The sequence below is a fragment of the Actinomadura montaniterrae genome (genome assembly GCF_008923365.1).
In the GTDB taxonomy this organism is placed as follows: domain Bacteria; phylum Actinomycetota; class Actinomycetes; order Streptosporangiales; family Streptosporangiaceae; genus Spirillospora; species Spirillospora montaniterrae.
In genome coordinates this window covers 1-51,508 of sequence record NZ_WBMR01000049.1, presented here as the reverse complement: position 1 = coordinate 51,508, position 51,508 = coordinate 1, and the positions used below count along the sequence as shown (strand labels likewise).

45 protein-coding genes, 1 other RNA gene and 2 pseudogenes are annotated in these 51,508 nt (G+C 74.8%); 29 read left to right on the top strand and 19 right to left on the bottom strand.

The features are described 5' to 3' along the window. The 8 genes and pseudogenes from F9B16_RS50945 to F9B16_RS18905 form a co-directional block, all read left to right on the top strand. Positions 1-574 (top strand): annotated as a pseudogene (locus F9B16_RS50945) (alpha/beta hydrolase); the annotation flags it as partial. A gap of 247 nt (positions 575-821) precedes the next feature. After that, a complete protein-coding gene (locus F9B16_RS18955; protein WP_225991749.1) occupies positions 822-8,447 on the top strand; it encodes a type I polyketide synthase in 7,626 nt (2,541 codons plus the stop codon). After that, positions 8,444-12,700 (top strand): beta-ketoacyl synthase N-terminal-like domain-containing protein, encoded by a 4,257-nt coding sequence (locus F9B16_RS50940; RefSeq protein ID WP_192808861.1) that lies wholly within the window; start codon positions 8,444-8,446, stop codon positions 12,698-12,700. The genes F9B16_RS18955 and F9B16_RS50940 overlap by 4 nt, the downstream gene beginning before the upstream one ends. Continuing rightward, the gene (locus tag F9B16_RS18925) at positions 12,697-12,993 is read left to right on the top strand and encodes an acyl carrier protein (RefSeq protein ID WP_151541418.1); all 297 of its coding nucleotides are present in this window, start codon (positions 12,697-12,699) and stop codon (positions 12,991-12,993) included. Before F9B16_RS50940 ends, F9B16_RS18925 begins: the two co-directional genes overlap by 4 nt. Next, positions 12,986-13,807 carry an alpha/beta fold hydrolase gene (locus tag F9B16_RS18920; protein ID WP_151541417.1) on the top strand — a complete coding sequence of 274 codons (822 nt, stop codon included), beginning with the start codon at positions 12,986-12,988 and terminating at the stop codon, positions 13,805-13,807. Before F9B16_RS18925 ends, F9B16_RS18920 begins: the two co-directional genes overlap by 8 nt. Positions 13,808-13,818: 11 nt before the next feature. Beyond that, complete coding sequence (locus F9B16_RS18915) at positions 13,819-15,027, top strand: glycosyltransferase (protein WP_151541416.1); 1,209 nt, start codon at positions 13,819-13,821, stop codon at positions 15,025-15,027. Then, positions 15,024-15,785 (top strand): hypothetical protein, encoded by a 762-nt coding sequence (locus F9B16_RS18910; RefSeq protein WP_151541415.1) that lies wholly within the window; start codon positions 15,024-15,026, stop codon positions 15,783-15,785. The genes F9B16_RS18915 and F9B16_RS18910 overlap by 4 nt, the downstream gene beginning before the upstream one ends. Further along, positions 15,782-16,666, top strand: a complete 885-nt coding sequence (locus F9B16_RS18905; protein ID WP_151541414.1) for a galactokinase — start codon at positions 15,782-15,784, stop codon at positions 16,664-16,666. The genes F9B16_RS18910 and F9B16_RS18905 overlap by 4 nt, the downstream gene beginning before the upstream one ends. Positions 16,667-16,689: 23 nt before the next feature. Here the strand turns inward: F9B16_RS18905 and F9B16_RS18900 are convergent, their stop codons facing one another. From F9B16_RS18900 to F9B16_RS18865, 8 genes are all read right to left on the bottom strand, one after another. After that, on the bottom strand, positions 16,690-17,046 hold the full coding sequence (locus F9B16_RS18900) for a hypothetical protein (RefSeq protein ID WP_151541413.1): 357 nt from the start codon (positions 17,044-17,046) through the stop codon (positions 16,690-16,692). Positions 17,047-17,061: 15 nt separating this feature from the next. Beyond that, positions 17,062-17,535 carry a hypothetical protein gene (locus F9B16_RS18895; protein ID WP_151541412.1) on the bottom strand — a complete coding sequence of 158 codons (474 nt, stop codon included), beginning with the start codon at positions 17,533-17,535 and terminating at the stop codon, positions 17,062-17,064. 187 nt (positions 17,536-17,722) lie between these two features. Beyond that, positions 17,723-18,463, bottom strand: a complete 741-nt coding sequence (locus F9B16_RS18890; protein WP_151541411.1) for a WXG100 family type VII secretion target — start codon at positions 18,461-18,463, stop codon at positions 17,723-17,725. A gap of 19 nt (positions 18,464-18,482) precedes the next feature. Beyond that, a complete protein-coding gene (locus F9B16_RS18885; protein WP_151541410.1) occupies positions 18,483-18,851 on the bottom strand; it encodes a YbaB/EbfC family nucleoid-associated protein in 369 nt (122 codons plus the stop codon). Continuing rightward, positions 18,848-19,153 (bottom strand): YbaB/EbfC family nucleoid-associated protein, encoded by a 306-nt coding sequence (locus F9B16_RS18880; RefSeq protein WP_192808860.1) that lies wholly within the window; start codon positions 19,151-19,153, stop codon positions 18,848-18,850. Before F9B16_RS18880 ends, F9B16_RS18885 begins: the two co-directional genes overlap by 4 nt. 148 nt (positions 19,154-19,301) lie before the next feature. Further along, positions 19,302-19,700, bottom strand: a complete 399-nt coding sequence (locus tag F9B16_RS18875; RefSeq protein WP_151541408.1) for a hypothetical protein — start codon at positions 19,698-19,700, stop codon at positions 19,302-19,304. A 52-nt stretch (positions 19,701-19,752) separates the two neighbouring features. Continuing rightward, positions 19,753-20,112 (bottom strand): DUF6191 domain-containing protein, encoded by a 360-nt coding sequence (locus tag F9B16_RS18870; RefSeq protein WP_151541407.1) that lies wholly within the window; start codon positions 20,110-20,112, stop codon positions 19,753-19,755. Between the two features lie 45 nt (positions 20,113-20,157). Then, positions 20,158-20,742, bottom strand: coding sequence for a pyridoxamine 5'-phosphate oxidase family protein (locus tag F9B16_RS18865; RefSeq protein WP_151541406.1), 585 nt, complete (start codon positions 20,740-20,742; stop codon positions 20,158-20,160). A gap of 110 nt (positions 20,743-20,852) precedes the next feature. Between F9B16_RS18865 and F9B16_RS18860 the strand changes: the two genes are divergently transcribed. The 4 genes from F9B16_RS18860 to rnpB all read left to right on the top strand — a co-directional run bounded on the left by F9B16_RS18860 (position 20,853) and on the right by rnpB (position 23,923). Continuing rightward, positions 20,853-21,674, top strand: coding sequence for a Nif3-like dinuclear metal center hexameric protein (locus F9B16_RS18860; protein WP_151541405.1), 822 nt, complete (start codon positions 20,853-20,855; stop codon positions 21,672-21,674). Then, positions 21,671-22,414, top strand: a complete 744-nt coding sequence (locus F9B16_RS50935; RefSeq protein ID WP_192808859.1) for a zinc ribbon domain-containing protein — start codon at positions 21,671-21,673, stop codon at positions 22,412-22,414. Before F9B16_RS18860 ends, F9B16_RS50935 begins: the two co-directional genes overlap by 4 nt. Then, a complete protein-coding gene (locus F9B16_RS18855; RefSeq protein ID WP_225991748.1) occupies positions 22,411-23,502 on the top strand; it encodes a bifunctional RNase H/acid phosphatase in 1,092 nt (363 codons plus the stop codon). The genes F9B16_RS50935 and F9B16_RS18855 overlap by 4 nt, the downstream gene beginning before the upstream one ends. A gap of 30 nt (positions 23,503-23,532) precedes the next feature. Beyond that, positions 23,533-23,923, top strand: an RNA gene (rnpB, locus tag F9B16_RS18850) — RNase P RNA component class A. A 16-nt stretch (positions 23,924-23,939) separates the two neighbouring features. On the opposite strand, the gene F9B16_RS18845 is transcribed toward rnpB, so the two are convergent. Then, the gene (locus F9B16_RS18845) at positions 23,940-24,407 is read right to left on the bottom strand and encodes a MarR family winged helix-turn-helix transcriptional regulator (RefSeq protein WP_151541403.1); all 468 of its coding nucleotides are present in this window, start codon (positions 24,405-24,407) and stop codon (positions 23,940-23,942) included. Between the two features lie 43 nt (positions 24,408-24,450). Between F9B16_RS18845 and F9B16_RS18840 the strand changes: the two genes are divergently transcribed. Further along, a complete protein-coding gene (locus F9B16_RS18840) occupies positions 24,451-25,389 on the top strand; it encodes an alpha/beta hydrolase (protein WP_151541402.1) in 939 nt (312 codons plus the stop codon). Here the strand turns inward: F9B16_RS18840 and F9B16_RS18835 are convergent. Next, a complete protein-coding gene (locus F9B16_RS18835; RefSeq protein WP_151541401.1) occupies positions 25,356-26,306 on the bottom strand; it encodes a GlxA family transcriptional regulator in 951 nt (316 codons plus the stop codon). The two genes, F9B16_RS18840 and F9B16_RS18835, sit on opposite strands and share 34 nt — an antisense overlap. A 71-nt stretch (positions 26,307-26,377) precedes the next feature. Here F9B16_RS18835 and F9B16_RS18830 point away from each other — a divergent pair, with 71 nt between their 5' ends. The 3 genes from F9B16_RS18830 to F9B16_RS18820 all read left to right on the top strand — a co-directional run bounded on the left by F9B16_RS18830 (position 26,378) and on the right by F9B16_RS18820 (position 27,898). Then, on the top strand, positions 26,378-26,701 hold the full coding sequence (locus tag F9B16_RS18830) for a cupin domain-containing protein (RefSeq protein WP_151541400.1): 324 nt from the start codon (positions 26,378-26,380) through the stop codon (positions 26,699-26,701). 31 nt (positions 26,702-26,732) lie between these two features. Further along, the gene (locus F9B16_RS18825; protein WP_151541399.1) at positions 26,733-27,236 is read left to right on the top strand and encodes a helix-hairpin-helix domain-containing protein; all 504 of its coding nucleotides are present in this window, start codon (positions 26,733-26,735) and stop codon (positions 27,234-27,236) included. A 266-nt stretch (positions 27,237-27,502) separates the two neighbouring features. Then, on the top strand, positions 27,503-27,898 hold the full coding sequence (locus tag F9B16_RS18820) for a VOC family protein (protein WP_151541398.1): 396 nt from the start codon (positions 27,503-27,505) through the stop codon (positions 27,896-27,898). On the opposite strand, the gene F9B16_RS18815 is transcribed toward F9B16_RS18820, so the two are convergent. Beyond that, on the bottom strand, positions 27,829-28,194 hold the full coding sequence (locus F9B16_RS18815) for a hypothetical protein (protein WP_151541397.1): 366 nt from the start codon (positions 28,192-28,194) through the stop codon (positions 27,829-27,831). The genes F9B16_RS18820 and F9B16_RS18815 overlap by 70 nt on opposite strands. 105 nt (positions 28,195-28,299) lie before the next feature. Between F9B16_RS18815 and F9B16_RS18810 the strand changes: the two genes are divergently transcribed. Continuing rightward, the gene (locus F9B16_RS18810; protein WP_151541396.1) at positions 28,300-28,548 is read left to right on the top strand and encodes a GntR family transcriptional regulator; all 249 of its coding nucleotides are present in this window, start codon (positions 28,300-28,302) and stop codon (positions 28,546-28,548) included. 79 nt (positions 28,549-28,627) lie between these two features. Here F9B16_RS18810 and F9B16_RS18805 read toward each other — a convergent pair whose 3' ends face one another. The 3 genes from F9B16_RS18805 to F9B16_RS18795 form a co-directional block, all read right to left on the bottom strand. Then, positions 28,628-29,482, bottom strand: coding sequence for a hypothetical protein (locus F9B16_RS18805; protein ID WP_151541395.1), 855 nt, complete (start codon positions 29,480-29,482; stop codon positions 28,628-28,630). A 96-nt stretch (positions 29,483-29,578) separates the two neighbouring features. Next, on the bottom strand, positions 29,579-31,300 hold the full coding sequence (locus F9B16_RS53630) for a sialidase family protein (protein WP_151541394.1): 1,722 nt from the start codon (positions 31,298-31,300) through the stop codon (positions 29,579-29,581). A 100-nt stretch (positions 31,301-31,400) separates the two neighbouring features. Beyond that, on the bottom strand, positions 31,401-32,138 hold the full coding sequence (locus F9B16_RS18795) for a FadR/GntR family transcriptional regulator (RefSeq protein ID WP_151541393.1): 738 nt from the start codon (positions 32,136-32,138) through the stop codon (positions 31,401-31,403). Positions 32,139-32,303: 165 nt separating this feature from the next. Here F9B16_RS18795 and F9B16_RS18790 point away from each other — a divergent pair, with 165 nt between their 5' ends. From F9B16_RS18790 to F9B16_RS18760, 7 genes are read left to right on the top strand one after another with little or no spacing between them, the layout of a single operon-like run. After that, positions 32,304-33,899 carry an ABC transporter substrate-binding protein gene (locus tag F9B16_RS18790; protein WP_151541392.1) on the top strand — a complete coding sequence of 532 codons (1,596 nt, stop codon included), beginning with the start codon at positions 32,304-32,306 and terminating at the stop codon, positions 33,897-33,899. Between the two features lie 34 nt (positions 33,900-33,933). Beyond that, entirely contained in the window at positions 33,934-34,893 is a 960-nt protein-coding gene (locus tag F9B16_RS18785) for an ABC transporter permease (RefSeq protein WP_151541391.1), read from the top strand. Next, positions 34,890-36,851: a dipeptide/oligopeptide/nickel ABC transporter permease/ATP-binding protein gene (locus F9B16_RS18780; RefSeq protein ID WP_151541390.1), complete on the top strand. Its 1,962-nt coding sequence runs from the start codon at positions 34,890-34,892 to the stop codon at positions 36,849-36,851. Before F9B16_RS18785 ends, F9B16_RS18780 begins: the two co-directional genes overlap by 4 nt. Further along, complete coding sequence (locus F9B16_RS18775; RefSeq protein WP_151541389.1) at positions 36,848-37,864, top strand: oligopeptide/dipeptide ABC transporter ATP-binding protein; 1,017 nt, start codon at positions 36,848-36,850, stop codon at positions 37,862-37,864. Before F9B16_RS18780 ends, F9B16_RS18775 begins: the two co-directional genes overlap by 4 nt. Continuing rightward, positions 37,861-38,802: a dihydrodipicolinate synthase family protein gene (locus F9B16_RS18770; protein WP_225991747.1), complete on the top strand. Its 942-nt coding sequence runs from the start codon at positions 37,861-37,863 to the stop codon at positions 38,800-38,802. Before F9B16_RS18775 ends, F9B16_RS18770 begins: the two co-directional genes overlap by 4 nt. Then, the gene (locus tag F9B16_RS18765; RefSeq protein ID WP_151541388.1) at positions 38,799-39,638 is read left to right on the top strand and encodes an ROK family protein; all 840 of its coding nucleotides are present in this window, start codon (positions 38,799-38,801) and stop codon (positions 39,636-39,638) included. The genes F9B16_RS18770 and F9B16_RS18765 overlap by 4 nt, the downstream gene beginning before the upstream one ends. Continuing rightward, the gene (locus tag F9B16_RS18760; protein WP_151541387.1) at positions 39,635-40,327 is read left to right on the top strand and encodes an N-acetylmannosamine-6-phosphate 2-epimerase; all 693 of its coding nucleotides are present in this window, start codon (positions 39,635-39,637) and stop codon (positions 40,325-40,327) included. The genes F9B16_RS18765 and F9B16_RS18760 overlap by 4 nt, the downstream gene beginning before the upstream one ends. A gap of 83 nt (positions 40,328-40,410) precedes the next feature. Here F9B16_RS18760 and F9B16_RS18755 read toward each other — a convergent pair. Further along, positions 40,411-41,070: pseudogene (locus tag F9B16_RS18755) on the bottom strand (alpha/beta hydrolase); the annotation flags it as partial. A 430-nt stretch (positions 41,071-41,500) separates the two neighbouring features. On the opposite strand from F9B16_RS18755, the gene F9B16_RS18750 reads away from it, so the two are divergent. Further along, on the top strand, positions 41,501-41,788 hold the full coding sequence (locus tag F9B16_RS18750) for a hypothetical protein (RefSeq protein WP_151541386.1): 288 nt from the start codon (positions 41,501-41,503) through the stop codon (positions 41,786-41,788). Positions 41,789-41,838: 50 nt separating this feature from the next. On the opposite strand, the gene F9B16_RS18745 is transcribed toward F9B16_RS18750, so the two are convergent. The 3 genes from F9B16_RS18745 to F9B16_RS18735 form a co-directional block, all read right to left on the bottom strand. Then, positions 41,839-44,106 (bottom strand): SulP family inorganic anion transporter, encoded by a 2,268-nt coding sequence (locus tag F9B16_RS18745; protein ID WP_151541385.1) that lies wholly within the window; start codon positions 44,104-44,106, stop codon positions 41,839-41,841. A 135-nt stretch (positions 44,107-44,241) separates the two neighbouring features. Then, positions 44,242-46,137, bottom strand: coding sequence for a chromosomal replication initiator protein DnaA (locus F9B16_RS18740; RefSeq protein WP_151541384.1), 1,896 nt, complete (start codon positions 46,135-46,137; stop codon positions 44,242-44,244). Positions 46,138-46,392: 255 nt separating this feature from the next. Continuing rightward, positions 46,393-46,977 carry a YbhB/YbcL family Raf kinase inhibitor-like protein gene (locus tag F9B16_RS18735; RefSeq protein WP_151541383.1) on the bottom strand — a complete coding sequence of 195 codons (585 nt, stop codon included), beginning with the start codon at positions 46,975-46,977 and terminating at the stop codon, positions 46,393-46,395. Positions 46,978-47,356: 379 nt separating this feature from the next. On the opposite strand from F9B16_RS18735, the gene F9B16_RS18730 reads away from it, so the two are divergent. The 4 genes from F9B16_RS18730 to F9B16_RS18715 all read left to right on the top strand — a co-directional run bounded on the left by F9B16_RS18730 (position 47,357) and on the right by F9B16_RS18715 (position 50,552). Continuing rightward, a complete protein-coding gene (locus F9B16_RS18730; RefSeq protein ID WP_151541382.1) occupies positions 47,357-48,730 on the top strand; it encodes an NAD(P)/FAD-dependent oxidoreductase in 1,374 nt (457 codons plus the stop codon). A gap of 90 nt (positions 48,731-48,820) precedes the next feature. Next, positions 48,821-49,042, top strand: a complete 222-nt coding sequence (locus F9B16_RS18725) for a hypothetical protein (protein WP_151541381.1) — start codon at positions 48,821-48,823, stop codon at positions 49,040-49,042. 11 nt (positions 49,043-49,053) lie between these two features. Then, positions 49,054-50,379: a S8 family serine peptidase gene (locus F9B16_RS18720; protein WP_225991746.1), complete on the top strand. Its 1,326-nt coding sequence runs from the start codon at positions 49,054-49,056 to the stop codon at positions 50,377-50,379. After that, complete coding sequence (locus tag F9B16_RS18715; protein WP_264159730.1) at positions 50,289-50,552, top strand: MGMT family protein; 264 nt, start codon at positions 50,289-50,291, stop codon at positions 50,550-50,552. The genes F9B16_RS18720 and F9B16_RS18715 overlap by 91 nt, the downstream gene beginning before the upstream one ends. A 30-nt stretch (positions 50,553-50,582) precedes the next feature. Here the strand turns inward: F9B16_RS18715 and F9B16_RS18710 are convergent, their stop codons facing one another. Continuing rightward, on the bottom strand, positions 50,583-51,326 hold the full coding sequence (locus F9B16_RS18710) for a YoaK family protein (protein WP_192808857.1): 744 nt from the start codon (positions 51,324-51,326) through the stop codon (positions 50,583-50,585). Positions 51,327-51,508 lie beyond the last annotated feature (182 nt).

Genomic DNA, 51,508 nt, shown 5'->3' with positions numbered 1-51,508 from the left:
CGGGCTCGCCCGCGCCGCCGCGGCGGAGGCGTTCGCCGGACCGTTCGGCGCACCGTTCGGAGGCGCGCCCGGCGCGCTGATGAAACGCGTCCGCAGGGCGACGGGAATCGACCAGGGCCTGCTCCGGCCCTACCGGACGCTGACCCACCTCGACAATGCCGATTTCCTCGCCCAGATCGAAGCCGTCGAACAATTCACCGACACCGTCACCAGATTCACCGGGCGCACCGCGCGGCGCATTCACCGCGCCCTTTTCCAGGACAACGCGCTCGCCGCGGGCGGCCTGGACATCGACGGCCGGCGGGTCGAGCTGCGCCGGATCGGCGTGCCGGTTCTGGCCATCGCCGGGCGCGGCGACGGCGTCGCGCCCGTCCGGTCCGTCCTGCCGCTGATCCGGCTGCTGCCCGGTGCGCCGAAGGTCCGGTTCGAGGTCGCCGTGGGCGGCCACCTCGACGTGCTGACCGGACGGTCCGCGCGGGCGACCACCTGGGCGCACCTGGACCGCTGGCTGGACGAGGGAACGGTCCGGCACGGGATCCGCCGGCAGCGCCGCGCGCCCGCCGTCACCGGCTAGCGCCGCACCCCACCGCCACCGTCCGGCGCGGGCCGCTGACCGCCCGGTCGCACCGGCGGCGGGTCTTCCGCAGGCCAAGGAAGCGTCCAAAGTCCTTTGCGGTGCCGCCATCAGCGCGCCGCCGGGTGTGTCGCCCCGGTGCTCGGCCGCTCACTGACCGTAGTCTTGCCGACCGTTGTTGTGAGCGAGGGTCACCAGCCGCGCGGTCGCCGGGTCGGGCCGCGCGGGACGCGTCGGGGGGCAGTGCATGGCCGCGGACAGGGGCACGGCGGCGGACCGGGACGAGACGAGGGCCGTCCAGGACGGCCCGGACCGGCGGACGCCCGGGACCGGGCCGGGGACCGAGATCGTCGGCGTCACGCCGTTCGGCCGCCCCGCGCCGCACCTCGCGGTCGCCGTCGCGCGGGCCGGCGGGCACGGCGTGCTCGACCTCGGCACCGACCGGGAGCCGGCGCTGGCCGCGCTCGCCGACGTGCGCCGCTGGTGGGCGGGCCGGTTCGGGGTGCGGGTCCCGGCGGGCTGCCGGGTCCGCCCGCAGGAGCTGCCGGACGCCGTCGGCACCGTCGTGTTCGACGCCCCGGCGCTGCTCGCCGACGACTCGCTGGACATCGCGGGGTTCGCGCGCGGCCGCCGGCTGCTCGTCGAGGTCGTCGGCGCGGACGAGGCCGCCGCCGTGCTGCCCGTCGCCGGCGGGTTCCCCGGGACGAGCGGCACCGCGCTCATCGCCCGGGGCCGCGAGGCGGGCGGCCGGGTCGGCGACCTCACCACGTTCGTGCTGCTGCAGCGGCTCCTTGCGGACGGGGCCGTCGACGTTCCGGTGCTCGCCGCCGGCGGCATCGGCCCCCGCACGGCCGCCGCGGCCGTCGCCGGGGGAGCGGCGGGCGTCGTGCTCGACGTGCAGCTCGCGCTCGTCCGGGAGATGGACCTGCCCGCCGACGTCGCCGCGGCGCTCAGCGCGATGGACGGCTCGGAGACCCGCGTCGTGCACGGCCACCGCGTCTACACGCGCCCCGACCTGCCCGACATCGCCCTCGCCGACCTCACCCCGGCGGAGGTGAACGCGCGGCTCGGCGCGACGGGGCTGCGGTCGCGGCTGCTGCCGGCCGGGCAGGACGCGCCGCTCGCCGCCGCGCTCGCCGCCCGGCACCGGACCGCCGGCGGGGTCGTCCAGGCGGTCCGCGAGGGGATCGCCGAGCACCTGCGGGCCGCCGTGCAGGCCGCGCCGCTGGCGTCCCGACAGACCCCGGACGGCCCCGAGTACCCGGCCGTCCAGGGGCCGATGACGCAGGTCAGCGACCGTTCGACGTTCGCGGCGGCCGTCGCGCAGGAGGGCGGGCTGCCGTTCCTCGCGCTCGCGCTGATGGACGGCGACCGGGTGCGGACGCTGCTGCGCGAGACCGCCGACCGGCTCGCGGGCCGGCCCTGGGGCGTCGGCGTGCTCGGGTTCGCGCCGCCGGAGGTCCGCGAGGCGCAGCTCGCCGCGGTCCGCGAGGCCGCGCCCCCGTACGCGATCGTCTCCGGCGGGCGGCCCGCGCAGGCCGCGTCGCTGGAGGACGCCGGGGTCAGCGCGTACCTGCACGTCCCGTCGCCCGACCTGCTGGAGCGGTTCCTCGCCGAGGGCGCCCGCAAGTTCGTCTTCGAGGGGCAGGAGTGCGGCGGGCACGTCGGGCCGCGCGCGAGCTTCCCGCTGTGGGAGGCGCAGGTCGAGCGGCTCATGGCGTTCGGCGGCGACCCCGCCGAGCTGTCGGTGATGTTCGCCGGCGGGATCCACGACGCGCGGTCCGCCGCGATGGTCGCCGCGCTCGCCGGCCCGCTCGCCGAGCGCGGCGCCGACGTCCGCGTCCTGATGGGCACCGCGTACCTGTTCACCGCCGAGGCCGTCGCGGCGGGCGCGATCCTGCCCGGCTTCCAGAGGGCCGCCGTCGAATGCGCGGGGACGGCGCTGCTGGAGACCTCGCCGGGCCACGCGACCCGCTGCGCCCGCACCCCCTACGTCGAGCGGTTCGCCGAGGCGCGCCGCGAGCTGGAGGCCGCCGGGACGACCCGCCAGGACATGTGGCGGCAGCTCGAACGCCTCAACCTCGGCCGGCTGCGCATCGCCAGCAAGGGCCTGCGCCGCTCCACCCCCGTCGGCCCCGACGAGCAGCGCGCCGAGGGCCTCTACATGATCGGGGACGTCGCGGCGCTGCGCACGGCCACGACCACGGTCGCCGACCTGCACGAACAGGTCACCAACGAAGCCACCGCGCTGCTCGCCGCGCGCGCCGCCGAGCTCGGCATCGCCGGGGACCGGGCCGCCGCGTCCACCGCCGCCCGGCCCGCCGACATCGCGATCGTCGGCGTCGGCTGCGTCTTCCCCGGCGCCCGCGACGCCGACGCCTACTGGGCGAACATCGTCGGCGGCGTCGACTCCGTCACCGAGGTGCCCGCCGAACGGTGGGACCCGGCCGTCCACTACGACCCGTCCGAGCCCGGCAAGACCCCGTCGAAATGGGGCGGGTTCCTGCCGGACGTCCCGTTCGACGCGCTCGCCTACGGCATCCCGCCCAACGCGCTCGGCAGCGTCGAACCCGTCCAGCTCCTCGCCCTGGAGGTCGCGGCGCGCGCGCTGAAGGACGCCGGATACGCCGACCGGCCCTTCGACCGGTCCCGCACATCGGTGTTCTTCGGCGCCGAAGGCGGCAACGAGCTCGCCACCGCCTACGGCCTGCGCGCCGCCCTGCCGTCCTACTACGGCGAGGTCCCGCCCGCCCTCGACGGCCAGCTCCCCGAACCCACCGAGGACTCCTTCCCCGGCGTCCTCACCAACGTCATCGCCGGGCGCATCGCCAACCGGCTCGACCTCGGCGGCGCCAACTACACCGTCGACGCCGCCTGCGCCGCGTCCCTCGCCGCCCTCGACGCCGCCTGCAAGGAACTCGCCTCCGGCGGCAGCGACATGGTCCTGTGCGGCGGCGCCGACGTGCACAACGGCATCCAGGACTACCTGATGTTCTCCGCCGTCCGCGCGCTGTCCCCGTCCGGCCGCTGCGCCCCGTTCGACGCCGCCGCCGACGGCATCGCGCTCGGCGAGGGCGTCGCCTGCGTCGTGCTCAAACGCCTCGCCGACGCCGAACGCGACGGCGACCGCGTCTACGCCGTCGTCAAGTCCGTCGCCGGATCCAGCGACGGCCGCTCCCTCGGCCTCACCGCGCCCCGCGCCGAGGGGCAGCGGCTCGCCCTCGACCGCGCCTACGAGCGCGCCGGCGTCCGCCCGTCCGACGTCGGGCTCGTCGAGGCGCACGGCACCGGCACCGAGGTCGGCGACCGCACCGAGCTCGCCACCCTCACCGCCGCGTTCTCCGCCGCCGCGCCCGGATCCGTCACCCTCGGCTCCGTCAAGTCGCAGATCGGGCACACCAAGTGCGCCGCCGGGCTCGCCGGGCTCATCAAGACCGCGTACGCGCTGCACACCGGCGTCCTCCCCGGCACCCTGCACCTCACCAGCCCGAACGCCGAATGGAAGGCGGACGGGCCGTTCGCGTTCGGGACGTCCGCGCGGCCCTGGGCCGCCCGCCCCGGCGACCGGTACGCCGGCGTCAGCGGCTTCGGCTTCGGCGGCGCCAACTTCCACGCCGTCCTCGCCGGCTACGACGGCGGCCCCGAACCGGTGTCCGGCCTCGCCGAATGGCCCGCCGAGCTGTTCCTCGTCCGCGGCGCCGACCGCACCGCCGCCCGCGGCGAGATCGCCCGGCTCCGGCGGCTGCTGGACGCCCCGTCCGCCCGGCTGCGCGACCTCGCCCGGACCTGCGCGTCCGCCGAAGGACGCGTCCAGGTCGCCGTCGTCGCCACCGGCCTGGACGACCTGCGCGGCAAGCTCGCCGCCGCCGCCGAGTTCCGCGCGGGACCCGGCGTCCACGTCCGCACCTCGGGCGACCCCGGGCAGGTCGCGTTCCTGTTCCCCGGCCAGGGCAGCCAGCGGCCCGGCATGCTCGCCGGCCTCTTCGTCGCCTTCCCGCGCCTGCAGCGCCTGCTCCGCCTCGCCGGCGGACGCTACGCGCCCGCCATGTTCCCGCCCGCCGCGTTCGGCCCCGGCGACGCCCGCCGGCAGCGCGAGGCGCTCACCGACACCCGCGTCGCGCAGCCCGCGCTCGGCATCGCCGGCCTCGCCGTCCACCGCCTGCTCACCGCCGTCGGCGTGCACCCCGACCTCGCCGCCGGGCACAGCTACGGCGAGCTCGTCGCGCTCTGCGCCGCCGGCGTCTTCGACGACACCGACATGATCGAGCTCAGCGCCGCCCGCGCCGAGGCCATCCTCGCCGCCGCGGGCACCGACCCCGGCGCCATGGCCGCCGTCGCCGCGCCGCTCCGGCAGGTCAGGGACGCCGTCGCCGGCGTCTCCGGGATCGTCGTCGCCAACCACAACGCGCCCGACCAGGTCGTCGTGTCCGGCACCACCGCCGGCGTCGCCCGCGCCGTCGACGTCCTCGCCGAACGCGGCCTCGCCGCCGAACGCATCCCGGTCGCCTGCGCCTTCCACAGCCCGCTCGTCGCCGCCGCGTCCGGCACCCTCCGCACCGCCCTCACCGGACGCGACCTGCGCTCGCCCGCGTTCCCCGTCTGGTCCAACACCACCGCCGCCCCCTACGACAGCGACCCCGCCGACCTCGCCGCCACCCTCGCCGGGCAGATCGCCGCGCCCGTCCGGTTCGTCGAGCAGATCGAGGCGATGTACGAGGCGGGCGCCCGCACCTTCGTCGAGGCGGGCCCCGGACGCGTCCTCACCGGGCTCACCCGCCGCATCCTCGGCGACCGCCCGCACACCGCCGTCGCCTGCGACGCCCCCGGCGGCGGCTCCGTCGAACGCCTCCTGCACGCCCTCGCCGAACTCGCCGCCGCCGGCGTCCCCGTCGACCCGCTGCCGCTGTTCGCCGGCCGCGACGCCCGCGTCCTCGACCCCGCGTCCCTGCCCGCCGCGCCCGGCTGGACCGTCAACGGCCACCTCGTCCGCACCGCCGACGGCGGCTATCCGGCGGGCGCCCTCCGCCCCGCCGAACGCGTCCCCGCCGCCGCGGCGCCGGCCCGTCCCGCCGGCTCCGACGCCGCCGTCCTGGAGTACCTGCGCGCCGGCCGCGAACTGATCGCCGCGCAGCGCGAGGTCATCCTCCGCCACCTCGGCGCCCCGCCCGCCGTCCCGTCCGCCCCGGCGCCCGTCCCCGCGCCGCGTCCCGTCCTGCCGGGCGAGACGCTGCCCGTCCTGCCCGCCGCACCCGAACCGGCCCGCGACGTCCACGCCACCGTCCTGTCGGTGATCAGCGCCCGCACCGGCTACCCCGAGTCCATGCTGGACGGCGACCTCGACCTCGAGGCCGACCTGTCCATCGACTCCATCAAGCGCACCGTCATCATCGGGGAGGTCACCGAGCGCGTCGGCCTCACCGCCCCGGACGCCGCCATCGAGCAGCTCACCCGCATCACCACGATCGGCGAGATCGTCGACTGGCTCCGCACCCGCCTGCCGTCGGCGCCGGCCCCGCACCGCCCCGCCGTCCCACCCCAGGCGACCCCGCGCCCAGCGGCCTCGCGCGAAGCCACCGGCGCCGCCGGCCTGCCGCGCCAGGCGTCCCCCGAGCGGCCTGCCGCGCCTGACCAGCCGCCGACGTCCCGCCCCGGGGAGGCGACCCCGGCCGACGAGCCGTCCCGCCCTGCGGCGCCCGACGTCCAGACAGCCGACAGCGAAGCCCCGACCACGCAGCCACCCAACACCGACCAATCGAAGGCGAACGCCCGCCCTGCGCAGACAGTGAGCGACGCCCGGGCGGCGGCTTCGGAAGAAGCTTCCCGCGCCACGGGGCCGGGTATCGGACGGCCTGACCAGCCGTCGGACGCGGCGGCCCCTGAGGCAGCGCGCTCCGCGGGCGTCGGGCGGTCTGATCGGTCGTCGGATGCGGCGGACCGTGAGGCAGCGGCGGCCCCGGTCGCGGAGGCCGCGCCCGATGCCGCCGAGCGATCGGCGGGGGTGGGCGGCCGAGCTGGGACGTCGCCCCGCATGGCGGTGCCTGCCTCGGGGGCGGGCGCTGAGCGGCGGGAAGTGCCTGAGCAATCCTCGGGTGCGGAGGCTCGGGATGCGGAGGGGACCTCGGTCGGCGAGGCCGAGCGCTCTGCGGTGGCCGATGCCTCCGAGCAGTCGGCGGACGTGGGCGGTGTTGTGGAGTCGGGTTCGGACGGGGAAGGGGCGCGTACCGCGCCGTCCGGCCCGGGGCCGGTGGCTGGGCGGCGGTCGGTGGGCGAGGCGGCCGTGGAGGTCGTGCGGCTCGGCGGCGACGGGGTCGCCGCGCTCGGCGGGGAGGACGCGCAGGCAGGGCTCTTCGCGCGCGGCGGGACGCCCGCGCGGCGGGGTCCGGCCGAGCGGGACGGCGAGACCACGACGGGGGCGCGGCGCGTGCTGGCCGGGCGGATCCGGCCGTCGGGGGAGCGGGCCCGGCGGGTCGTCCGGCAGGTGGTGAGGACGGCGGACCTGGAGGCGCTGCCGGTGCCCGCGGACACCGGCACGGCGTTCGACGGGCGGACGTTCGTGGTCGTGGACGACGGGTGCGGCGTCGCGCTGGAGCTGGCGGACCTGCTGGAGCGGCACGGGGCGCGGGTGCGCACCCCGCTGGACGTGGACGGGGAGTGCGACGGGCTGGTGCATCTGGCGGCGCTGCGGCCGGGGGCGACGGCTGTCCTGCCGGACGCGTACGCGGGGATCCGCGGCGCGCTGGCCGGCGGGTTGCGGTGGCTGGTCGTCGCGAGCGGCGCCGGGGGGACGTTCGGGCGGGCGTTCGACGGCGGCGGCATCGGGGACCCGGGGCCGGGCGCCGGGCTGCGCGGGCTGGCGAGGACGGTCGCGCAGGAGTACCCGGACACCCTGGTCAGGGCCGTGGACGTGGACACCAAGGACACGCCGCGGGCGATCGCGTTGCGGATCCTGGCCGAGCTGCTGGACGCCCGGGGCCCGGTGGTGGTCGGGCATGAGGGCGACCTGCGGCACACGACGCGGCTGGTCCCGGCGGAGCTGCGGGGCGAGGCGCGGGTGCCGCTGGAGCGGGACGGCGTCGTCCTGCTGACCGGGGGCGCGCGGGGCGTCACCGCGCGGGTGGCGCTGGAGCTGGCGCGGACGACCGGCTGCCACATCGAGGTGATGGGGCGGACGCTGGAGCCGGTGGGCCCGGCGTCGTTCCCGGACGTCCCGGACGAGGCGGGCCTGCGGCGGGCGCTGGTCGCGCAGGGCGGGCGGCGTCCGGCGGAGATCGAGGCGACGGTGCGGCGGATCCTGGCGGAGCGGGAGATCCGCGCGAACCTGGACGCGTTGAAGGAGCACGCGGCGTCGGTCCGCTACCACGCGGGCGACGTGCGGGAGCCGCGGGTGGTCCGGGACGTGGTGGACCGGGTGTATCTGCGGCACGGCCGGCTGGACGGGGTGGTCCACGGCGCGGGGATCGTGGAGGACCGGCTCGTCCGGGACAAGGAGCCGCAGTCGTTCGAGCGGGTGTACCGGACGAAGGTGGACGGCGCGTCGGCGCTGGCGGCGGCGGTGAAGCCCGACGTGGGGTTCTTCGTCGTGTTCGGCAGCGTCGCGGGCGTCCACGGGAACCGGGGGCAGGCGGACTACGCGGCGGCGAACGAGGCGTGCGACACGCTCGCGCACGTGTGGCGGACGCGGCTGCGCGGCCGGGTGCTGGTGGCGGACTGGGGTCCGTGGGCGGGCGGCGGGATGGTGTCGCCGGAGCTGGCCCGCGAGTACGCGCGGCGGGGGATCGGGCTGATCGATCCGGACGCGGGCGTGGCGGCGCTGCTGCGGGAGATCGCGCACGGGGACGAGACGCAGGTCGTGTTCACCGGGACGGTCCGGTGACGGGGGAGCCGATCGCGATCGTGGGCGCCGGGGCGGTGTTCCCCGGGGCCGGTTCGGCGGCGGAGCTGTGGCGCAACGTGCTGGCGGGCATCGACGCGATCTCGGACGTGCCGCCGGGCCGCTGGGATCCGGCGCTGTACTACGACCCGGACGCGTACGGGCGGGCGCCGGAGTGCGACCGGTTCTACTGCCGGCGCGGCGGGTTCGTGGACGAGCTGGCGACGTTCGACCCGGCCCGGTTCGGGATCATGCCGGCGTCGGTGCCGGGGATGGAGCCGGACCAGCTGATGGCGCTGCGGGCGGCGGCGGAGGCGGTCGCGGACGCGGGCGGCGACGAGCGGCTGCCGGACCGGACGCGGGTCGGGGTGGTGATCGGCCGGGGCGGCTACATCACCCCGGGCGTCGCGCGGTTCGACCAGCGGGTGCGGACGTCGCACCAGGTGGCGGGGGTGCTGGCGGAGCTGGTGCCGGAGCTCGGCGCGGACCGGCTGGAGGAGATCCGGCGGGCGTTCTGCGCGCGGGTGGGGCCGGACGGCCCGGACGCGTCGATCGGGCTGGTGCCGAGTTTCGCGGCGGCGCGGATCGCGAACCGGTTCGATCTGCGGGGTCCGGCGTACACGGTGGACGCGGCGTGCGCGTCGTCGCTGCTGGCGGTGGAGCACGCGGTGCGGGCGCTGCGGAGCGGCGAGGCGGACGCGATGCTGGCGGGGGCGGTGCACCACGCGCATCACGCGACGGTGTGGAGCGTGTTCAGCCAGCTGCGGGCGCTGAGCCCGAGCGAGACGATCCGGCCGTTCGACCGGGCGGCGGACGGGACGCTGCTGGCGGAGGGCACCGGGGTGGTGCTGCTGAAGCGGCTGCGGGACGCGGTGCGGGCGGGCGACCGGATCCACGCGGTGATCGTGGGGACGGGGTCGTCGAGCGACGGGCGCGCGGCGGGGATCATGAGCCCGCTGGTGGACGGGCAGGTCCTGGCGGTGGAGCGGGCGTGGCGGGACGCGGGCCTGGATCCGCGGGCGCCGGGGGCGCTGGGGCTGGTGGAGGCGCACGGGACGGCGACGCCGGCGGGGGACGAGGCGGAGCTGGCGACGATGCGCCGGGTGTTCGGGACGGACGGCGCGCCGGTGGGGCTCGGCACGGTGAAGTCGATGATCGGGCACGCGATGCCGGCGGCGGGGATGGCGGGGCTGATCAAGGCGGCGTGCGCGCTGCGGGACGGGGTGCTGCCGCCGACGCTGCACGTGGACGATCCGCATCCGGCGCTGGACGGGGGGCGGCTGCGGGTCGTCCGGGAGGCGGCGGAGTGGGAGCGGCCGGCGGACGGTCCGCGCCGCGCGGTGGTGAACGCGTTCGGGTTCGGTGGTGCGAACGCGCACGTGATCCTGGAGGAGCCTCCGGCTGGGCGCGCGCGCAGGCGCCGGAGGCTGGATGCGCCGTCCTCGGAGGAGGGTGTGCTGAGGCTGGCGGCCCGCACCACCGACGAGCTGGCGGCGCTGCTGGCGGTTCCCGACGAGGAGCTGCTCGCGCGCGCGGGGGAGGCCCCGCCGGACCTGCCGTGCCGCCTCGCGATCGTGGGGCCGACGTCGCGCAGGCTGGATCTGGCGCGGGCGGTCGTCCAGCGGGGGACGCCGTGGCGGGGACGCAGCGACGTGTGGTTCACGCCGCGTCCGCTGCTCGCGGAGGGCGGGCGGCTGGCGTTCCTGTTCCCGGGCTTCGAGCCGGCGTTCGAGCCGCGCGTGGACGACGTCGCGGAGCACTTCGGGATGCCGAAGCCGGAGCCGACGGGCCGCACCGACCTGCTCGGCCACGCCGCCGACGTGATCGCGGTGGGCCGGCTGCTCGCCGCCGCGCTCGCCGAGCTGGGCGTCGAGCCGGACGTCGCGGCCGGGCACAGCCTCGGCGAATGGACCGCGATGATCGTCGCGGGGATGTATGACGCGGGCGCCGTGGACGCGTTCGTGCAGGCCCTCGACCGCGAGGGGCTCGACGTCCCCGACGTGGTGTACGGGGCGCTCGGCTGCGGCGCGGACCGGGCGCAGGAGGCGATCGCCGGGCGGTCTGGCGTGTTCGTCAGCCACGACAACTGCCCGCACCAGTCGGTGATCTGCGGCCCGGCCGGCGACGTCCGGGACGTACTGGACCGGCTGGCCGCCGAGGGCGTCCTCGGCCGGGAGCTGCCGTTCCGCACCGGGTTCCACACGCCGCTGGCGGAGGCGTACGAGAAGCAGGTGCAGCTGTCGTTCGAGGCGCTGGAGATCGGCGAGCCGCGCTTCCCGCTGTGGTCGGGCACGACGGCGGCGCCGTTCCCGTCCGGCGCGGACGCGGTGCGGGAGCTGGTCGTGCGGCACCTGCTGGAGCCGGTGCGGTTCAGCGAGCTGATCGAGGAGCTGTACGGGACGGCGCACGTGCGGGCGTTCGTGCAGGTCGGGCCGGGGAGCCTGACCGGGTTCGTCGGCGACCGGCTCGGCGCCCGCGAGCATCTGGCGATGGCGGTGAACGTCCCGAAGCGGGACGGGATGGCGCAGCTGCGGCGGGTCGTCGCGGCGCTGTGGGCGGAGGGGTACGGGGCGTCCCCGGCTCCGCCGTCGTCGTCGGGGATGCGCCTCGACCTCGGCACGCCGCTGGTCAGGCTGGACGGTGCCGTGCCGCCGATCCGGACGGGCGGCGCGCCGGTGCCGTCGCTTCCGGCGGACGATCCGGTGCTCGCAGAGCTGGAGGCGCTGCTCAACGACGCGGCGACCGGCGCGCAGACCGTCCTGGAGGCGCTCGGCGGCGGCGGGGCGGCGCCCGCGTCCCCAGGCGATGCGGGCGGCCGGGCGGACGAGCTGGTGATCACCCGGGTGTTCTCGCTGGAGGCGATGCCGTACCTCGCGGACCACTGCGTGTTCCCGCAGCCCCCCGGCTGGCCCGACATGTCGGACCGGTTCCCGATCGTGCCGCTGGCCACGCTGCTGGAGGTGATGGCGGCGACCGCGCGGGAGCTGCTGCCCGACACGGTCGTCGTCGGGTTCGAGGCCGTCCGGGCCGTCCGGTGGGTCGTGGCGGCCCCGCCGACCAGCGCCGACATCCGCGCCCACCTCGTCGAGGCGGGCGACGGCCAAGGGGGTACGCGCCGCGTCAAGGTCGTCATCCCGGGCCACACCCACGGGACGGTCCTGCTCGCCGAACGCCACCTCCCCCCGCCCGCGCCGGACCGCACCCCGCTGACCGGGGAAGGCCCGCCCGTCGTCACCGCCGAACGGCTCTACGAGGAACGCTGGATGTTCCACGGCCCGCTGTTCCGCGGCGTCACCGAGGTGATCGCGCTCGCGGAGGACGGCGTGCGCGGCGTCCTGACGGCCCTGCCCACGCCCGGCGCGATCATCGACAGCGCCGGGCAGCTGTGCGGCCACTGGATCCAGGTGTACGGGGAGACGGACCAGACCGTCTTCCCCGTGGGGATCGAACGCGTCTCCCTGTACGGCCCGTCGCCGGCCGCAGGAGAACGCCTCGAAACCACCGTCTGGGCCGAGTCCCTTACGGACACCACCCTGCGCTGCTCCGTCGAGATGGTCCGCGAAGACGGAACCCTATGGGCGCGCATAGACGGCTGGACCACGCACCGCTTCTACACCGACGAAGCCCTCTGGCGGATGAAGTTCACCCCCGAAGTGTCCGGGATCGGGGAACCGCAGGACGGCGGCTGGTGCCTCGCCCGCAAGCGCTGGGACGGCACCGCCTCCCGCGACCTCGTCATGCGCCAGTACCTGTGCGCCGCCGAACGCGCCGAGTACGAGCGGCTCCCCGGCTTCGCGCAGGGCCCCTGGCTGCTCGGGCGCGTCGCCGCGAAGGACGCCGTCCGGGACTGGCTGTGGCGCAACGGCCACGGCCCCCTGTTCCCCGCCGAGCTGACCGTCCGCGACGGCACCGGGCACCACCCGGTCGTCACCGGACCCTTCGACCAGGACCTGGCCGTGTCCATCGCCTGCGACGCCGAGCTCGGCGTCGCGATGGCACGGCCCGCCGGCGAGCCCGCGGGCATCGGACTGGCCCTCGGCGGCGCGGACGCCCGCGTCCGCGCCGCCACCCAGGCCGTCCTGCAGGCCCTTCCCGCCGGACACCCCGAACCCGCCTTCACCGCCGCCGACGCCGAGCACCTGCTGGTCGCCGGCGGCGGCACGGTCACCGAGGTCGGGACGCGCGAGCTGGACGGACACGTCGTGGCCTGGACGGTCACGGCGGGCGGAACCGACATGGAGGAGAGCCGAACATGAGCGACGACGCCCTGACGCAGGTCGTCCGGATGCTGGCCGAGGTCGTGGGGGAGGACTTCCTGCTCGACGTGGAGATCGGCCGCGACACCTCGTTCAACGAGGACCTCGGGCTGGAGAGCATCGAGTTCGTCGCCCTCGCCGACAAGCTGCGCGACCACTACGGCGACGGCGTCGACCTCGCCGCGTTCATCGCCGGCATGGACATCGACGAGATCATGGACCTGACGGTCGGCGACCTGGTGGACCACATCGCCGCCACGGCGGCTCTCGACGGGCGGGCCGCCCATGCCTGACGTCACCGTCCGCGGGGTCCGCTTCCACGTCCAGACCATCGGCCCGCCCGCGCCCGGCGCGCCCGTCACCGTGTTCCTGCACGGGCTCGTCCTGGACAACCTGTCGAGCTTCTACTACACGATCGCCGGGCCCGTCGCCGAGGCCGGCGCCCACGCCGTCCTGTACGACCTGCGCGGGCACGGCCGCTCCGAACTGACCCCGGACGGCTACGGCGCGGACGACGCCGTCGCCGACCTGTTCGGGATCCTCGACGCGCTCGGGCACGACCGCGTCCACCTCGTCGCCAACAGCTTCGGCGGCGTCGTCGCGCTCAAGGCCGCGCTCGCCCGGCCCGACCGGATCGCCGGCCTCGTGCTGATCGAGGCGTACGGCCCCGCCGAGCACGACGGCTGGGCCGAGGGCCTGCTCAACACGCTCACCGCGTCCGCGCTCGGCCTGGAGTACGACCGGCTCGCCGACCAGCTCCTCGCCGCCGGATGGCGCAAGACCGGACGGCAGATCGCCGCCGCCGACGCCCTCATCAACCGGACCAGCCTGCTCGACGACCTGGCCCGCACCGAACCCGTCCGCCCCGCCGGCCTCGCCGCCGTCCGCTGCCCCGTCCTCGCCGTGTACGGGCAGCACTCCGACGTCGCCGAAGCGGGGCGGCTGCTGCTGCGCACCGTCCCCGGCTGCACCCTGCACGTCATGGCCGGCCACGCCCACACCGTGCTGCGCGAGGGGACCGCCGAACTCCTGGAGGTCATGTTGCCCTGGCTGGCGCACCACGCGGGCACCCGCGTCCCCGTCACCACCGGCGGAGGTGCCCGGTGAAGGGCCGCCGCATGCAGGTCCCGTCCCTGCTCGGCGCGCCCGGCATCCCGCGCGCCGAGACGCCGAAGCGCCGGTTCCTGTTCGCCGTCCCGCCGCTCGCCGGGCACGTCAACCCGACCGTCGCGGTCGGCGCCGAGCTCGTCCGCCGCGGCCACACCGTCGCCTGGACCGGCCACCGCGCCACCCTCGAACCGCTGCTGCGTGCCGGCGCCCGGATCTTCTCCGCCGAGGACGACGCGTTCGCCGCGCGGCTCACCGCCGCCCGCGAGGAGTGGCTGCGCCTGCGCGGTCCCGCCGCCCTGCGGTTCCTGTGGGAGGAGTTCATCGTCCCGCTCGGCCACGCGATGATGCCCGGCGTCGAGACCGCCCTCGACCGGTTCCGCCCCGACGTCGTGATCAGCGACCAGATCGTCCTCGCCGCGCCCGTCGCCGCCCGGCACCGCGCGATCCCGTGGGCCACCTCCGCGACCACCTCCGCCGAGTTCACCCGGCCGCTCGCCGGGATGCCGCTCGTCGAGGCGTGGGTCCGCGACCGGATCGGCGACTTCCAGCTCGACCACGGCATCGAGGACCTGCTCGACCTGCGGTTCTCCGACCACCTCGTGCTGATCTTCTCCACCGGCGCGCTCGTCGGCGACACCTCGTTCTTCCCGGACCACTTCGCGTTCGTCGGCCCCGCCCTCGACCGCCCGGCGGGCGCCGCGTTCCCGTGGGAATGGCTCGACGGGCGGCCCGGCGTCCTGCTGACCCTCGGCACCCTCAACGGGCCCGCCGGCGAGCGGTTCTACCGCGTCGCCGCCGACGCCGTCCGCGACCTGGACGTCCAGGCCGTCTTCGTCGCCCCGCCCGGGACCCTCGACGACCCGCCGCCGAACGTCCTCGTCCGCGAGTACGTCCCGCAGCTCCGGCTGCTGCAGCGGATGTCCGCCGTCGTCTGCCACGGCGGCCACAACACCGTCTGCGAGAGCCTCGCGCAGGGCCTGCCGCTGGTCGTCGCTCCGATCCGCGACGACCAGCCCGTCATCGCCCGGCAGGTCGAGGCCGCGGGCGCCGGCGTCCAGGTCCGGTTCGGCCGGGTCCGCGCCGCCGAGCTCCGCGACGCGCTGACCACCGTCCTCGCGAGCGACGCGCACCGCGCCGCCGCCGAGGCCGTCCGGGACTCCTTCGCCGCCGCCGGCGGCGCCGCCGAGGCCGCCGACCGCCTGGAGAAACTGGCGTGATCGCGGTACCCGCGCTGGTGGCGGCGGGCCTCATCGCGGACGCGGTGCGGCTCCGCCGCCGCCTGGCGCGGCTCCGCCGGCTCCCGCGGCCCCGCCGCGCGGTCCCGCTGAGCTGGGAGGGCCTGCGCGAACCCGGCGGATACGACGTGATCGGCGCGGACGGCGCCGTCATCTCCGCCAACGTCCGGCACGCCGCCATCGCCCACGCCCGCGACACCGGCCTGGACGTCCTCGGCCTGATCCCCGCCGACCTCCCCGTTACCCGCGCCCTCGACATGCTCCGCCACACCCGCGACGCGGGATTCGCGGCCGTCGTCCACACCGAACTCCTCGACGACGCCTACACGGGCGACTACACGAGCACCATGGCCCGCCTCCGGCGCTACGACGCCGACACCGGCCACGTCGTCGTCCCCTGTCACCTCACCCCGCGCGCCCCCGCGTGCAAAGGACGCGCGGCCTGGCTGCAGGGCCTCGGCGTCTCCCTCGCGCAGGCCGTGGTGCCCTCGATCCTCGCCATGGCGCTCGTCCTGGCCGCCCTCGCGTCCGACCCGCAATGGGGGCCCATCGCCGTCATCGCCTACTGCGCCGAGCCCTACCTCGTCTTCGCCGGCACCCCGCTGTCGCCCCGCGACCTGCACCGGACGGCGCTGCTGCGCCCCGTCCTCACCCCGTACACCTGGTGGCGGACCCTCGTCGAGGACCTCCCGCCCTGGCGCCGCCCCGCGTTACGCCACCCGCGGAAGGACGAGCCGTGATCGGCCTCGCCACGTCTCCGGAGATCCGCATGACCGCGTACGTCTTCGAACGCGTCCACGGCTCCCCGCCCGCCACCATCCACCGCGCCCTCATCGGCCTCCCGCTCCTGGACGGCCTGACCATCGCCCTCCCCTGGGGCACCATCGCCGCCGCGGGCCCGTCCGCCGGGCACTCGCTCTACTCGGTGAACCACCACACCGACGGCGTCGCGTCCCTCTCCGGACCCGTCCCGCACTGGGCCCGCGAATCCGCCGCCGTCCTCAACTCCCACGCCGACCCCGCCCCCGGCACCCACCTGGTGATCAACCGCGAGATCCCCGCCGAGACCGGCCTGCTCACCGGCGCCGAGACCGCCGCCGCCACCTTCCTCGCCCTCCGGGCCCTCCACGGCCCGCCCGCCGGACCGCACCCCCTCGCCGGCCACCCCGCCTACCGGACGGCCCTGCACGCCCGCGCCGCCCACGCCGTCCTGACCACGCCCGGCACCCTCGAACACGTCCCCTTCGACCTCGCCGCCGCCGGCCTCCGCATCCTGATCGTGGACCTCGGCGCCCGGCACTCGTCCCCCCTCCCCACCCCGCCCGGCGCCGCAGCCCGGGCCGCCGCCGCGCTCCGCGTGTCGGGGCCGTCCGCCCTCGGCCCGCACCTCACCGATGCCCACACCTTCGGCGACCCGCTTCCCGACCGCGCCCTCCGCACCGCCCTCGACGCCGGCGCCCTCGGCGGCCGCAAGATCGGCGCCTGCGTCGTCGCGCTGACCCCCACCGCGGCCCTCCCGGAGATCCGCCGGGCCCTCACCGCCCGCCTGACCCCCGACCTCCCACGCCCACCCCGCCTCCTAACAGCCCTCCCGACCCCCGCCGAACCACCCCACCTCTGACCCGCGGCCGGGGGCCGGGGCCGTCATCCGTACCGCGGCCCGTCCAGCTCCGGCCGATGCCGCAGCCCCGCCTCCCGCGCCTTCTCCGCCGCCTTCCGCGCCGCCTCCGCCTCGGCGGCCGAGTAGACCCCGGCGACCTGGTACATCGTCTCCCGAGTCTCGATCAGAGAGTTGGCCGAAGCCTGCAACCTCCGCAGCGCCTCCTGCTGCAGCCGCCCATAACGCCTCTCCGCCGCCTCTCCGTACGCGCTGAGGGCCCCGCTCGCCAGCCAGGCGTCATTGACGTTCACCGAGGCGTCGACCCACAGGTTCACCGCCTCGTTGATCTTGTCTCCCGCCTCGATCAGGTATTTCTTTCCCTCGACGCTGTATCCGCCCATGGCCGTCCTTGTCGCTCACGTGGAGAGATGGTCCAGAACCTCGGTCGCCAGCGCGGCGGCCGTCTTCTCCTTCTCGCCTTCGTCCAGGGCAGGAGAGTGCGCGGCCGTATATCTGACGGTGATGGTCGTATATCCCTTGCGCACCGCGACGTGGACGCCCGAGTCGTCGCGCTGCCAGCACGCCTCGTCGGCGGACAGGCGGAGAGGCGTGCATGGCCGCTCTAGCTGGGCGGCCTTGTAGGCGATCCTGGCGTCGTTGTACTTCTGACCGCCTCGCACCTGTTTCGATTGCGTGTAGGCGCCCACCTGGAGCAGCCCGCTCGGTGTCCTCGCGTCGGGCGAAGGGTCGCCCTTGGAGTCCCAGCGGCAGTCCGCATGCTCCTTGTCGTCCTTCTCGCGGGCCACGGTGGACGGCCCCACCAGCCTGTCGACCAGGTCGCCGCCGACGAGCCGGCACGCGTCGGGAAGCTTGGCGCCGGTGTCGGCCATGGGAGGCGAATGGGAATCGCCTCCCCCTTCACCCGAGCAGCCGGCGGCCAGGACGGCGACCGCGACGATGGCACCGGCGAGTGCGGCGGAGGGAGAACGTGCGCCTCTGACCGGCGCGCCTCTGACCGGCCCGCCTCTCACCGGCCCGCCTCTCACCGGCGCGCCTCCGACCGGCCCGCCGCCCCGCTCAGCCATAGGTCCACTTGCCCTTGTCCGAGACGATGGAGGGAGCCTTGGCGGGCGGATCCAGTTGCAGGATCTTTCCGTTGATGGCCTCCATCGCGCTGGCGCCCTTCTGGGTGATGTTGAAGACGGCCTGCTTTCTCGTGTAGATGCCGTCTATCCACAACCTCAGCACGTCGTGCAGCGCGCTCCACGCCGTGTCCTGCGCATTGCCTTCCAGGGTCTTCAGGTCCATGTGGTACTCGATGGCCTTGTCAAGGGTCTCCTGGTAGGACTTCATACCGTCGTTGTATTGATCGACGACCTGATTGTGCACGTCGATCAACGCATCGCCGATCGCGTTCAAGGTCTCCGAGATATTGCCGGCGGCGTCGAGGACGATCTTCTCCATGTACTGGTCGAACGCATCGAACGCTTCGCCTTTCCAGTACCCCCCGAGCTGGATGGTCGTTATCTTCAGCGGATCGAAGGACTCGTGGTAGTGCGCCGACGCCTCGTACCAGCCCTTGGCCGCCTTCCGCACCGCGCGCGGATTCGGCTTCATCTTCTGCAGGACTCGAAACGCCTTCGCCACCTCGGTGGCGAGCGCGACGGAGGCGGCGATGTCGATCAGCACGGTGGCCGTGTTCGGGCCGCTCTGGGGCTCCTCGGCGGCGGGGGCGGTGCCGCCGCCGTTCGAGCGGGAGCCGCCGCCCGAACTCCCGCCGCGACGACCCGGCCTGGGGCGTGGTCTGGGCGCGCTCATGCTGGGGGCCTCTTTCCGGTCAGACGCGGTTGCGGCGGGCGATGCGGGCGGCTTCCTGCTTGTACCGGGCGCTCGCCTCGGCGCGGGCGGCCGCCAGCGCGTCGAGGATCCGGCGGCCCACCAGATTCCGGTCCGACGTGACCAGGCCGTCGCGATCGAGCGACACGTGCAGGAGCCGGCCGTCGCCGTCCACCTCGATCGTGCCGAGGCCGGGCCGGATCCTCTGGGTGATCCGCACGTGCCGGTGACGTGCGTCCAGGTCGGACAGCTGTTCGGCGTGGTCGTTCACGGCCCGTTCCGTCTCGAGCATCCGCCGTTCCGCTTCGGCGAGCTCGGTGAGGCGCTGCTCGGCGCGGGCTCGTGCCCGGGCGTCCGGCGGACGGGTCACGATCGCTCTCCCGAGGCCGGATCCGGCCGCTCGCCGAAGTCCTGGTCGTCGCCGAAGAGCCGGTCGTACAGGCGGGCCTCCAGATCGGCGGACCTGTCTTCGGCTTCGTTGACGGCTTCCACGATGCCCGCTTCGATGAGCCGGAGCCGCGCCGGGTCCAGGCGGGTCGTGTCGATGCTCAGGTCCAGGAGCCGGCCGTTCCCGTCGATCTCCGCTGTGACCAGGCCGCCGGCCTTCACGGTCGTCATCCGGGCTCGGGACAGCTCGGCGTGCAGTTCCTGCAGTTCGGGAGGTGGGGGCATTGACTCGTCTCGTGGTTCGGGGGAACGAGAGTTGTCAGGAGAGTGTAGTGGCGCGTAAGGACGGCGCATAGACGGTCATTGGCGCTTCACTCTTTGATATGCCGCGCGGTGGTGCGTGCTTTGTGAGTGATCTGCGGGAATGGCGGGGTCAGAGTTTTGGGGTGAAGGGGCGGCGGTGGGCGGGGTCGTCGGGTTCGGCCTGGGCGCGCAGGGCCGTCTCGACCAGCTCGATGGCCTGGAGGAGCGAGACGAGGCGGGCGCCCTCGCGGCGGTAGGCCTCCAGGACGGCCTCGACGCCGTGCGGCGGGACGAGGGCCGCGAGGTCGACGCGGGCCGAGCGGAACCCCTCGCGGGCGGCCTCGACGGACGCGTTGACGTGGTGCCGCGCCATCCGCGCGAGCGCGATCGGGTACCGGCGCAGGACGCCGTAGCGCCGGTACTCGGGCGGGACGAGCTCGAGCAGCCAGCTCAGAGCCGTGTCCTCGAAGCGGTCGGTGCCCGGTGGATGCACCTGCGAGGGCCAGCCGGGCGGAACGTAGGTGCTCACGCGTCCACGATAACCCGGAATTCGAACCTATGTTCGACCCGAACCGGACAACTCAGTCGGTCGCGGGCGGCGTGACTGGGCCGTTGCGGCGGATCCGGATCTTGCCGGAGTCCAGGTCGTCGCGGGCGGAGCCGTCCCCGGCCTGCTCGTGGTCGTCCTGGCGCAGCACCTTCTGCCGCTGCTGCTCCTCCTGCTTGACCTTCTTGGAGCCCTCGAACGCCGACGCGAGGTCCTCGAACATGCCGCCGCCGAAGCCGGCGCCGGTCTCGCCGTCGCCGCGGATGGCGCCCATCAGCGTCGACCGGCCGGTGCCCTCCGTGGGCCAGTCGACGGGCTCGTGACCGGCCTGCTCGGGACGGTTGCCCATCGGGCGCCCCTTGACGCGCTTGCGGCGGCGAAACGGTGACTTCACACAGACTCCAACGCGACGAGCCTCCAGATTGATCCCAGCGGGCGTTCAGCCTCCGAACGACCACCGGGTGGGAGAACCGGTGAAATCTCCCTGACGCAGCCCGAACGCCTTCTGTGGCCGCACCGCGACGGTCGCGTTCACCTCCGGGTCCAGGAAGTCGACACGATAGCGGGTCGCGTACTTGGAGTTGACCAGGTCGATGAAGCGCTGCAGGTCCCGGGGCTCGGTGACGACCTCGGCGCGGCCCTCCAGGACGACGGGGTTCTCGGCCTCCTCGGTGGCGACGACGACCTGCGGGTTCGCCCGCAGGTTCACCATCTTGCGGGACGGGACGCTGCTGCTGAACATCAGCGCCTCCCCGGACCAGGCGCCCCACACCGGCATCGCGTGCGGGCGTCCGTCCGGCCGGACGGTGCACAGCCAGAAGTTGCGGGCGGCGCGGAGCCGCTCGACGGCCCACGACCAGGGGAGCAGGCCGCTCCCCTCGGCGGGCCCCCGGATCCCGTAACCGGGCATGTGCGGACGGTCTGCGGCGGGCTCCGGCGCCGGGACGAACCCGGGGCGGGGCTCCGATGCCAGGGCGAATCCGGACGCGGGCTCCGGTGCCGAGGCGAACCCGGAAGCCGACATGGCGCTCTCCCTTCTGCGGACGTTCCCCGGCCCATCGTTTCAGACCGCGGAGCCTTCCGGTGACGCTCGGTGGCTCGTTGGGAGCGGCTCGGCGCGGTAGCCTGCGGGACGTGCGCCTATCCCATGTCATCGCGGCTCTCGACGAGCTCTACCCGCCGTCGTGGGCGGAGTCCTGGGACGCGGTCGGCCTGGTCTGCGGCGACCCCGACCAGGAGGTCGGGCGGGTGCTGCTCGCGGTCGACCCGGTCGCCGCGGTGGTCGACGAGGCGCTGGAGTGGGGCGCGGACCTGGTCGTGTGCCACCATCCGCTGCTGCTGCGCGGGGTGCACTCGGTGGCCGCGACGACGCCGAAGGGCCGGCTCGTCCACCGGATGATCGCGAACGGGGTCGCGCTGCACACCGCGCACACCAACGCCGACGTCGCCGATCCGGGGGTCTCGGACGCGCTGGCGCGGGCCGTCGGGCTCACCGGGGAGCTGCGCCCGATCGTCCCGGCCGCCGACGATCCGCGCCGCGGCCTCGGCCGGATCGGGGAGCTGGACGCGCCGGTCACGCTGCGGGAGTTCACCCGGCGGGCCGCGGCGGGGCTGCCGTCCACCGCGTGGGGGCTGCGCGCCGCGGGCGACCCGGACCGCGCCGTCCGGACGGTCGCGGTCTGCGGCGGCGCCGGAGACTCCCTCCTCGACACCGTCCGCGCGGCGGGCGTCGACGCGTACCTCACCGCCGACCTGCGGCACCATCCCGCGTCGGAGTTCGCCGAGCACGGCGGCCCGGCGCTGGTGGACGCCGCGCACTGGGCGACGGAATGGCCCTGGCTGGCCGACGCCGCGCGCCGCCTGACCGCCGCCGCACCCGAAGCGGGCAAGTTGGAGACACGGGTGTCCACGCTCGTCACCGACGCGTGGAGCCTTCACGCAGAAGGAGAACAGTGAAAGCCGCACCGCAAGCCCAGCTTCGCCTGATCGACCTGCAGGACCTGGACAGCTCGCTGGACCGGCTGGCGCACCGCCGCCGGACGCTGCCGGAGCTGGCCGAGATCGAGCGGCTGGAGGGCCGGCTCGCCGAGCTGCGCGACGCGATCGTGGCGGCCGAGACCGACGCCGGCGACCTGGCGCGGGAGCAGAAGAAGGCCGAGCAGGACGTCGACCAGGTCCGCAGCCGCGCCGAGCGGGACCAGAAGCGCCTGGACTCCGGGCAGGTCACCTCCGCCAAGGACCTCAGCGGCCTGCAGGCCGAGATCGAGTCGCTGCACCGCCGCCAGTCCGACCTCGAGGAGGTCGTGCTGGAGATCATGGAGCGGATCGAGGAGGCCGACGGCCGCGTCGCCGCGCTGCGCGCCGACCAGACCGCGGCGCAGGAGGAGCTCGCCGCGGTCGTCGCGCGCCGCGACGCCACGCTGAAGGAGATCGACGAGGAGAACGGCACGACCGGCGCCGCCCGCACCGCCGTCGCCAAGGACGTCCCGGACGACCTGCTCGGCCTCTACGAGAAGCTGCGCGGCCAGTTCGGCGGCGTCGGCGCGGCGAAGCTGTTCCGCGGCGCCTGCCAGGGCTGCCACCTGGCGCTCAACACCGTCGACCTGAACCGGATCCGGGCCGCCGCCGAGGACGAGGTCGTCCGCTGCGAGGAGTGCCGGCGCATCCTCGTCCGCACCCCCGAGTCGGGCCTGTGAAGCTGATCGTCGAGGCGGACGGCGGGTCCCGGGGCAACCCGGGCCCGGCCGGGTACGGGGCCCTCGTCCGCGACGCGCTGACCGGCGAGGTGCTGGCGGAGGTCGCCGAGTCGATCGGGATGGCGACCAACAACGTCGCCGAGTACCGGGGGCTGATCGCCGGGCTGACGGCCGCGGCGGGGATCGACCCGTCCGCGCGGGTCGAGGTGCGGATGGACTCCAAGCTCGTCGTGGAGCAGATGTCCGGCCGCTGGAAGATCAAGCACCCGGACATGATCCCCCTCGCCCTGCGCGCGCGCGAGGTCGCCGAAGGGCTCGGCTCGGTCTCCTATGGCTGGATCCCGCGCAATCGCAACGCGCACGCCGACCGGCTCGCCAACGAGGCGATGGACGCGGCGGCGCGCGGCGAGCAGTGGTCGCGCAAGGTCGAGGAGCCCCCGCGGGAGGAGTCCCCGGGGCCGCCGCCCGTCTCGTCCACCCCCACCCGGACGATCCTGCTGCGGCACGGCGAGACGCCGCTGTCCGCCGAGAAGCGCTTCGCCGGGACGAACGACGTCCCGCTGACCACCACCGGCCTCGCCCAGGCCCGCGCCGCCGCGCTCGCCCTCAAGGACCGCGGGCTCGAGGCGATCGTCACCTCGCCGCTGGCGCGCTGCCGCGACACCGCCGCCGAGGTCGCCGCCGTCACCGGCCTGGACGTCCGCGTCGAGGACGGCTTCCGCGAGACCGCCTTCGGCGACTGGGAGGGCCTGACGTTCGCCGAGGCCGGCAAGGGCTGGCCCGCCGAGATGAAGGCGTGGCTCGCCGACCCGGAGGCCGCGCCGCCCGGCGGCGAGAGCTTCGCGCAGGTGTCCCGCCGCGTCCGCACCGCCCTGGACAAGCTGAAGGTCCGCAACCGGCAGCAGACGGTCCTGGTCGTCTCGCACGTCACGCCGATCAAGCTGCTGGTCAAGGACGCCCTCGGCGCCCCGATGAAGGCGCTGTACCGGATGCACCTGGACGTCGCGTCCCTCACCGCGATCGACTGGTACGCCGACGGCCCGGCGAGCCTGCGCTCCTTCAACGACGCCCATCACCTGGAACGCTGACCGACCCGCTAGAGTTCTGTGTACGGCGGACGAGCCGGCCGGACGGCCGCGTCGGGGGCTCAGGTCCCCGTCGAGGAAAGTCCGGGCTCCACAGGGCAGGGTGGTCGGTAACGCCGACCCGGGGTGACCCGCGGGACAGTGCCACAGAAAGCAGACCGCCACCGGTCCGCCGGTGGTAAGGGTGAAACGGTGAGGTAAGAGCTCACCAGCGCCCACGGTGACGTGGGCGGCTCGGTAAACCCCACCCGGAGCAAGGTCAAGAAGGGGCCCCGCAAGAGGCCCCGCGCAGGTGCCTGAGGGCGGCCCGCCCGAGCCTGCGGGTAGACCGCTGGAGGCCGCCGGCAACGGCGGCCCGAGATGGATGGCCGTCACCCGCCCCCCGGGGCGGGCACAGAACCCGGCTTACAGGCCGACTCGTCCGCCGCCTTCGCTTCTGGTCAGCCGTTCGGGGTGCCGGTCTGGTCGCGTTCCAGTGCGGCGCGCAGGGTCGCGAGGGCCTGTGCGGCGGCCGCCGCCGAGGAGGCGTCGAGAGTCCCGCCGACCAGCTCGTCCAGTGCCTCGGTGAACGTTCGTCCGGCCGCGACCACGAGCTGCGCGCCGTCATCGGTCAGGGCCAGCAGTGACGATCGGCGGTCGGACGGGTTCGGGTGCCGGACGGCCCAGCCCTGCCTCTCCAGGCGGTCGACGCTCTTGCTGGCCGCGCCGATGCCGATGGCGAACTCGGCGGCGAGGTCCGCGACCCGGGCGCCGGGATGGTCGCGCAGGTAGCGCAGGGCCTCGAACTGCGAGGTGACGATCCCGTGCCGCGCCCGGAGGCGGTCGTTGAGGGCGTTGTACAGCCGCGTCTCGCACCGGACCAGGTCGGAGAAGAGATCCGGGAGGCCGCCGTCCCATGTATATTCCACGGCATATAGTGTACAGGAATGTACTTACGACGGGAGCGTGCCCATGAGCAGGGAACAGCGTGCAGAGGTCGACGCGATGCTGCGGCGGCCGCGGCCCGAGGGACCCCGGACGGTCGAGGACCTCCGGGCCGGCTTCCGGGCGCTGATGGCCCAGATGATCGTTCCCGGCGGTGTCCGCACCGCGTGGACGGAGCTCGGCGGCCGTCCCGCACTGCGGGCCGAGCCGGACGGCGAGGCCGGCGCCGGGACGATCCTTTACTTCCACGGCGGCGCCTGGGTGTTCGGTTCTCCCGAGACCGCCCTGTCGCTGACGGGGCACCTCGTGGCCAAGACCGGCTTCCAGGCGTACTCGGTGGACTACCGGCTCGCCCCCGAACACCCGTTCCCGGCCGCGATCGAGGACACGCTGAGCGCCTACCGCGCCCTCCTCGACGGCGGCGCGGACCCGTCGTCCATCGCGTTCGCGGGAGACTCCGCGGGCGGCGGCCTCACCGTCACGACCTGCCTTGCCGCCCGCGCCGCGGGCCTCCCGCTGCCGGCCGCCATCGTGGCGTTCTCCCCGGGCCTCGACGCCACCCGCACGGGCGAGAGCATGGAGACCAGGGCGGACGCCGATCCGATCTTCACGCGCGAGGCCGTCGAGCGCACCGGCGCCCTGTACCTCGCCGGAGCCGACCCGCGCCAGCCCCTGCTGAGCCCGGCCGTCTGCGCGGACCTGACCGGTTTCCCGCCGATGCTGATCCAGGTGGGCACCAACGAGATCCTTCTGGACGACTCGACGCGCCTCGCCGCGCGTGCGAGGGCGGCCGGAGTGGACGTCGTCCTCGACGTCACCGCCGACGTGCCCCACGTGTTCCAGTCGTTCGCCGGTGTGCTGGACGAGGCGGACGAGGCACTGGAGCGCGCGGCCCTGTTCCTCGGCCAGCGCATCGGCGGGGCCGGCGACGGTCACCGCGTGCCGGAGCGGAAGGTGCGGCGGTAGGCGCCTGGGGTGGTGGCCAGGGCGTTGAGGAAGCGGCGGCGGAGGTTGGTGGCGGAGGAGAGGCCGACCCGGCGGGCGATCGCGTCGAGGGGGAGGTCGGTGGACTCCAGGAGGTCCTGAGCTGCGGCGATGCGCTGGGTGAGTAGCCATTGGCCGGGGCTGGTGCCGAGCTGGTCGGTGAAGCGGCGGGTGAGGGTTCGGGGAGAGACGCCCGCGTGCGCGGCCATGGTCTCGAGGGTCATGGGCTCTTCGAGGCGGGCGGTGACCCAGTCGAGGAGGGGTGCGAGGGTGTCGTCGATGTGGGCGGGGTGGGGCGCGGACGAGTACTGCAACTGGCCGCCCTCGCGGTGCGGCGGCATGACCATGGTCCGGGCGACCTGGGCGGCATAGCGGGCGCCCTGGTCGGTGCGGACCAGGTGCAGGCACAGGTCGAACCCGGCTCCGGCCCCGGCGCTGGTCGCGACGTCGCCGTGGTCCACGTAGAGGACGTCCGGGTCCAGCTGGACGTGGGGGAAGCGCGCGGCGAACTCGTCGGCCTGCGCCCAGTGGGTCGTGGCGCGGCGGCCGTCGATGAGACCGGCGTGTGCCAGGGCGAAGGCGCCCGAGCAGATGCTGACGATGCGGGCCCCGCGGGAGTGGGCGCGGCGCAGGGCATCCACGACGGCGGGGGAGGGCGGCTCCGAGGTGGGCAGCCAGCCGGGGACGATCACGGTCTCCGCGTCGTCGAGGGCTTGCAGGCCGTTGGTGACGAGCATGTCGTAGCCGGCGAGGGTGGCGACGGGGCCGGGGCGCTCGGTGGAGACCGTGAAGTCGTACCTGGTCGGGAGCCCCGCACGCGCGATCCCGAACACCTGCGCCGCGCAGCCGAGCTCGAAGGGCGACTGCGGCGGGCGGACGAGAGCGACCACACGGTGCATGGCCTGAAAGTACCGCAGGATGTCTTTCCAGACACTCGGCGGGGCGGCGACGCCTTCGCCAGGCTGGCGCCATGACGACAGAGCTGGGATATGTGTGGTCTTCCGTCCAGGACGCTCCGGTGCGCGAGCTCTTTCCGGGCATCCGGCTGCGGCCGCTGTGGAGCGGGGACGGGGGTGCGAAGGCCTTCGTGCTGGAGATGGACGCGAACACGTGCTGGGAGGGCGTGGACGTCCACGATCCGGGGCCCGAGGAGGTCTTCGTGGTGTCGGGCGTCTTCAACGACGGTGAGCGCGACTACCCGGCGGGGTCGTTCATCCACGCGCCGGCGGGCTCCTCGCACGTCCCGCAGACGACCACGGGCTGCACCCTGTTCCTCTTCTATCCGGAAGGCTGAGCCGTCGTACCGGATCGTTAGGTTGGGGTCCATGACGACGCTCGCCCAGCTTCGCAAGGCCGCCCTTTCCTACCCCGGGACCGCCGAGGACGCCGCTCCGGGAATCGTCGCCTTCACGGTGGACGGGAAGCGGTTCGCGTCGATGGGCGACGACGGCCTGGTGGAACTCCGGCTCCCCGCGTCCGATGTGGACGAGCTCCTCGCCGCGCATCCGACGGCGCGCGGCGCGGCTCCCGGCGGCGTTCGCGTCCCGATCGGGGACGTCAACGGCCAGCAGCTCAACCACTGGGTGCGCCGCGCCTGGCTCGCGCAGGCGCCGGCGCGGCCGGCGGCGCGCGTGGCCGCCGGGGACGCGGCGAGGCCCGGTGAGGTCGGCGACCTGCCCAAGGCCATCGGAGGCCCCGCCACCCGGGCCCTCGCCGGCGCGGGCATCACCACGCTCGCCGAGGTCGCCGCCCTGACCGACGCCGAACTGCTGGCGATGCACGGCGTAGGCCCGAAAGCCGTCCGCATCCTCCGCGAGGCCCTCGCCTGAAAACGAATTCACGTGCGTCACGTGGCACCACCACTTCGAGGGGGACGGCTGCCTTGAGGACGGGCCGGTCCTCGGGCTGGGCGGGGCCGCCCTGATCAGGCCGAAGCCCGATCAGGGCGACGACGCGTACGGCGAACTCTGCGGCCGGCATCGTGACGAGGCACGCGGGTGGATCGGGCGGATCATCGTCTCTCCCGATCATGCCCGTGATCTCGGGCTCGGCGGAGCCTGACGGCGGTCGGCGGGAAGGGCTTAGGGTCGCGAGGGTGCGACTCGACCTGGTCACGATCATTGTGGACGACTACGACCGCGCCATCCGGTTCTTCACCGAGGCCCTCGGGTTCGAGCTGGTCGAGGACTCGCCTTCGCGCACCAACGACGGCCGTCCCAAGCGGTGGGTCGTCGTCCGGCCGCCGGGTGCGGAGACGGGGATCCTGCTCGCCCGCGCGGACGGCGAACGCCAGGCCGCGGCCGTCGGGGACCAGGTCGCCGGACGCGTCGGCTTCTTCCTGCGGGTCGACGACTTCGACGCCGCCTACGAGCGCATGACGGCCGCCGGGGTGGAGTTCGTCACCGAGCCCCGCGCGGAACCCTACGGGCGCGTCGCCGTGTTCTTGGACGTCGCGGGCAACCGGTGGGACCTGCTCGGCCCGGCGGAGTGATCGGGCCCGCAGGCGCACAGCCGGGTGGCGATGAGCAGGGCCGCGTCGGCCACATGGTCGACCTCGGCGATCCATTCACCCCATGAATGCGCGAACCAGAAGCGGTCGCCGTCGTCCGGACGCGGGCGGCAGGTGATGGTGTCGGACGGTTCCGGGGTGTCGTCGCAGCACCCGTCCGCGAACGGGTTGGAGACCAGAAGGCCGTCGATCTTCAGGCGGACGTCCAGGTCGTAGAGATCGAGCCGGTGCAGCAGCGCGCCGAGCCCGGCCTGCGCCCTTGCCAGGGGAGTGTCCATGGCGTGACGGTACCGCCACTCGTCTAGCCTTGTCTAGGCTAGTCTAGACGTCTGCATACGTATCGCTATGAAGGGCTTCGTAGCGAGTCATCTAGCGTCAGAGGGGTGACGATCGATCATGATGGCGACACCCCCGTCTACCGGCAGATAGCCGCGATCATCGCCGAGCGCATCGAGTCCGGCGATCTGCAGCCGCGCCGGCGGATCCCGTCCGAGTCCGACCTCGTGCAGGAGTACGGAGTCGCGCGTGAGACGGCACGGCGGGCGGTCGCGTATCTGCGGGAGCAGGGGCTCGTCTACACGGTTCCGCAGCGCGGGACGTTCGTGAAGCCGTCCGAGGGCGACGTCGAGTAGCCGTGGGGCGTTGAGTTGTGGCGTGTTGCCCTTAGCGACCACGCATAGGGCAACACGCCACAAGTGAACGCCGTGGCGGTCAGTAGCCGCCGGGGGCGCCGCTGCCCGTCGGGGTGCCCGTGGGGGCGCCGGTCGGGCTCTCCGGCGGGCTCTCGGTCGGGCTGCCCGGGCTCTCCGTGGGGCTGCCCGGGCTCTCGGTGGGGCTGCCGGTCGGGCTCTCCGTGGGGCTGGCCGTCGGGCTCTGGGCCGGGCCGCCCGGCGGGACGACGCCGCCGGAGCCGGGCACGGTGATCTTGGTCTGCATGCCGAGCGCGCGGTGGTCGTCGATCGGGCACCAGAGCTTGTACGTGCCCGGCTGCAGGCTGAGGTTCAGCTTGGCCTGCTGGCCGGGCGAGATCCCCGGGGTCACCTTCGCGTTGGTGATGCCCGGACCGGAGATGGCCAGGGCGTGCTGCATGGTGCCGGCGTTCTTGGCGATGAAGATGTACGGGCCCGCCTTGAAGGTGGTCTGGGAGAGCTTCAGCGAGTACTCCTTCTCCGTGACGGTGACGGTCGTGGCCTTGGGGTTGGCGGGTGCGCCGCCGCCCGGGGCCGGCGTCGTGGCGCCGGGGGCGGTCGGGCTGCCGGGGGTCGTCGGGCTGCCGGGGGCCGTCGGGCTGCCGTTGTCGGTGGGGCTGACGCTGTCGGTCGGGCTGCCGCCGTCCGTGGGGCTGCCGTTGTCGGTGGGGTTCCCGGTGTCGGGGGCTCCCGTGTCCGGGGCGCCGGTGTCGCCGCCGCCCGGGGTCTCGCCGCCCGGGTTGCCGCCGCCCGGGTCGGTGGTGGCCGGGGCGCCGGGCTCCGGGGCCGTGGTCGCGTGGGCGGTGCTGACGGGGAGCAGGGCGCCGGCCGCCAGGACGACGGCGCCCGCTGTGGTCGAAATGGTGGATTTGTTCATAATTGCCGGGCTCCCCGGGGCGCCTCCGCCGAAACCGCGCAGGTGTTGCCGAAAGTCCAGGTCAACGGCGGTTTCGGCGGAGGTCGAAAGGCGTGGTCAGGGGGCCAGCCAGGGGAGGGTGAAGCGGGTGAAGACGATGCCGCCGGTGTCGCCGATCTCGTAGAGGTCGCCGACCGAGCCGTCCGCGAGGACGGCCATCGCCGAGTAGCCGGCGGTGCCCGGCTTGAGCAGCGCCTCCTGCGGCCAGCTGGAGCCGTCGTCCCTGCTCAGCCGGACGGTCAGGTCGGTGCGGCCGGTGGCGGCGTTGTTGCTGTGCAGGGCGGTGTCCGTCAGGGGCGGCGTGCCGGACGACGGGAGGGCGTACGAGATCTCGTCGCCGTTGCAGCCCGGGTCGATCAGGCCGCTGTTCCAGGCGGTCCCGTAGGCGGCGGTGACGTCGGCGGCGGTCGCGTACCAGCGGTTGCCGCCCGCGTTGGAGCGCATGTTCTGCGCGACGCGGCCCGTCGACCGCTGGATGATCTTGTTCTCGTTGACGCCGGTCCCGGCCGTGGTGCCGTTGTGCCAGGTCGCGCCGTGGTCGTCGGAGTAGATGTTGGACGCGTGGTCGCCCGAGGAGTCGTGGTAGACGATCGGCTGGACGAGGCGTCCCGAGTTCAGTTGGACGCCGTGGCCTGAGGAGGCGAACATCCCTGCCCAGGACGCGTTCCGGACCTGCGGGTTGAGGTCCGTGGCCGCACTCCAGGTCGCGCCGCCGTCGGTCGAGGTGACGTAGCGGATGTGGGTGTTGGTCGTGGCGGTCGCGGAGGTGTCGCCGGCGGTGGAGCCGTAGTAGCCGACGCCGGGCCCGGGGGAGTAGGTGAAGAAGCAGAAGATCTTTCCGGTGGTGCGGTCGACGAGCAGGCTCGGGTCGCCGTACCCCTCGGACGCGGTGGGCGCGTGCGCGATGATCTTCGGGGTGGAGAACGTCGCGCCGCCGTCGGTGCTGCGGACCATCGCGACCTGGATGTTGTTCGTCCCACCGCCGAGGTCGTAGCTGCCGTCGACGCGGGCGTCCATCGTGGCGATGACCGTGCCGTCGTTCGCGACGGCGAGGGCGGGGATGCGCACGGACTTCGCCGCCTTGCCGAGCCCGGAGACGACCGTGGACGTCGTCAGGACGGTCTGGGCGTTCATCCCGGGCCGGCCGGAGCCGAGGCCGCAGCCGGACGTGCCCGAGACGGTGCGGCTCCAGCCGCCCGATGAGACCTGGAACGTGTAGGGCGTGCCGTCCGGGACCGTCCACAGGAGGCTGTCGTCGCCCGACGACGCCGGGACGTTCACCGACCACGGGGAGCCGGCCCGGCCCGGCCAGGCGACCGTGAAGGTCCGGGCGGCGGGGGAGCGGTTGCCGAGGATCAGCCGGAGCCGGTGCGGGTCGCCGCAGTCCATGGCGGCACGGGCGGTGAGGGCGTCCGAGCAGTCGAGGGTGCCGGTGTCGGTCTGGTCGAGGCCCTGCGGCGTGGTGGTGCGGAACGTGTAGGCGGTGCCGGACGGCTTGGTGAAGTAGAAGTGCGAGCTGTCGCCGGCGGCGACGTTCGCCGTCCAGGTGCCCATGCCGGGCCAGGTCAGCGTGAACGTCGTCGCGGAGGACGTCCGGTTGACGACGGTCTCCTGGATGCGGCCGGACGTGCAGTCGGTGGTGACGACCGCGGACTGGCCGGTGGCGGCGCGGGCGGTGGCGGCGCGGGCGGTGGCCGCGCGGGCGGTGGCGGGGACGGCGGTCGCGGCGAACACGGCGATCACGGCGACGGCGGCGGGGACGGGGTGGAACCGGGGCATGGCCTCACCTTCACATTGGACATGGGACGTAGGATGTCCTGTCGCGATGGAAAGTAGGCGCGGGCGCCGGGGCCGTCAACCCCTGGCGCCCGCGCGGCGGTCACGCGCCGGAGTCGTCGCGGGCCGTGCCGAGGCGCTCGCGGATGCCGCGGAAGTGCGCCGCCATCGCCGTGGCCGCCGCCCCGCGGTCGCCGGAGACCAGCGCCTCGTAGATGTCGCGGTGCCGCTGCGCCACGTCCGCCGCCTCCTGCCGGACGGGCGCGAGGTCGTGCTGCAGGGTCCGGTAGACGTCCCAGAACGCGCCGAGCAGCTGGTTGACGATCGGGTTGGCGAGCGGGCGGTACAGCAGCTCGTGGAAGAGCCGGTCGGTCTCCGGGGTCACCTGGCCGGCCGTGGCCTCGGCGTCCATCCGGCGCATGATCTCGTCCAGCTCGGTGGTGTCGGACAGCAGGTCGCGGTCGATGACCTGCTCGACCAGGCCGCGTTCGAGCACCTCGCGGACGTCCACGAGGTGCGCGAGGTCGTCGCGGCCCTGCCGCTTGGACATGCGGGCGTGGAACGTCAGCTCGTCGACGAGGGCGCCGAGCGACATGCTGCCGACGTACATCCCGAAGCCGTGCCGGATCTCCACGATGCCGACGGCCTGCAGCGCCTTGAGCGCCTCGCGCAGCGAGTTGCGGCTGACGTCCAGCTCCTCGACCAGCTCGAACTCGGTGGGCATCGGGTCGCCCGAGGCCAGCCCGCGCTCCAGGATCAGCTGCTTGATCGCCTGCTGCACCTCCTCGGTGCGGCTGCTGCGGCCGCGCGTCGCACGTCCCCGCGTCCGAGCTGCGGTCATCGGCTCACGCTCCCCATCGCGTCGATCGGTATCGGGACCGGCACTTGACCTGGCCGGTGCCGGAGCCTACGGTACACCGACGAACGACGTTGGATGTCCTACCTCCCCTCCCACCTGCGGTCGCCTACCCTGCGACCGCCCCACCCCTTCCTTCCAGGAGACGACGTGACCGATCTCCAGCCGGGCCGCGGCCTGCACCGCCGCGACTTCCTGCGCTACACCGGGCTGCTCGGCGCGGCCGCCGCGATCACCGCCGGCGTGTCCGCGTGCGGTGGCCCGTCCTCCACCGGCTCCGGCGGGTCCGGCGGCTCCAAGGACACGATCCAGGCCGCGCTCGCCTACGCCCTGTCCGGCGGCTTCGACCCGATGACGTCGTCCAGCGCCGTCGCCGTCGCCGCCAACTTCCACGTGCTGGAGTCGCTGGTCGACCTCGACCCGGTGACCCGGCAGCCCTACAACGCGCTGGCCAAGGCCGCGCCGCAGAAGGTGGACGACACCACCTACCGGGTGCAGATCCGCGACGGCGCCACCTTCCACGACGGCTCCAAGGTCACCGCCGACGACGTCGTGTTCAGCTTCGAGCGCGTCCTCGACCCGAAGAACGCCTCGCTGTTCGTGCAGTTCCTGCCGTTCCTCGACAAGGTGAAGAAGGTCGACGACAGCACGGTCGAGTTCACGCTCAAGTACGCGTTCGCGCTGTTCTCCGAGCGGCTCGCGGTCGTCCGGATCGTGCCGAAGAAGATCGTCGAGGCGGACCAGAAGAAGTTCGACGCGCTGCCGGTCGGGTCCGGGCCGTTCAAGCTCACCGCCGCGAGCGCCACCGGCGGGCTGTCGTTCGCCAAGTTCGCCGCCTACAACGGGCCGCGCCCCGCGAAGGTCGCCAAGATGACCTGGCTGCTGCTGTCGGACCCGTCCGCACGGGTCACCGCGCTGCAGTCCGGACGCGTCCAGGCGATCGAGGCCGTCCCGTACCTGAACGCCGCCGAGCTGAAGAAGTCCGCGGACGTCGAGGCGGTGCAGAGCTTCGGCCTGCTGTTCATGATGTTCAACTGCAAGGTCAAGCCGTTCGACGACGTGCGGGTGCGGCAGGCGCTGCACTACGCGCTCGACACCGACAAGCTGATCAAGACGGCGCTGCTCGGCAACGCCGCCGCCGCGACCAGCTTCCTGCCCGCCGGGCACCCCGACTACGTCAAGGCCTCCACCGTCTACGGCTACGACCCGGACAAGGCCAAGCAGCTGCTGCAGCAGGCCGGGGTCAGCGGGCTGAAGGTCGAGCTGATCACCACCGACACCGACTTCGTCAAGGACTGCGCGCCGCTGATCAAGCAGAGCTGGGACGCGATCGGCGTCGCGACCACGCTGAACGTCGGCCAGTCCGGCGGGCAGTACGCCAACCGCGTCGACACCGGCAAGTACCAGGTCATGGCCGCGCCCGGCGACCCGTCGGTGTTCGGCAACGACGTCGACCTGCTGATGCGCTGGTTCTACGTCGGCACCTGGCCCGAGCACCGCAGCTACAACGCCGGCACCCCCGAGGCCAAGAAGGTCGTCGACCTGCTCGACCAGGCCGCCCGCGAGGCCGACGCCGCGCGGCGCAAGGCGCTGTGGGGGCAGGCCATCGACGTCGTCGCCGAGCAGGCCGCGCTGTACCCGATCTTCCACCGCAAGCTCGACACCGGCTGGAAGGGCAAGGAACTGCCGGGCTTCCGGCCGATGGCGACGACCGGGCTGTCGTTCCTGAACGTCGGCCGCTCCTGACCGTCCCGGATTCCGAAGAAGGGACACCACCCGGATGGCAACGATCCTGCGCATGGCGCTGGGACGGCTGCTGACCCTCGTGCCGATGGTGCTCGGGATCACGCTGTTCGTCTTCGTCGTGCTGCGCTTCTCCCCGAACGACCCCGCCTACAACGCGCTCGGCGAGGGCGCGACGCCCGAGGCGCGGCACGCCTACGCCGCCGCGCACGGGCTCACCGACCCGCTGCCGGTCCGCTACGTCCGGTTCCTCGGCGACCTGCTGCACGGCGACCTCGGGCTGACCGCGCCGCCGAGCAAGCCCGTCACCGACGCGATCGGGACGGCGTTCCCGCTCACCCTCCAGCTGACGCTGCTGGCGGTGCTGGTCGGCGTGGTGTTCGCGGTGGTCCTCGGCGTCACCGCGGCGCTGTTCCGGGACCGCTGGCCCGACCAGGCCATCCGGGTGCTGTCCATGGCGGGCGTCGCGATGCCGTCGTTCTGGCTCGGCATCCTGCTGATCCAGTGGTTCGCGCTGCGGCTCGGCTGGTTCCCGACCGGCGGGTACGTCAACCCCGGCGACTCGGTGGGCGGCTGGCTGCGCAGCCTCGCGCTGCCCGCGGTCGCCGTCGGGTTCCCGGTCGGGTCGCTGCTGGCCCGGGTCGTGCGGACCGCGATGGTCGAGGAGCTCGACCGCGACTACGTGCGCACCGCGATCGGCGGCGGGCTGCCCCGCGTCGTCGTGGTCGGCCGCAACGTGCTGCGCAACGCGCTGATCACCCCGCTGACCGTGCTCGGCCTGCAGATCGGCTACCTGCTCAGCGGCGCCGTCGTGGTCGAGGCGATCTTCGGGCTGCCCGGCCTCGGCACGCTGATCATGCAGGGCGTCACCGCCGGCGACCCCGCCCTCGTGCAGGGCGTCGTGCTGTGCATCGCGCTGACGTTCCTGGTCGTCAACCTGCTCGTGGACGTGCTGTACCTGTTCGCGAACCCGCGGCTGAAGGGAGCGACGCGATGACCGTCCTGCTACGGGGATGGCGGCGGCTGCGGCCCGCGTCCCGGATCGCGCTGGGCGTGCTGCTGGTGATCGTCGTGGCGGCGCTCGCCGCGCCGCTGATCGCCCGGCACGACCCGCTGGCCACCGGCGTCGCGGGGCAGGCGCCGTCCGGCGGCCACTGGTTCGGCACCGACCGCGTCGGCCGCGACGTGTTCGCCCGCGTCCTGTACGGGGCGCGCTGGTCGCTGGCGATCGGCCTCGGCGCCGCGTTCCTCGCCCTCGTCGCGGGCGCGCTGCTCGGCTCGGTCGCCGCCACCGCGCACCGCGCCGTGGACGAGGCCGTGATGCGCTGCCTCGACGTGATCATGGCGTTCCCGGCCGTCGCGCTCGCCGCCGTGCTGGTCACCGTGTTCGGCAAGAGCCTGCCGGTGCTCATCGGCACGATCGCGTTCCTGTACGTCCCGCAGGTCGCGCGGGTCGTGCGCGGCAACGTGCTGTCGCAGTACGGCGAGGACTACGTGGCCGCCGAACGCGTCCTCGGCGCCCGCCGCGGCCACATCCTGTGGCGGCACGTCCTGATCAACTGCGCGGCGCCGATCCTGGTGTTCGTCACGATCGTCGTCGCCAACGCGATCGTGTTCGAGGCGAGCCTGTCGTTCGTCGGCGCCGGCGTCCAGGACCCGGACCCGTCGTGGGGCAGCGTCATCGCCTACGGCAAGACGCTCGTGCTGGCGGGCGGCTGGTGGGCGACGTTCTTCCCCGGCCTGTTCATCCTGGTCACGGTGCTCGTGCTGAACGTCCTGTCCGAGGGCGTGTCGGACGCGTGGGCCGCGCCCGCCGCCCGCTCCGACACCGAGGCGGCCCCCGGCTCCGGGACCGCGGCCGCGACCGTCGCCCGGCCGGCCGCGGTCCCGGCCTCGGCCCCGGCCCTCCAGTTGGACGGCGACCTGCGCGAGGCCGGACGCCGCCTCGCCGGCCGCGCCCGTCCCCTCCCGGACGGCGAACCGCTGCTGCGCGTCGAGGACCTCACCATCGGGTTCCCCGGACGCTACGGCGACGTCGACGTCGTCGACCGCGTCTCGCTGGAGGTGCGGCCCGGCGAGGTCGTCGGCCTCGTCGGCGAGAGCGGCTGCGGCAAGAGCCTCACCAGCCTCGCGATCATGGGGCTGGAGCCGCGCGGCGCCCGCGTCGGCGGACGGCTCCTGTTCGACGGCCGCGACCTGCGCGCCCTGCCCGCCAAGCAGCGCCGCGCGCTGCTCGGCCACGACATGGCGATGATCTACCAGGACGCGCTGTCGTCGCTGAACCCGGCGATGACGATCCGCGCCCAGCTCCGCCAGCTCACCCGGCGCGGCGGCACCCGCACCCCCGCCGAGCTGCTCGAGCTCGTCGGCCTCGACCCGGACCGCACGCTGCGCGCCTACCCGCACGAGCTGTCCGGCGGGCAGCGGCAGCGGGTGCTGATCGCGATGGCGCTGTCCCGCGACCCGAGGCTCGTCGTCGCCGACGAGCCGACCACCGCGCTCGACGTCACCGTCCAGGCCGCCGTCATGCGGCTGCTGCTGCGGCTGCGCGCCGAACTCGGGTTCGCGCTGATCCTCGTCTCGCACGACCTCGCGCTCGTCGCCGACGTCACCGACCGCGTCGTGGTGATGTACGGCGGGCAGGTCGCCGAGGCCGGCGTCACCTCCGAGGTCGTCGGGGCGGCCCGGCACCACTACGCGCGCGGGCTGCTCGGCGCGGTCGTGTCGCTGGAGGCGGCCGACGCGCGTCCCGTGCAGATCCCCGGCGTCGTCCCGTCGCCCGCGCACTTCCCGGCGGGCTGCCGGTTCGCCGACCGCTGCGCCGCCGCCACCGAGCTGTGCGCGACGACCCGTCCCGAGGCGTCCGGCGAGCCGCACCGGCACGCGTTCGCCTGCCACCACCCGATCGGCGCGGCCGAAGCGCCCGTCACCGCCAAGGCGGGAGAACCGCGATGACCCCACCCGTCATGGAACTGGGCGGCGTGCACGTCCGGCTGCCGGTGCGCGGCGGCAACCCGCTGCGCCGCGCCGCCGTGCACGCGCTGACCGGCGCCGACCTCGCCATCGGACGCGGCGAGACGGTCGGGATCGTCGGCGAGTCCGGCTGCGGCAAGTCCACGCTCGCGAAGGTGCTCGTCGGGCTGACCCGGCCCACCGAGGGGACGGTGCTGTTCGAGGGCGACGACCTCGGCGCGCTGAAGTCCCGCGAGCGGTCGGCGCGGCTCGGCTCGTCCGTCGGGATGGTCTTCCAGGACCCGGCGACCGCGCTGAACCGGCGGCTGCCCGTCCGGGCCATCCTGCGCGACCCGCTCGACGTGCACCGGCGCGGCACCGCCGCCGAACGCGACGCCCGCGTCCGCGAGCTGATGTCGCTGGTCGGGCTGCCGCCGCACCTCGCCGCCGCCCTCCCCGGCCAGCTGTCGGGCGGGCAGCGGCAGCGCGTCGCGATCGCCCGCGCGCTCGCGCTCGAACCGTCGCTGCTGGTCGCCGACGAACCCACGTCCGCGCTCGACGTGTCGGTGCGCGCGCAGATCCTCAACCTGATGCTCGACCTCAAGGACCGGCTCGGGCTGTCGATGGTGTTCGTCTCGCACGACATCCAGACCGTCCGGCGCATGTCCGACCGCGTCGTCACCATGTACCTCGGCCGCATCGTCGAGGACGCCCCGGCCGCCGCCGTCGCCCGCGGCGACACCCGCCACCCGTACACGCGGGCGCTGCTGTCGGCCACGCCGAGCCTCCTCGACCCGATGGAGCCGATCCGGCTGGACGGGCCCGTCCCGTCGGCCGTCCACCCGCCGAGCGGCTGCCCGTTCCGCACCCGCTGCTGGCGCGCCACCGAGGAGTGCGCCGCCGCGATGCCCGCGTTCACCCCGGCGGGCGACGCCGGGCACGCCTACCGCTGCCTGCATCCCGTCACCGACCCGTCCGACCTCGCCCTTTCCCCCGTTTCCCAGGAGATCCCGTGACCGCCGCTCCCGCCGCACCGCCCTTGACCGGCGTCGTCCCCCCGGTCTGCACGCCGCTGACCCCCGGCCTGGACGTCGACGCCGCGTCCCTCGAACGGCTCGTCGACCACCTCGTCGGCGCCGGCGTGGACGGGCTGTTCGTGCTCGGCTCCACCAGCGAGGTCGCGTTCCTGCCCGACGCGCACCGCCGCACGGTGCTGGAGACGGTCGTCAAGCACGTCGCCGGGCAGGTCCCGGTGCTCGCCGGCGCGATCGACATGACCACGCTGCGGGTCATCGAGCACGCCCGCGCCGCCGCCGAGCTCGGCTGCGACGGCGTCGTCGCGACCGCGCCGTTCTACACCCGCACCCACCCGGCCGAGATCGAGGCGCACCTGCGCCGCGTCGCCGCCGCCGTCCCGGTCCCCGTCTACGCCTACGACCTGCCGGTATCGGTGCATTCCAAGCTGGACGCGGCGATGCTGCTGCGGCTCGCCGACGAGGGCGTCCTCGCCGGCGTGAAGGACTCCAGCGGCGACGAGGGCGGGCTGCGCGGGCTGCTCGTCGCCCTCCGCGACGCGGGGACCGGCGGGTTCAGCGTGCTGACCGGCTCGGAGCTGACCGTCGACTCGGCCCTCGCCATGGGCGCGCACGGCGTCGTCCCCGGCCTCGGCAACGTCGACCCCGACGGGTACGTCCGGCTCTACCGGCTGTGCCGCGAGGGCCGCTGGGACGAGGCGCGCGCCGAGCAGGAGCGGCTGCTGCGCCTGTTCGACATCGTCAACGCGGGCGGCGCCGCCCGGATGGGGCGCGGGTCGTCGGCGCTCGGCTCGTTCAAGGCCGCCCTGCACCTGCGCGGCGTCATCGACTGCCCGGTCACCGCACCGCCGCAGATCCAGCTGGACGCCGCCGAGACCGAGCACGTCCGCCGCACGCTGGCCGCCGCCGGGCTGCTGTGAGCGGCGGGACGCTCGCCGCGCTCGACATCGGCGGCACCAAGATCGCCGCCGCCCTGGTGGACGCGGAGGGAACGGTCCTGCGGCGCGGGCGCGTCCCGACCCCGGCCGGGGGAGGCCCCGCCGTGCTCGCCGCCGCGGCCGGACTGCTGGACGGCCTCGCCGACGGTCCGGTCCGCGGGCTCGGGGTGGGGGCGCCCGGCGTGATCGACCCGGCGACCGGACGCGTCGTCTCCGCGACGGACGTCCTGCCCGGCTGGGCCGGGACGCCGGTCCGCGAGACGCTCGCCGAACTCACCGGCCTGCCCGTCACCGTGGTCAACGACGTCCGCGCCATGGCGTACGGCGAGGCCCGGGCGGGAGCCGGAACCGGATTCCACCGCGTCCTGCACGTCTCGGTCGGGACGGGCGTCGGCGGCGCGCTGACCACCGGCGGCGACCTCGACCACGGGGCGCACGGCACCGCCGGGGAACTGGCGCACCTGCTCGTCCCCGATCGGGGGCCGGTGCCGTGCGGCTGCGGGCGCCGCGACCACCTGGAGGCCGTCGCGTCCGGCCCCGCCATCGCCGCCACCGGCGACGCGCCGCGCGCCGGGACGCTGCTGGGACGCGCCCTGGCCGGGCTCCTCGCCGTCGTCGACCCCGACGCCGTCGTGATCGGCGGCGGCGTCGCGCAGATCGGCCCGCCCTACCTGGACGCCGTCGCCGCCGCGTTCCGGGCCGAGGCGCTGCCGCCGCTGCGCGCGACCCCGATCGTCACCGCCCGGCTCGGCACGGACGCGCCGCTGGTCGGCGCGGCCCTGCTCGCCGCAACCACCCCGCACGGGAGCGCCCGTTGAACCTCGAGACCTTCGCCGCCGCCGTCACCGGCCGGCTCATCGTGTCCTGCCAGGCCCCGGACGGGCACCCGCTGCGCGACACCGCCGCGCTCGTCCGGATGGCGGAGGCCGCCGCCGGGGGCGGCGCCGCCGCGATCCGCTGCGGCGGGGTCGGCGGGACGCCCGACGTCGCCGCCATCGCCGCCGCCGTGGACGTCCCGGTCATCGGCCTGACCAAGGACGGCGCCGGCGGCGTCTTCATCACGCCGACCGTCGAGGCGGCCCGTTCCGTCGTCCGGGCGGGCGCGCAGGTCGTCGCGGCGGACGCCACGTTCCGGCCGCGCCCGGACGGCCGCCCTCTCACCGAGACGATCAAGGCCGTCCACGACGAGGGCGCGCTGTTCATGGCGGACGTCGCGGCCCTGGACGAGGGCGTCGCCGCCGCCGAGGCGGGCGCCGACATGGTCGCCACGACCCTCGCCGGCTACACGGCCCCCGGACCGCCCCCGGACGGCCCCGACCTGGCGCTGGTCCGGGCGCTGCGCGAGGAGCTCCCCGGCGCACTGATCGTCGCCGAGGGCCGCTATCACGCGCCCGCGTCGGCGTCCGCGGCGATCGAGGCGGGCGCGTCCTGCGTGGTCGTCGGCACCGCGATCATCGATCCCCGCTGGATCACCGCCCGCTTCGCCGCCGCCCTCCCACCCCGCTGAAGGAGGGACCTCAGGTCGGTGGCGGCCTGGCTCGCGGCGCGGGCGGCGGTCGCGGAGACGCCGCCCAGGCCGAAGAAGCCGTGGTTGAGCGTCGGCCAGTCGCGGTGGACGACCGGGACCCCGGCGGCCTCCAGCGCGGCGGCGTAGGCGGCGCCCTCGTCCCGTAGCGGATCGAAGCCGGCGGTGTGGACCGCGGCGGGCGCCACGCCCGCGAGGTCCGCGGCGCGCAGCGGCGACACCCGCCGGTCGCCGCCGCGGCCCGGCGGACGGTACAGCTCGGCGAACCAGCGCATCCCCGCCATGGTCAGCCCGTACCCGTCGGCGCGTTCGGCCCGGGACGGGTAGCGGGCGTTCACGTCCGGATCGGCGTAGCCGCCCGTGACGTCGGTGACCGGGACGACCAGCAGCTGTCCGGCCAGGCGGACGCCCAGGTCGCGGCAGGCGAGCGCGACGGACGCGGCGAGCTGGCCGCCCGCGCTGTCGCCCGCCACGGCGAGCGGCCCGGTCCGGGTCCCGGCGAGGTGCAGCGTCGCGGCGAGGCAGTCGTCGAAGGCCGCCGGGAACGGGTGCTCGGGCGCGAGCCGGTAGTCCACGCCGATCACCGCCGCGCCGGACTCCACCGCGAGGCGGCGCATGTGCTGCCGGTGCGTCCGCAGGTCGCCGGCGATCCACCCGCCGCCGTGGAAGAACGCGACCGCGGCCTCGGCGGGCCGGGCGGCGGGCTCGACGACCAGCGCGGGCACCGGCCCGGAGGCGGTCTCCAGGACGGTGGCGTGCTCGGCGAACGGGACCGGCGGGTTCGGCAGCAGCGCGAGCGACCGCTCGTTCACGGCCAGCGAGTGGCGGCGCGCGCCCTCGACGGACTCGTCGGCGGCCGTCGGGTCGGCGGCGCGGAGCCGCAGCCACTCGGCGATGTCGGGATCGAAACCGGTGCTCACGGGGCGGGACCTCCTGCCGTAGGACGTAGGACATCCTACAGTGCGGAGCCCGGGCGTCCAGAGCTGAGATGTGCAGGGAACCTCGCACCCGAGCCGAGTGGCGTGGATCTCGGCGGCTTCGGGTCACACGACACAAACGACCTGAAAGAGCGCGCCTAACGTCATCTGTAGAGCTGATCGCCGGTTCGGCGGGAGGCGGCGGGGCGCGGTGGCCGCCCCGTGGAGAGGAGCGCTGATGTCCATCATCATCGTGTTCGTGGCCCTCGTGCTCACCGGGGTGCTGGGGGCCCTGGTCTACCTCGCGGTCTTCGCGCGGGCCAGCCGCAGCGACACGCTTTTCACGCCCCCGGCGGGCCGCGGCGCGCGCGCCGCGCGGCGGGTGACCGGAGTGTACGTCCGCGACCCGCGGCAGGAGGGCGCCCTGTACCACCGCGGTTCGCCGCGGAACATCCGTCCCGGGCTCGACGACGGCAGGACGGAGGACGACGGCCGGATGCGCGGGGAGCAGCTGGTCGGACGGTGAAAAAGAAGGGTCTCCGGGGCCGCGCCCCGGAGACCCTTACGCGTCAGGTGTCAGGACCTGCGGTCGCCCGGGTTCCGGTAGGCCGACTCCGGGACGTGGTTCGGGATCGTGGCGAACTTCCCCTCGGCACGATCGAGGACCTTGACCGTCGCGGACTTCAGATCGAAGTAGAGCCCCACGAGCTCCAGCTCCCCGGCCTCGGCGCGCTCCCGCAGCCACGGGTAGGTGAGCAGGTGGTCGAGCTGCTGCATCACGTTGAGCTGGCTCAGCCGGGCCAGCGGGTCGTCGCCGTGGTCCTGCTCGGCGCGGAAGCGCTCCAGGGTCGGCCCGCCGAGCCGGAGCCAGCGCGACAGCCCCTCCAGGTGCGCGACCTCCTCGCCGCCCGCCATGACCGCGGCCATCGCGCCGCAGTTGGAGTGCCCGCAGACCGCGATCGTGCGGATGTCCAGCACGTTGGTCGCGTACTCCACCGTCGCCATGACCGAGTCGTCCGGGACGGCCGAGCCGTGCGGCGGGACGAAGTTGCCGACGTTCCGGTTGATGAACAGGTCGCCCGGCCCGCTGGCGGTGATGATGTTGGGCACGACGCGCGAGTCCACGCAGGTGATGAAGAGAAGCTCCGGCTTCTGCTCCATCGCCAGCTCGGCCATGATCGGCCGCACCAGCCCGGCGGTGCTGTCGTGGTACTCGCGGACGCCGTCGAGCAGGACGGAGGTCGGGGACGGGGTCTCGGCGGCGCTCGCGGAGCGTCGCTGCCGATTCGCCCATGGAGCCCACCAGCGTGCGGTAGGGGACGACTTACGCGGCGAAGACAAATCACCTGTCACCCCTCTTTCATACCAACCCTCGTGAACCTCGTCGATGTCGACCCTGCCTCCTTGGCGCTCGTGCGCCAGCCGCCACTGGTGGACGGCGTCGAAGGCGGCATGATCCATGAAGTCGACGTTGAGGTCGAGGTCCACGCCCGCCCCCGCCGGGACGGACCGCAGCGCGCGCGTCACCTTCGGCACCCCGAGGAACGTGAGCGTTCCCTCCACGACCACGTGCCAGCGGGGCGGGACGTCCCCGTCGCCGGGCGCGGGCAGGAGCCGCTCGGTCCGGACGGTGAGCCGCGTCAGCCGCCGCAGCGCCAGCACCGCCGTGACGGCGATGCCCAGCAGCACGCCCTCGCCGAGGCCGAGGACGACCACGCCGGCGAACGTGGCGGCGTAGGCGGGAGCCTCCCGATGGTCGCGCAGGTCACGGATCCGCGCGGGGTCCACCAGCCGGACGCCGAGCACCACCAGCAGCGCCGACAGCGCCGACAGCGGGACGCGCTCGATGACCGGCCCGCAGGACACCGCGAGCACCAGCACCCACACCCCGTGCAGCACGGCGGACAGCCGGGTCCGGGCGCCCGCCTCCAGGTTGGCGGTGCTGCGGACGATCACGCCCGCGACCGGCAGGCCGCCGAACAGCCCGGACACCGCGTTCGCGGCGCCCTGCGCGGCCAGCTCGCGGTCGAGGTCGGTGGGCGCGACCCCGGCGGGCCGGACGCGGTCGACCGCCACGCTGCACAGCAGCGACGCGACGGCCGCCACGACCGCGAGCGAGACGACGGCGCCCGCGACGCCGTGCGGCGACCCGTGCGGCAGCTCCGGAAGGCCCCAGCCGTGCGGGAGGGTCTCCGGCAGGTCCACCCGGTCGGCCCGCCACCCGAACGCCCACGTGGCGGCGGTGGCGGCGGCGATGGCGGGCAGCGGGCCGGGGACCAGGCGCAGCCGGCCGCCGCGCGGCAGCCGGGACCAGCCCAGCAGCACCAGCACGGTCAGCGCGGCGATGAGCGCCGAGTGCGGCGCCGGGTGCAGCAGCTGCGCCGGCAGCTCCCGCAGGTTGGCCACGGCGGACTCCTGCGGGCCGCCGCCCAGCACGACGTGGACCTGGCTGAGCACGATCACCGCCCCGACGCCGGCGAGCATGCCGTGCACGACGGCGGGCGACACGGCCAGCACGACGCGCGCCACCCGGCTCAGCCCGAGCACGATCTGCAGCAGCCCGGCGAGCAGGGTGATCGTGCAGGTGGCCCGCCAGCCGTAGGCGGCGATGAGGTCGGCGACCAGCACGGTCAGCCCGGCGGCCGGGCCGCTGACCTGCACCGGCGACCCGCCGGCCAGCCCGGCGACGACGCCGCCGGCGACGGCGGCGACGAGCCCGGCGGCGACCGGCGCGCCCGAGGCGACCGCGATGCCCAGCGACAGCGGGATCGCGACCAGGAACACGACGAAGGACGCGAGCACGTCCCGGCGCAGTGCGGATGCATTGAGTGGCCTTGAAGTCACTCTCCGTATCCAATCAGGATTCTCCGGTATCGCGCCCTGAACGCACCGCACGCGCCGCCCTCCGCGCGCCGGAGAACCGAGCGAGGACCGCCGGAAAACCGGCGGTCCTCGTCCCGTCGCTTGCGCGGTGCCGCGTCAGCGGCGGTAGTTCTCCCAGTCGTCGGGCTGCTGCCGCGACCCGTACGGGTTGCCGTCGTCCGGCTGCCCGCCCTGCTGGTAGCCGCCCTGCTGCGACGACCCGGGGTAGCCCGAGCCGTACGCCTGGGTGGCGCCCGGGTCGTGCGGCGCGGCCAGCGGGTCGCCGTTGTAGCTGCTGCCGCTGAAGTCGCCGTAGGCGCCCGTGCCGCCGCCCTGCCCGCCGGAGCCGTACGGCTCCCGCGACCCGCCGCTCAGCGGGTCGTCGTAGCGGGGCGACTCGCCGTACGCCGGCGCGGTCGGGTACCCGTCGGTGTGCGAGCCCTGGCCGTACCCGGCGCCGGACCCCGTGCCGGACGCGCCGTACCCGCCGTCGAACCCGCCGCCGGAGCCGGTCGCGCCGCCGGACGCCGGCGGGGGCCACGGACCCGTGCCGGAGCCGCCGCCCGAACCCGCGCCCGCGCCCGCGCCGGTGCCGAACGAGCCGGTGCCGAGCGGGTCGCTCAGCGGGTCGTTCAGCGACCCGTACGAGCCGCCGGAGTCCCCGGACGGGCCGCCCGCGGAGCGCTGCCGGTCGGTCTGGATGCGCTGGAGCAGCTCGTCCACGGTCGGCAGCTTGTGGTTGTCGGTGTCGGAGCCCGATCCGCCGGACGGCGCCCCGCCGAGGCCGCCGTGCGCCGCCGGAGCGGCCGGGGCCGGGGGAGCGGCCGGGGGAGCGGGCGGCATCGCCTCGGCCGGGCCGGGCAGCCCGCCGGTGGTCTCGCCGAACCCGCGCACGGGCTCCTCGGTGCGGCCGAGCGGCAGGCCCAGCGGGTCCGCCGCGGGCGGCGCCTGGTGCTGCGGCGGCGGCGGCGCCGACGAGCCGAGCGGCAGGTCGTAGGCGTCCGGGCGCCCGCCCGCCGGGCGCGAGCCGAGCGGGTCGCCCCCGAAGTCGCCGTACGACGGCTCGTGCGGGGACCCGTACTGGGGCTGGTCGGGGACGCCGTACTGCGGCTGGTCGCCGTAGCCGGGCTGGTCCTGCGTGCCGTAGTGCGGCTGGTCGCCGTGCCCGCCGAACTGCTCGCCGCCGCCGTAGGACGGGTCGTACTGGTCGGCCGCGCCGTACGCCGGCTGCTGCTCCTGCCCGCCGTACACCTGCTGGTCCGGCACGCCGTAGGGGGACTGCGGCCCGGTGCCGGACGGCCCGCCGAGCGCGCCGAGGTCCGCCGGGATCGGGTCGTGCGAGGTGGAGCCGGGATCGGCGGCGAACGGCGTGGCGCCCTGGAAGCCGCCGCCGGGGACCTGCTGCGGGCCGGTGCCGGACGGGCCGCCGAGGCCGTTGAGGATCGTCCCGTCCGCGCCGAGGGCGACCGGCTGGGTGAGGCCGGGCTGCTCGACGGCGGGCTGCTGCTCGGGCGGCGCCACGTGCTGGGTCGCCTGCGCCTGCTGGGCGGCGTGCCGGCCGTTCAGCGGGTCGGCCGCCGGGTCCGGCTCGCCCGCCTCCTGGCCGTGCTGCCACGGGAACTTGGGCTTGTCGAAGGTGATGGTGGCCCAGTAGTCGTCGTCCTCCATCTCGTCCGACGCCTGGCCGCCGGGAGCGGGCGGCGGCGGGGACGGGGGAGCGGCGGGGGCCGGGGCGGCGAGCGGCCCGCCGGCGACGCGCCGGTCGAAGCCGGGGTCGGGGGCTGCGCTGCCGTAGCCCTGGTCGTACCCGGGGCCGTAGCCGTCGTCCTGCACGCCCATGTCGTCGGGCGGCGGCGGGACGCCGCGGCGGCCGCGCGGCTGCTGCTGCGGCTCGTCGTCCATCCAGTCGTCGTCGTCGCGGCCCGCCCTGCTGGCCCGCAGCCCGAGCGCCACGAGGACGACCACCAGGACCACGACCACAATGAGGCCGAAGACCACGATGTAAGAAGTCATGCCACCACCCAATGCCTTGGCCCGGCGAGAGTCGTCGGCGCGGTCCGCGGGTCGGGCCCGTTCGTCGCCGGCGGTCGGTCATCCTCGGAGTAGGTCCGATTCTGTCCGACCGCTATGACCGTTGTCACACCCTTCGCGCACATTTACCCTCACCCGACGCGTACCGGCCGGCCCGTTCGGGCCACCCGCACACCCCTGTTGGCTCCAGCCCCCCGAAGGGGTCCGCGCCGACCCCGGCGCCCGGAGGCTCCACGGTCAACGCGCCTGATTGCCGCCGAAGTTCCCGGTGATCCGGCCGCGGCCCACCGTGTGCTCGGCGATGGCGCCGAGCGAGTCCCTGAGCTTGGCGCCCTGGCGGAACGGCGCCGGACCGTCCAGCGCGTAGATGGTGAACCGGTACCGATGCCGCTCTCCCTTGGGCGGGCACGGGGGCGCGTATCCCGCCTTCTTGCCTGTGGTGAGCCCCTCGACGGCGCCCTGGATCTCGGCGCCCTCGACGAGCTCGTTGGTCGTGCCGTCGATCCCCGCGATCACCCAGTGGACGTAGGCGCCCTCCGGGGCGTCCGGGTCGTCCATCACGATCGCGAACGACCTGGTCCCGGCCGGCGCCGACCAGTGCAGCGGCGGGGTCTTTCCCTCGCCGCCAGGGTACTTCGCGCAGCCGTACCGCGTGGGCAAGTCGCGCCCATCCCGGAAGACCGGGCTGGTCACGGTGAACCACTCCGACAGCTCGGCGCTCTTGTTCTGGGGCTGGCCGATCAGCCCGCAGCCGCCCAGCGCCGCGGTGAGCGCGAGGGCGCCCGCCGCGGCCAGGATCGGACGCCGGTCTCTGCTCTTCATTCGTTACGCTCCCGGGCGAGATCGTACGCTGCGCGCCGCCGGATCGCCGTCATCCGGGTCCCGCGCGCACCGCGCCGGTGGCGCCCCCTTTCTCGTCCGGCCCAACCTTAGGGCTTCCCCGGGTGTGGAACGGGCCTTTCGGCCGCCCGCGGCCGTGGCGCCGCTCGTCAACCGCGATGTGAGTTGCGTCATGCGTGGTTTGCCCCGTTCCAGGCGATTTTTTGGGAAGGAGTGGCGAGTTTCACACCCTTGGTAACGCTCCACTTTGCCGGATCGGGAAGTTTTCGTGTTCTTTCCTGGTTCTCGGTTGGTGTCGAGCACGTTCCATCGGCTAGTTTGTGAATGTCTTCACAAGCCGACCGTGACATAGGAGGCCGCAATGGCCAGGACCGCCGAGGAGACCCCTGGCGCTCCCCACATCCTCATCGTGGGTGGCGGCTATGTGGGCATGTACACCGCCCTGCGCCTGCAGAAGAAGCTCAAGAAGGAGCTCAAGCGGGGCGAGGTCAAGGTCACCGTGGTTGACCCCAACTCGTACATGACGTACCAGCCGTTCCTCCCCGAGGCCGCCGCCGGGAACATCTCCCCGCGGCACGTCGTCGTCCCGCTCCGCCGGGTGCTGCCCCGCTGCACCGTCCGCAAGGCGCGGGTCACCGAGCTCAACCACGACGAGGGCTGGGCGATCGTCCAGCCGCTGGCCGGGCCGCCGGAGCGGATCTCCTACGACTACCTGGTCATGGCCGCCGGCGCGGTGCCGCGGCTGCTGCCCATCCCCGGGCTGGCCGAGAACGGCATCAGCCTCAAGACCGTCGGCGAGGCCATCCACCTGCGCAACCACGTGCTGGAGCAGCTGGAGATCGCCGAGTCCACCGACGACGTCGACCTCCGCCGCAAGGCGCTCACCTTCGTGTTCGTCGGCGGCGGGTTCGCCGGCGTCGAGGCGATCGCCGAGCTCGAGGACATGACCCGCGACGCCACCAAGTACATGCGCAAGGTCACCCCGCAGGACCTGCGGTTCATGCTCGTCGAGGCCGCCGACCGCATCCTGCCCGAGGTCGGCCCCGACATGGGCAAGTGGACCGCCGAGCAGCTGCGCGGCCGCGGCATCGACGTGAAGATGAAGACCTTCCTGCAGTCCGCCGTCGACGGCCAGATCGAGCTGTCGGACGGCAGCAGCTTCCAGGCCGGCACGCTGGTGTGGAACGCGGGCGTCAAGCCGTCCCCGGTGGTCCGGCACGGCGACCTGCCGGTGGACGAGCGGGGCCGCGTCAAGGGCACCGAGTACCTCACCATCGAGGGCCTGGTGCGCGCGTTCACCGCGGGCGACAACGCCGCCATCCCCGACCTCACCCAGGACGGGATGTTCTGCCCCCCGAACGCCCAGCACGCCGTCCGGCAGTCCAAGGTGCTGGCCGACAACATCGTCCGGTCGCTGCGCGGCAAGGCCCTCAAGCCGTACGTGCACGGCAACCTCGGCGCCGTCGCCGGGCTCGGCCTGCACAAGGGCGTCGCGAACCCGATGGGCTTCAAGCTCAAGGGCTGGCCCGCGTGGATCTTCCACCGCAGCTACCACGGTGCGATGGTCCCGACGTTCAACCGCAAGATCCGCGTCATCGCGGACTGGACGCTCGCGCTGTTCCTCAAGCGCGAGACCGTCTCGCTGGCCAGCGTCGAGCAGCCGCGCGCCGACTTCGAGCTCGCGGCCCTGGACGACATCAAGCCGAAGGCGAAGTCGAGCGAGCCGGCGGCCTGACCCGCCCCCCTCGCCCGGCACCCGGAGCCCCGGCGGTCCCCGTGACCGCCGGGGCTCCGGCATGTCCGGCGGTGGGGGAGAATCGCCGGTGTGCGGATCGGGATCCTGGGGCCCCTGGAGGTGCGTGCGGACGGCGCTCCCGTCGAGGTCGGGGGAGCGCGGCTGCGGGCGCTGCTGACGCTGCTCGCCCTGGACCCCGGCGCCCTGCTGCCCGCCGAGCGGATCATCGACGCGCTCTGGGAGGACGCGGTGCTGCACCCGCTCACCGCGCCCGCCCGGATCCGCTGCGGCACGCGGGAGTGGTCGTGCTGAGGAGGCCGGTCGTGCTGGCGAGGCTGGGCGCGGTGCTCGTCGCGGCGGCGCTGGCCGTCCCGCCGCTGGTCCCGGGCACCGCGCGCGCCGACCAGGTGCGGGACGCGGTGACGCGGGTGCTGGAGTCCCTGGACGTGCCGGAGGCATGGACGCTGGCGCGCGGCGCGGGCACGACCGTCGCGGTCCTGGACTCGGGCGTGGACCCGCACCAGGCCGACCTCGCCGGCTCGGTGACGACCGGCCCCGACTACACCGAGGGCGCGTCGCCCGCCGGCGTCCCGCCGAAGCGGCTGCACGGCACCAACATGGCGTCCATCATCGCGGGTCACGGGCACGGCCCGGACGGCTCCCTCGGCGTGGTCGGGGTGGCGCCGCAGGCCCGGCTGCTGTCCCTGCGGGTGATCCTGGAACGGGACGAGCCGGGCTTCGCGGCGTTCACCGGGAACCGCCGCTACGCGGGCACGATCGCGGACGGCATCCGGTACGCCGTCGACCACGGCGCCGACGTGATCAACCTGTCGCTCGGCCGCTCGTACCCGACCGAGCGGGAGCGCGCCGCCGTCGCCTACGCGGTCGGCCGGAACGTCGTGGTGGTCGCGGCGGCCGGCAACGGCGGCGCCGACCGGACGGCCAAGCGCGGCGGCCACACCCGGTACTCCTATCCGGCGTCGTTTCCGGGCGTCATCTCCGTCGCGGCCGTGGACGCGCAGGGCCGGCACGCGAACTTCTCCAACCGCAACTCGGCCGTCGTCGTGTCGGCGCCCGGCGTCCAGATCATCGGCGCGGGGCCCGGCGACCGGTACTGGATCGGCGACGGCACGAGCCCCGCGACCGCGTTCGTGTCGGGCGTCGCGGCGCTGGTCAGGTCGCGGCATCCGGGCCTCGCCCCGGCGCTGGTCGCGCAGGCGGTGGTGGCGAGCGCCCGGCACCGTCCGGCCGGCGGCTACGACCTCGGCGTCGGCTTCGGGCGGGTCGACGCGCTCGGCGCGCTGACCGCGTCCGACGCGCTCGCGGGTGCCCGGACGGGCGGCGCGGGGCTGCCCGCCGGACGCCGGTTCGCGGCGGGGGACGTCCGGCCGGTCCAGGTCGTCCACCGGTCCGGCGCGCTCGTGGTGACCTGCGTCGGGCTCTGCGCGCTGTGCCTGGCGGGGCTGGTGGCGACCGGGTGGCGGTGGCGGGACGAGGCCTGGAGAATCGTCGCATGTGGTCGGAACCTGACGAGTACGCCGAGGCGGTCCTGGACACGGTGGACCGCATCCCGCCGGGCCGCGTCCTCGCGTACGGGGACATCGCCGAGATGGTGGGGCGGGGCGGGCCGCGGCAGGTCGGACGGGTGATGTCGCTGTTCGGCGGCGGGGTGCCGTGGTGGCGGGTGATCCGCGCGGACGGCCGCCCGCCGGCCTGCAACGAGGTCGAGGCGCACGAGCACTACCGCGCCGAGGGCACCCCGCTGCGGCCGGACGGCCGCCGCGTCGACATGGTCCGCGCCCGCTGGGACGGCCGCGCCTGACCCGCCCGGCCCGTCAGGACGCGCGGCCCGTCAGGACGCGCGGCCGGGGTGGAGGCGGCGCGCCGCCAGGACGACGATCAGGAGGACGGCGGGGCTGAGCGCCGCCGCGGCGACGGGGGCGTGCGCCATCAGCGCGCCGGCGACGGCGGCGCCCGCGGCGAGCGCGACGATGACCGAGGTCCGCAGCCCGGCAGCCGCGGTCTGCCCGGCGGTGAGGCCGCCCATGATCGAGGTGAGCGTGCCGGTGACGAACGTGGTGGTGACGCCGTCGGCGGCCATGCTGCGCGCCGCCGCGGTCTGCGCGCCCATCGCGGTGGACGACAGCGCGATCAGCGCGAGCAGCCCCGCGCCGTGCGGCTCCGCGCCGGCGAGCGCCCATCCGGCGAGGAACACCGTCTGCAGGGCGAGGACCACGCACAGGACGGCGGTGACGCGGGCGGGCCACACGTGCTCGGGGTCGGTGCGTCCGGCGACGCGGAACCCGGCGTACAGGCCGAGCGCGAACGCCAGCGTGGCGATCCCGCAGCGGGCCAGGTCGACGCCGTGCGCCTCGCCCGCCGCGAGGCCGAACAGCACGATGTTGCCGGTCATGTTGGCGGTGAAGACCTTCTCCATGCCGAGGAAGCCGACGATGTCGGTCGCGCCGGCGCCGAACGTCAGCAGCACCAGCAGCACGGCGCGCAGCCGGGCGGGGGAGAGGGCGGGCCGGCCCGCGGCCGCCGCGCCGGGGGTGCCGGGCGCGGCGGCCGTGGACAGGTCGGACGAGGTGGTCACCTTGCTCCTTACCGAGGGGACGGGACGCGGCGCGTCCGGGCGCGCCGGCGTGCGGCGGCGCGCCCGGACGGGCGGGCGCGTCAGTAGATGATCAGGCCGGCCACGGTGGCGACCACGAGGCCCGCCACCACCGGCACGAACGAGCGCCGGACGAGGTCCAAGACCCGCCCCCCGGCGAACCC

What these genes read in the sequence shown, in the direction of transcription:
- F9B16_RS18955 (WP_225991749.1), top strand. Translation starts at nt 822, where the DNA reads ATGGCCGCGGACAGGGGCACGGCGGCGGACCGGGACGAGACGAGGGCC.
- F9B16_RS18925 (WP_151541418.1), top strand. Translation starts at nt 12,697, where the DNA reads ATGAGCGACGACGCCCTGACGCAGGTCGTCCGGATGCTGGCCGAGGTC.
- F9B16_RS18920 (WP_151541417.1), top strand. Translation starts at nt 12,986, where the DNA reads ATGCCTGACGTCACCGTCCGCGGGGTCCGCTTCCACGTCCAGACCATC.
- F9B16_RS18915 (WP_151541416.1), top strand. Translation starts at nt 13,819, where the DNA reads ATGCAGGTCCCGTCCCTGCTCGGCGCGCCCGGCATCCCGCGCGCCGAG.
- F9B16_RS18900 (WP_151541413.1), bottom strand. Translation starts at nt 17,046, where the DNA reads ATGGGCGGATACAGCGTCGAGGGAAAGAAATACCTGATCGAGGCGGGA.
- F9B16_RS18895 (WP_151541412.1), bottom strand. Translation starts at nt 17,535, where the DNA reads ATGGCCGACACCGGCGCCAAGCTTCCCGACGCGTGCCGGCTCGTCGGC.
- F9B16_RS18890 (WP_151541411.1), bottom strand. Translation starts at nt 18,463, where the DNA reads ATGAGCGCGCCCAGACCACGCCCCAGGCCGGGTCGTCGCGGCGGGAGT.
- F9B16_RS18880 (WP_192808860.1), bottom strand. Translation starts at nt 19,153, where the DNA reads ATGCCCCCACCTCCCGAACTGCAGGAACTGCACGCCGAGCTGTCCCGA.
- F9B16_RS18865 (WP_151541406.1), bottom strand. Translation starts at nt 20,742, where the DNA reads ATGTCGGCTTCCGGGTTCGCCTCGGCACCGGAGCCCGCGTCCGGATTC.
- F9B16_RS18840 (WP_151541402.1), top strand. Translation starts at nt 24,451, where the DNA reads ATGAGCAGGGAACAGCGTGCAGAGGTCGACGCGATGCTGCGGCGGCCG.
- F9B16_RS18835 (WP_151541401.1), bottom strand. Translation starts at nt 26,306, where the DNA reads ATGCACCGTGTGGTCGCTCTCGTCCGCCCGCCGCAGTCGCCCTTCGAG.
- F9B16_RS18830 (WP_151541400.1), top strand. Translation starts at nt 26,378, where the DNA reads ATGACGACAGAGCTGGGATATGTGTGGTCTTCCGTCCAGGACGCTCCG.
- F9B16_RS18825 (WP_151541399.1), top strand. Translation starts at nt 26,733, where the DNA reads ATGACGACGCTCGCCCAGCTTCGCAAGGCCGCCCTTTCCTACCCCGGG.
- F9B16_RS18815 (WP_151541397.1), bottom strand. Translation starts at nt 28,194, where the DNA reads ATGGACACTCCCCTGGCAAGGGCGCAGGCCGGGCTCGGCGCGCTGCTG.
- F9B16_RS18805 (WP_151541395.1), bottom strand. Translation starts at nt 29,482, where the DNA reads ATGAACAAATCCACCATTTCGACCACAGCGGGCGCCGTCGTCCTGGCG.
- F9B16_RS53630 (WP_151541394.1), bottom strand. Translation starts at nt 31,300, where the DNA reads ATGCCCCGGTTCCACCCCGTCCCCGCCGCCGTCGCCGTGATCGCCGTG.
- F9B16_RS18795 (WP_151541393.1), bottom strand. Translation starts at nt 32,138, where the DNA reads ATGACCGCAGCTCGGACGCGGGGACGTGCGACGCGCGGCCGCAGCAGC.
- F9B16_RS18785 (WP_151541391.1), top strand. Translation starts at nt 33,934, where the DNA reads ATGGCAACGATCCTGCGCATGGCGCTGGGACGGCTGCTGACCCTCGTG.
- F9B16_RS18780 (WP_151541390.1), top strand. Translation starts at nt 34,890, where the DNA reads ATGACCGTCCTGCTACGGGGATGGCGGCGGCTGCGGCCCGCGTCCCGG.
- F9B16_RS18775 (WP_151541389.1), top strand. Translation starts at nt 36,848, where the DNA reads ATGACCCCACCCGTCATGGAACTGGGCGGCGTGCACGTCCGGCTGCCG.
- F9B16_RS18750 (WP_151541386.1), top strand. Translation starts at nt 41,501, where the DNA reads ATGTCCATCATCATCGTGTTCGTGGCCCTCGTGCTCACCGGGGTGCTG.
- F9B16_RS18740 (WP_151541384.1), bottom strand. Translation starts at nt 46,137, where the DNA reads ATGACTTCTTACATCGTGGTCTTCGGCCTCATTGTGGTCGTGGTCCTG.
- F9B16_RS18735 (WP_151541383.1), bottom strand. Translation starts at nt 46,977, where the DNA reads ATGAAGAGCAGAGACCGGCGTCCGATCCTGGCCGCGGCGGGCGCCCTC.
- F9B16_RS18730 (WP_151541382.1), top strand. Translation starts at nt 47,357, where the DNA reads ATGGCCAGGACCGCCGAGGAGACCCCTGGCGCTCCCCACATCCTCATC.